The 56,309-nt window shown below is 41.1% G+C and carries 44 protein-coding genes, 2 rRNA genes and 1 pseudogene (1 of these 47 cut by a window edge); 33 read left to right on the forward strand and 14 right to left on the reverse strand.

Going from position 1 to position 56,309, the window contains the following annotated elements:
* Both L5B90_RS07290 and rrf read left to right on the forward strand, forming a co-directional pair.
* Positions 1-2,308, forward strand: a 23S ribosomal RNA gene (locus tag L5B90_RS07290); it begins 591 nt to the left of the window's first position.
* 113 nt (positions 2,309-2,421) lie between these two features.
* Positions 2,422-2,537: ribosomal RNA gene (gene rrf, locus L5B90_RS07295) — 5S ribosomal RNA — on the forward strand.
* A 267-nt stretch (positions 2,538-2,804) separates the two neighbouring features.
* Here rrf and L5B90_RS07300 read toward each other — a convergent pair.
* On the reverse strand, positions 2,805-3,563 hold the full coding sequence (locus tag L5B90_RS07300) for a DeoR/GlpR family DNA-binding transcription regulator (RefSeq protein ID WP_250364608.1): 759 nt from the start codon (positions 3,561-3,563) through the stop codon (positions 2,805-2,807).
* A gap of 172 nt (positions 3,564-3,735) precedes the next feature.
* Here L5B90_RS07300 and ltnD point away from each other — a divergent pair, with 172 nt between their 5' ends.
* The 11 genes and pseudogenes from ltnD to L5B90_RS07355 form a co-directional block, all read left to right on the forward strand.
* Positions 3,736-4,644: an L-threonate dehydrogenase gene (gene ltnD / locus L5B90_RS07305; protein WP_265762497.1), complete on the forward strand. Its 909-nt coding sequence runs from the start codon at positions 3,736-3,738 to the stop codon at positions 4,642-4,644.
* Position 4,645: 1 nt separating this feature from the next.
* Positions 4,646-5,887: a 3-oxo-tetronate kinase gene (gene otnK / locus L5B90_RS07310; protein ID WP_265762498.1), complete on the forward strand. Its 1,242-nt coding sequence runs from the start codon at positions 4,646-4,648 to the stop codon at positions 5,885-5,887.
* A complete protein-coding gene (gene otnC / locus L5B90_RS07315) occupies positions 5,884-6,516 on the forward strand; it encodes a 3-oxo-tetronate 4-phosphate decarboxylase (protein WP_265762499.1) in 633 nt (210 codons plus the stop codon). Before otnK ends, otnC begins: the two co-directional genes overlap by 4 nt.
* Positions 6,517-6,518: 2 nt before the next feature.
* Complete coding sequence (otnI, locus tag L5B90_RS07320) at positions 6,519-7,301, forward strand: 2-oxo-tetronate isomerase (protein ID WP_265762500.1); 783 nt, start codon at positions 6,519-6,521, stop codon at positions 7,299-7,301.
* A 107-nt stretch (positions 7,302-7,408) separates the two neighbouring features.
* A complete protein-coding gene (locus L5B90_RS07325) occupies positions 7,409-8,095 on the forward strand; it encodes a cyclase family protein (RefSeq protein WP_265762501.1) in 687 nt (228 codons plus the stop codon).
* Positions 8,096-8,151: 56 nt separating this feature from the next.
* A complete protein-coding gene (locus L5B90_RS07330; RefSeq protein WP_250351201.1) occupies positions 8,152-8,871 on the forward strand; it encodes an MIP/aquaporin family protein in 720 nt (239 codons plus the stop codon).
* Positions 8,872-8,922: 51 nt separating this feature from the next.
* A complete protein-coding gene (gene denD / locus L5B90_RS07335) occupies positions 8,923-9,870 on the forward strand; it encodes a D-erythronate dehydrogenase (protein WP_265762502.1) in 948 nt (315 codons plus the stop codon).
* A gap of 9 nt (positions 9,871-9,879) precedes the next feature.
* The gene (locus tag L5B90_RS07340; RefSeq protein ID WP_265762503.1) at positions 9,880-11,340 is read left to right on the forward strand and encodes a GntT/GntP/DsdX family permease; all 1,461 of its coding nucleotides are present in this window, start codon (positions 9,880-9,882) and stop codon (positions 11,338-11,340) included.
* 86 nt (positions 11,341-11,426) lie between these two features.
* Complete coding sequence (dcm, locus tag L5B90_RS07345; protein ID WP_265762504.1) at positions 11,427-12,380, forward strand: DNA (cytosine-5-)-methyltransferase; 954 nt, start codon at positions 11,427-11,429, stop codon at positions 12,378-12,380.
* A 1-nt stretch (position 12,381) separates the two neighbouring features.
* On the forward strand, positions 12,382-13,497 hold the full coding sequence (locus L5B90_RS07350) for a restriction endonuclease PLD domain-containing protein (protein WP_265762505.1): 1,116 nt from the start codon (positions 12,382-12,384) through the stop codon (positions 13,495-13,497).
* Positions 13,498-13,499: 2 nt separating this feature from the next.
* Positions 13,500-14,670: pseudogene (locus L5B90_RS07355) on the forward strand (alpha/beta hydrolase); the annotation flags it as partial.
* Between the two features lie 38 nt (positions 14,671-14,708).
* Here the strand turns inward: L5B90_RS07355 and L5B90_RS07360 are convergent.
* A complete protein-coding gene (locus L5B90_RS07360) occupies positions 14,709-15,446 on the reverse strand; it encodes a 3-deoxy-D-manno-octulosonic acid kinase (RefSeq protein ID WP_265762506.1) in 738 nt (245 codons plus the stop codon).
* Between the two features lie 93 nt (positions 15,447-15,539).
* On the opposite strand from L5B90_RS07360, the gene L5B90_RS07365 reads away from it, so the two are divergent.
* Together L5B90_RS07365 and L5B90_RS07370 are read left to right on the forward strand one after the other, a co-directional pair.
* The gene (locus tag L5B90_RS07365; RefSeq protein ID WP_250363776.1) at positions 15,540-16,586 is read left to right on the forward strand and encodes a glycosyltransferase family 9 protein; all 1,047 of its coding nucleotides are present in this window, start codon (positions 15,540-15,542) and stop codon (positions 16,584-16,586) included.
* 156 nt (positions 16,587-16,742) lie between these two features.
* Positions 16,743-18,581: an ABC transporter ATP-binding protein gene (locus L5B90_RS07370; protein WP_265762507.1), complete on the forward strand. Its 1,839-nt coding sequence runs from the start codon at positions 16,743-16,745 to the stop codon at positions 18,579-18,581.
* An 85-nt stretch (positions 18,582-18,666) separates the two neighbouring features.
* Here L5B90_RS07370 and deoC read toward each other — a convergent pair whose 3' ends face one another.
* Positions 18,667-19,341 carry a deoxyribose-phosphate aldolase gene (deoC, locus tag L5B90_RS07375; RefSeq protein ID WP_265762565.1) on the reverse strand — a complete coding sequence of 225 codons (675 nt, stop codon included), beginning with the start codon at positions 19,339-19,341 and terminating at the stop codon, positions 18,667-18,669.
* A 136-nt stretch (positions 19,342-19,477) separates the two neighbouring features.
* Between deoC and rfaD the strand changes: the two genes are divergently transcribed.
* The 3 genes from rfaD to rfaC all read left to right on the forward strand — a co-directional run bounded on the left by rfaD (position 19,478) and on the right by rfaC (position 22,845).
* The gene (gene rfaD / locus L5B90_RS07380) at positions 19,478-20,401 is read left to right on the forward strand and encodes an ADP-glyceromanno-heptose 6-epimerase (protein WP_250351194.1); all 924 of its coding nucleotides are present in this window, start codon (positions 19,478-19,480) and stop codon (positions 20,399-20,401) included.
* 424 nt (positions 20,402-20,825) lie between these two features.
* Positions 20,826-21,881 carry a lipopolysaccharide heptosyltransferase II gene (gene waaF, locus L5B90_RS07385; RefSeq protein WP_265762508.1) on the forward strand — a complete coding sequence of 352 codons (1,056 nt, stop codon included), beginning with the start codon at positions 20,826-20,828 and terminating at the stop codon, positions 21,879-21,881.
* Between the two features lie 13 nt (positions 21,882-21,894).
* Complete coding sequence (gene rfaC, locus L5B90_RS07390) at positions 21,895-22,845, forward strand: lipopolysaccharide heptosyltransferase RfaC (RefSeq protein ID WP_265762509.1); 951 nt, start codon at positions 21,895-21,897, stop codon at positions 22,843-22,845.
* On the opposite strand, the gene murQ is transcribed toward rfaC, so the two are convergent.
* Positions 22,842-23,759, reverse strand: a complete 918-nt coding sequence (murQ, locus tag L5B90_RS07395; RefSeq protein WP_265762510.1) for an N-acetylmuramic acid 6-phosphate etherase — start codon at positions 23,757-23,759, stop codon at positions 22,842-22,844. The two genes, rfaC and murQ, sit on opposite strands and share 4 nt — an antisense overlap.
* 794 nt (positions 23,760-24,553) lie before the next feature.
* Positions 24,554-25,675 (reverse strand): anhydro-N-acetylmuramic acid kinase, encoded by a 1,122-nt coding sequence (locus L5B90_RS07400; RefSeq protein ID WP_250363772.1) that lies wholly within the window; start codon positions 25,673-25,675, stop codon positions 24,554-24,556.
* 88 nt (positions 25,676-25,763) lie between these two features.
* On the opposite strand from L5B90_RS07400, the gene glmU reads away from it, so the two are divergent.
* Positions 25,764-27,134, forward strand: a complete 1,371-nt coding sequence (glmU, locus tag L5B90_RS07405) for a bifunctional UDP-N-acetylglucosamine diphosphorylase/glucosamine-1-phosphate N-acetyltransferase GlmU (protein WP_265762511.1) — start codon at positions 25,764-25,766, stop codon at positions 27,132-27,134.
* A gap of 438 nt (positions 27,135-27,572) precedes the next feature.
* Positions 27,573-28,484 (forward strand): mechanosensitive ion channel family protein, encoded by a 912-nt coding sequence (locus L5B90_RS07410; RefSeq protein WP_265762512.1) that lies wholly within the window; start codon positions 27,573-27,575, stop codon positions 28,482-28,484.
* A gap of 62 nt (positions 28,485-28,546) precedes the next feature.
* On the opposite strand, the gene L5B90_RS07415 is transcribed toward L5B90_RS07410, so the two are convergent.
* The 5 genes from L5B90_RS07415 to murJ all read right to left on the reverse strand — a co-directional run bounded on the left by L5B90_RS07415 (position 28,547) and on the right by murJ (position 37,964).
* Positions 28,547-28,939 (reverse strand): pyrimidine dimer DNA glycosylase/endonuclease V, encoded by a 393-nt coding sequence (locus L5B90_RS07415; RefSeq protein WP_250363769.1) that lies wholly within the window; start codon positions 28,937-28,939, stop codon positions 28,547-28,549.
* A gap of 13 nt (positions 28,940-28,952) precedes the next feature.
* Positions 28,953-30,500: an exopolyphosphatase gene (gene ppx, locus L5B90_RS07420; RefSeq protein ID WP_265762513.1), complete on the reverse strand. Its 1,548-nt coding sequence runs from the start codon at positions 30,498-30,500 to the stop codon at positions 28,953-28,955.
* A 9-nt stretch (positions 30,501-30,509) separates the two neighbouring features.
* Positions 30,510-34,505, reverse strand: a complete 3,996-nt coding sequence (gene tamB, locus L5B90_RS07425; RefSeq protein WP_265762514.1) for an autotransporter assembly complex protein TamB — start codon at positions 34,503-34,505, stop codon at positions 30,510-30,512.
* A 9-nt stretch (positions 34,506-34,514) separates the two neighbouring features.
* A complete protein-coding gene (tamA, locus tag L5B90_RS07430) occupies positions 34,515-36,278 on the reverse strand; it encodes an autotransporter assembly complex protein TamA (RefSeq protein ID WP_265762515.1) in 1,764 nt (587 codons plus the stop codon).
* Between the two features lie 114 nt (positions 36,279-36,392).
* Positions 36,393-37,964 carry a murein biosynthesis integral membrane protein MurJ gene (gene murJ / locus L5B90_RS07435; protein WP_250351184.1) on the reverse strand — a complete coding sequence of 524 codons (1,572 nt, stop codon included), beginning with the start codon at positions 37,962-37,964 and terminating at the stop codon, positions 36,393-36,395.
* Positions 37,965-38,236: 272 nt separating this feature from the next.
* Here murJ and rpsT point away from each other — a divergent pair, with 272 nt between their 5' ends.
* Positions 38,237-38,500, forward strand: a complete 264-nt coding sequence (gene rpsT, locus L5B90_RS07440) for a 30S ribosomal protein S20 (protein ID WP_250363764.1) — start codon at positions 38,237-38,239, stop codon at positions 38,498-38,500.
* Between the two features lie 54 nt (positions 38,501-38,554).
* Here rpsT and L5B90_RS07445 read toward each other — a convergent pair whose 3' ends face one another.
* Positions 38,555-39,241, reverse strand: coding sequence for a YtjB family periplasmic protein (locus tag L5B90_RS07445; RefSeq protein WP_265762516.1), 687 nt, complete (start codon positions 39,239-39,241; stop codon positions 38,555-38,557).
* A gap of 113 nt (positions 39,242-39,354) precedes the next feature.
* Here L5B90_RS07445 and serB point away from each other — a divergent pair, with 113 nt between their 5' ends.
* The 3 genes from serB (at position 39,355) to def (ending at position 41,462) form a co-directional block, all read left to right on the forward strand.
* Positions 39,355-40,314 (forward strand): phosphoserine phosphatase, encoded by a 960-nt coding sequence (gene serB, locus L5B90_RS07450; RefSeq protein ID WP_265762517.1) that lies wholly within the window; start codon positions 39,355-39,357, stop codon positions 40,312-40,314.
* A 2-nt stretch (positions 40,315-40,316) separates the two neighbouring features.
* Positions 40,317-40,808 carry a YajQ family cyclic di-GMP-binding protein gene (locus L5B90_RS07455; RefSeq protein ID WP_265762566.1) on the forward strand — a complete coding sequence of 164 codons (492 nt, stop codon included), beginning with the start codon at positions 40,317-40,319 and terminating at the stop codon, positions 40,806-40,808.
* A 144-nt stretch (positions 40,809-40,952) separates the two neighbouring features.
* Positions 40,953-41,462, forward strand: a complete 510-nt coding sequence (gene def / locus L5B90_RS07460; RefSeq protein WP_265762518.1) for a peptide deformylase — start codon at positions 40,953-40,955, stop codon at positions 41,460-41,462.
* 71 nt (positions 41,463-41,533) lie between these two features.
* Here the strand turns inward: def and fabR are convergent, their stop codons facing one another.
* Positions 41,534-42,154: an HTH-type transcriptional repressor FabR gene (fabR, locus tag L5B90_RS07465; RefSeq protein ID WP_250351179.1), complete on the reverse strand. Its 621-nt coding sequence runs from the start codon at positions 42,152-42,154 to the stop codon at positions 41,534-41,536.
* A gap of 9 nt (positions 42,155-42,163) precedes the next feature.
* Positions 42,164-43,063, reverse strand: a complete 900-nt coding sequence (gene oxyR / locus L5B90_RS07470) for a DNA-binding transcriptional regulator OxyR (RefSeq protein WP_265762519.1) — start codon at positions 43,061-43,063, stop codon at positions 42,164-42,166.
* 136 nt (positions 43,064-43,199) lie between these two features.
* On the opposite strand from oxyR, the gene L5B90_RS07475 reads away from it, so the two are divergent.
* Positions 43,200-43,934 carry a glutathione peroxidase gene (locus tag L5B90_RS07475; RefSeq protein ID WP_395896620.1) on the forward strand — a complete coding sequence of 245 codons (735 nt, stop codon included), beginning with the start codon at positions 43,200-43,202 and terminating at the stop codon, positions 43,932-43,934.
* A 79-nt stretch (positions 43,935-44,013) separates the two neighbouring features.
* On the opposite strand, the gene L5B90_RS07480 is transcribed toward L5B90_RS07475, so the two are convergent.
* Positions 44,014-44,235 carry a SlyX family protein gene (locus L5B90_RS07480; protein WP_250351177.1) on the reverse strand — a complete coding sequence of 74 codons (222 nt, stop codon included), beginning with the start codon at positions 44,233-44,235 and terminating at the stop codon, positions 44,014-44,016.
* 86 nt (positions 44,236-44,321) lie between these two features.
* Between L5B90_RS07480 and L5B90_RS07485 the strand changes: the two genes are divergently transcribed.
* The 8 genes from L5B90_RS07485 to L5B90_RS07520 form a co-directional block, all read left to right on the forward strand.
* Complete coding sequence (locus L5B90_RS07485; RefSeq protein ID WP_265762520.1) at positions 44,322-45,026, forward strand: FKBP-type peptidyl-prolyl cis-trans isomerase; 705 nt, start codon at positions 44,322-44,324, stop codon at positions 45,024-45,026.
* Positions 45,027-45,098: 72 nt separating this feature from the next.
* Complete coding sequence (locus tag L5B90_RS07490) at positions 45,099-45,764, forward strand: helix-turn-helix transcriptional regulator (protein WP_250351175.1); 666 nt, start codon at positions 45,099-45,101, stop codon at positions 45,762-45,764.
* Positions 45,764-46,144: a sulfurtransferase complex subunit TusD gene (tusD, locus tag L5B90_RS07495; RefSeq protein ID WP_250351174.1), complete on the forward strand. Its 381-nt coding sequence runs from the start codon at positions 45,764-45,766 to the stop codon at positions 46,142-46,144. The genes L5B90_RS07490 and tusD overlap by 1 nt, the downstream gene beginning before the upstream one ends.
* A complete protein-coding gene (gene tusC, locus L5B90_RS07500) occupies positions 46,141-46,503 on the forward strand; it encodes a sulfurtransferase complex subunit TusC (RefSeq protein ID WP_250363758.1) in 363 nt (120 codons plus the stop codon). Before tusD ends, tusC begins: the two co-directional genes overlap by 4 nt.
* Positions 46,504-46,538: 35 nt before the next feature.
* On the forward strand, positions 46,539-46,841 hold the full coding sequence (locus tag L5B90_RS07505) for a DsrH/TusB family sulfur relay protein (protein WP_250363757.1): 303 nt from the start codon (positions 46,539-46,541) through the stop codon (positions 46,839-46,841).
* Between the two features lie 39 nt (positions 46,842-46,880).
* Positions 46,881-50,003, forward strand: coding sequence for a UDP-N-acetylmuramoyl-tripeptide--D-alanyl-D-alanine ligase (locus tag L5B90_RS07510; protein ID WP_265762521.1), 3,123 nt, complete (start codon positions 46,881-46,883; stop codon positions 50,001-50,003).
* 759 nt (positions 50,004-50,762) lie between these two features.
* Positions 50,763-51,653 carry an OmpA family protein gene (locus tag L5B90_RS07515; RefSeq protein ID WP_250363755.1) on the forward strand — a complete coding sequence of 297 codons (891 nt, stop codon included), beginning with the start codon at positions 50,763-50,765 and terminating at the stop codon, positions 51,651-51,653.
* 20 nt (positions 51,654-51,673) lie between these two features.
* Positions 51,674-56,309, forward strand: a 4,636-nt coding sequence (locus tag L5B90_RS07520) for an Ig-like domain-containing protein (RefSeq protein WP_265762522.1), incomplete at its 3' end; no start/stop codon positions are given.

The raw sequence follows: 56,309 nt of genomic DNA on the forward strand, positions 1-56,309 counted from the left end.
TTTTGTAGCGAGGTTAACTGAATAAGGGAGCCGAAGGGAAACCGAGTCTTAACTGGGCGGCTAGTTGCAAGGTATAGACCCGAAACCCGGTGATCTAGCCATGGGCAGGTTGAAGGTTGGGTAACACTAACTGGAGGACCGAACCGACTAATGTTGAAAAATTAGCGGATGACCTGTGGCTGGGGGTGAAAGGCCAATCAAACCGGGAGATAGCTGGTTCTCCCCGAAATCTATTTAGGTAGAGCCTTGTGTGAATACCTTTGGGGGTAGAGCACTGTTTCGGCTAGGGGCCCATCCCGGGTTACCAAACCGATGCAAACTCCGAATACCAAAGAGTACTGCACAGGAGACACACGGCGGGTGCTAACGTCCGTCGTGGAGAGGGAAACAACCCAGACCGCCAGCTAAGGTCCCAAAATCTATATTAAGTGGGAAACGAAGTGGGAAGGCTTAGACAGCTAGGATGTTGGCTTAGAAGCAGCCACCATTTAAAGAAAGCGTAATAGCTCACTAGTCGAGTCGGCCTGCGCGGAAGATGTAACGGGGCTAAAATATAGTACCGAAGCTGCGGCATCAATCGAAAGATTGTTGGGTAGGGGAGCGTTGTGTAAGCGGAAGAAGGTGAATCGAGAGGTTTGCTGGACGTATCACAAGTGCGAATGCTGACATAAGTAACGATAAAACGGGTGAAAAACCCGTTCGCCGGAAGACCAAGGGTTCCTGTCCAACGTTAATCGGGGCAGGGTGAGTCGGCCCCTAAGGCGAGGCTGAAAAGCGTAGTCGATGGGAAACGGGTTAATATTCCCGTACTTGGTAAAGCTGCGATGTGGGGACGGAGAAGGTTAGGTTAGCGTACTGTTGGAGATGTACGTTTAAGTTGGTAGGTGGGTAGACTAGGCAAATCCGGTCTACTGTCAACACAGAGAGATGATGACGAGGCTCTAAGGAGCTGAAGTAACTGATACCACACTTCCAGGAAAAGCCACTAAGCTTCAGGCTTTACTAAACCGTACTGAAAACCGACACAGGTGGTCAGGTAGAGAATACTCAGGCGCTTGAGAGAACTCGGGTGAAGGAACTAGGCAAAATAGCACCGTAACTTCGGGAGAAGGTGCGCTGGCGTAGTGTGAAGTTCTTTGCGAATGGAGCATGAACCAGTCGAAGATACCAGCTGGCTGCAACTGTTTATTAAAAACACAGCACTCTGCAAACACGAAAGTGGACGTATAGGGTGTGATGCCTGCCCGGTGCTGGAAGGTTAATTGATGGTGTAATCGAAAGAGAAGCTCCTGATCGAAGCCCCAGTAAACGGCGGCCGTAACTATAACGGTCCTAAGGTAGCGAAATTCCTTGTCGGGTAAGTTCCGACCTGCACGAATGGCATAATGATGGCCAGGCTGTCTCCACCCGAGACTCAGTGAAATTGAAATCGCCGTGAAGATGCGGTGTACCCGCGGCTAGACGGAAAGACCCCGTGAACCTTTACTATAGCTTGACACTGAACCTTGAATTTTGATGTGTAGGATAGGTGGGAGACTATGAAGCGGTAACGCCAGTTATCGTGGAGTCGTTGTTGAAATACCACCCTTTAACGTTTGATGTTCTAACGAAGCGCCTGAAACGGGTGTTCGGACAGTGTCTGGTGGGTAGTTTGACTGGGGCGGTCTCCTCCCAAAGCGTAACGGAGGAGCACGAAGGTTTGCTAATGACGGTCGGACATCGTCAGGTTAGTGCAATGGTATAAGCAAGCTTAACTGCGAGACAGACAAGTCGAGCAGGTGCGAAAGCAGGTCATAGTGATCCGGTGGTTCTGAATGGAAGGGCCATCGCTCAACGGATAAAAGGTACTCCGGGGATAACAGGCTGATACCGCCCAAGAGTTCATATCGACGGCGGTGTTTGGCACCTCGATGTCGGCTCATCACATCCTGGGGCTGAAGTAGGTCCCAAGGGTATGGCTGTTCGCCATTTAAAGTGGTACGCGAGCTGGGTTTAGAACGTCGTGAGACAGTTCGGTCCCTATCTGCCGTGGGCGTTGGAGAATTGAGAGGGGCTGCTCCTAGTACGAGAGGACCGGAGTGGACGCATCACTGGTGTACCAGTTGTCTCGCCAGAGGCACTGCTGGGTAGCTAAATGCGGAAGAGATAAGTGCTGAAAGCATCTAAGCACGAAACTTGCCTTAAGATGAGTTCTCCCCGACTTTAAGTTGGTAAGGGTTGTTTGAGACTAAGACGTAGATAGGCTGGGTGTGTAAGCGATGTGAGTCGTTGAGCTAACCAGTACTAATTGCCCGAGAGGCTTAACTATACAACACTCAAGGGTTTTGGCTTGTTTTTGATTGAAAGAGTAGAGATTTTAGAGCGTAAGGCTTTGAAGTCTGTAGATAAGAGAGATAAGCTTTAGATAAGCGAAAGAATTATCTTGGCGGCGTTAGTGCAGTGGACCCACCTAAATCCATGCCGAACTTAGAAGTGAAACGCTGTAACGCCGATGGTAGTGTGGGAGCTTCCCATGTGAGAGTAGGGCACCGCCAGGTTTTGAATGAAAGAAGAACGCCATTGAGGGAACTCAGTGGCGTTTTTTGTATTTAGAGGGGATAAAAGCAGATAAGTATCAGTGAGAATGAATAGGCTATAGTCATTTCAAATAAAAATAATATGGTTATTACTAGCCCCTTATGTATGTATTAGTTGTACGTAGCGGTCGCTGTCACCTTGTCTTATTTTCATTTTAAACGATTATAGAAAAAGGAAAATCACCTTATCTTCTATATCTCAAATAAATTATTGATTAAGGCATAGGATCACACTAATGCTAAATTAATTTTCATTTCTAGAATGGCTTTTTGTGCATTGTCTAATAAATCCTGATCGGAAATAATTCGATCAAATTCATTTAATGCACAAATATGAAAGGTTGCACTTTTTCCGTATTTAGACGAATCTGATACTAAAACTTTCCGTTGGCTAGATTGCAAAATCGCGCGCTTCACTGGCAGTTTGTTTTCATCTGGTGTAGTAAGCCCTTTTAAATTCCAAGAGGAGGTGGAAATAAAGGCAATATCAATAGCCAGTTGCCTTAAGAGTTGGGCTGCTAACTCACCCACTGAAGAATAATTAGATTTATTTACCGTTCCGCCGCAGTGTATCAACTCACATTGTCCATTTTTCATTAGAAAATCTGCGATAATAAAATCATTGGTAACCACCAAGAGATCTTCCCTATCAATAATTCGATGGGCGATTTCCAGCGTTGTCGTGCCGGCATCTAAATAGATTGTTGTATTTTGTGGAATGGATTGGGCGGCACAAATACCGATATTTTCTTTCTGTGATGTAGAGAGTAAAGATTTTGCATTATGAGTAAGTTCATCTGATAAATGTTCTAATAATTTTACACCACCAGAAACGGAAACCACACGCCCTTCTTGCTCTAGTTTTTGAATATCTCGGCGGATTGTCATATGGGATACGCCAAGTGCTTCGACTAATTGTGCGATACTAATAATATTATGCTGTCGAATAAGATTAAGCAGTTGTTTTTGTCGCTCTGCAGGAATCATCACATACTCCGAAAGGATTAATTTCCCCTATTATAAAGTCTTTCTCAGAAAAATCCTATTTAATGAATTAACAATATTTAACATTTAATGTTAAATATTGTGATCTTTGTCGCAGTTTTTTATTTCAGAATAGGTAAAATGACTTGCATCTTAATCATTATTGCAGAGGAGAATGGGAATGAAAAATTATTCAGTTGCAGTTATTGGCTTAGGTGCGATGGGAATGGGCGCAGCGAAATCTTGCGTGAATGCAGGGTTAAATACCTATGGTGTAGATCTCAACCCTGCCGCCTTAGAAACCTTAAAACAATATGGTGCGAAAGCGGTGAGTCAAAGTGCGGTGGATTTTTCACAGCAATTAGATGCTGTCATTTTATTGGTGGTCAATGCTACACAAGTGAATGCGGTATTATTTGGGGAAAATGGCTTAGCTCAGTATTTAAAACCAGGAACAGCAGTGATGGTCTCTTCTACTATTTCTGCACAAGATGCAAAAATAATTTCACAAAAATTAACAGAATTAGATTTGTTAATGCTAGATGCTCCAGTTTCTGGTGGTGCAGCAAAAGCAAGTGCAGGGGAAATGACTGTGATGGCATCAGGTTCAAAACAGGCTTTTGATAAATTGCAACCGGTGTTAGATGCCGTTGCCGGTAAGGTTTATAACATTGGTGAAGAAATTGGGTTAGGCGCAACGGTAAAAATTATTCATCAGCTTTTAGCGGGGGTATATATAGCCGCAGGTGCTGAAGCAATGGCGTTGGCTGCGAAAGCAGGTATTCCACTTGCATTGATGTACGATGTTGTGACCAATGCAGCAGGAAATTCGTGGATGTTTGAAAATCGAATGAAACACGTTGTAGAGGGGGATTACACACCACTTTCAATGGTTGATATTTTTGTTAAAGATTTGGGTTTAGTGAATGACACTGCGAAATCCCTCCATTTTCCACTTCATTTAGCGAGTACCGCTTATTCAATGTTTACCGAAGCGAGTAATGCAGGCTATGGTAAAGAAGATGATAGTGCGGTCATCAAAATTTTTAGTGGCATTACCTTGCCAAAAAAAGAGGAGAATTAAGATGTTAGGGGTGATTGCAGATGATTTTACTGGCGCGAGCGATATTGCCAGTTTCCTTGTTGAAAATGGGCTTCGCACCGTGCAAATGAATGGTGTACCAACACAACCTTTGCAAGACAGCGTTGATGCCATTGTGATTAGTTTGAAGTCTCGTTCCAATCCAGCTGAGGAAGCAATTCAACAATCGTTACACGCATTAGATTGGTTAAAACAAAATGGCTGCTCACAGTTTTATTTTAAATATTGTTCCACCTTTGATAGTACCGCAAAAGGGAACATCGGTCCGGTAACTGATGCTTTGTTGAATGCGTTAAATGATGATTTTACCGTGATCACGCCAGCATTGCCGATTAACGGTAGAACTATTTTCAATGGTTATCTGTTTGTAGGTGATGTGCTACTCAATGAATCGGGGATGCGGTATCACCCCATTACGCCAATGAAAGATGCCAATTTGTTACGTTTAATGGATGCCCAGGCACAAGGAAAAACAGGCTTAGTAGCTTATGCAGATGTGATTCAAGGCAGTGAACAGGTTAAAGCACGCTTTGCTGAATTAAAGCAACAAGGTTACCGCTATGCGGTGGTTGATGCGGTAGATAATCAACAACTTGCTGTGCTGGCAGAAGCTGTTGCTGAGTTCAAATTAGTAACAGGCGGTTCAGGATTAGGCACTTATATGGCGGCACGTTTAAGCGGAGGAAAGAAAGGAGAAAACGCATTTGTTCCACAAAAAGGAAAAACGGTGGTGTTATCTGGCTCTTGTTCTGTAATGACTAATCAACAAGTGGAAAATTATCAGAAAAAAGCACCGCACTTATTTCTTAATGTAGAACAGGCTATTCATCAGCCTGATTATGTAGATACCTTATATCAATGGACGATATCAAATTTGCAGTCGTCATTCGCACCTATGATTTACGCTACCGTGCCACCCGAGCAGTTAAAAGCCATTCAGCAGCAATTTGGTGCAGAACGTGCTAGCCACGCGATTGAACAAACCTTCGCACGTTTAGCTAAAAAATTCAAAAATGCAGGGGTGACCAATTTCATTACTGCTGGAGGCGAAACCTCAAGTATCGTGGTGCAACAACTTGGTTTTAGTGGCTTCCATATTGGTAAACAAATTGCTCCGGGTGTGCCTTGGCTAAAAGCGCTGGAAGAACCTATTTATCTTGCGTTGAAATCGGGTAATTTCGGCAAAGTGGATTTCTTTGAGTTAGCACAAGGAATGGCAGTATGACAGAACGAGAACAAAAAATTGAAATGGTAAATCTTGCCCGTTCGTTTTATGAACGAGGTTATAGTGTGGGTGGGGCTGGAAACTTATCTGTTCGTTTAGATGAAAATCGGATTTTAGTAACGCCAACAGGCTCTTCTTTAGGTCGATTAGATGTTGAAAAACTCTCTATTGTAGATATGCAAGGTAATTGGCTGGCTGGTGATAAACCTTCTAAAGAATATGTGTTTCATTTGGCGCTGTATCAGAACAATCCGCAATGTAATGCAGTTGTTCATCTTCATTCCACTTATTTAACCGCACTTTCTTGTTTGGAGGGATTAAATCCAACCAACGCAATGCGTGCCTTTACTCCCTATTATGTTATGCGAGTCGGTAAGCTACCTGTAATTCCTTATTATCGCCCCGGTGATGTAAATATTGCGCGTGAATTAGGGGAGCGAGCTTTATCAGGCAACGCTTTTTTGCTTGCTAATCACGGTGTTGTTGTGACGGGAACGAGCTTGGTTGATGCGGTGGATAACACGGAAGAATTAGAAGAGACCGCCAAACTGTTCTTTATCTTACAAGGACAAAATATCCGTTATCTCACTGATATGGAAGTAAAAGATTTAGAAAACAGAGGAAAATAATTATGCCGAAATTTGCAGCAAATCTTACAATGATGTTTAACGAAGTGCCATTTTTAGATCGTTTTGAAGCAGCAGCTAAAGCCGGTTTCAAATATGTAGAATATTTGTGGCCTTATGAATATCCAGCCATAGAATTAAAACAACGTTTAGATCAATTTGGCTTAAAACAAGTGTTATTTAACACGCAAGCAGGTGATGTTAGCCAAGGGGAATGGGGCATTGCAGCAATTCCAGGGCGAGAAAATGATGCACGCCGTGATATTGATTTAGCGTTGGAATATGCCCTTACCTTACATTGTCCGAATATTCACGTTATGGCAGCAGTTGTTCCTGAGGGGAAAGAACGTGAAGCGTATAAAGCGATATTTATTGAAAATGTACGCTATGCGGCGGATAAATTTAAGCCTTATGGCATTAAGGTACTACTTGAGGCACTTAGCCCGGAAGTCAAACCCAATTACTTACTGAAAAGCCAATACGATACGTTAGAAGTGGTTGAATTGGTTAATCGCGATAATGTGTTTGTTCAGTTAGATTATTTTCACGCACAAAATGTAGATGGCAATTTATCCCGCTTAACGGACAAACTGGCGGGTAAATTTGCACATATCCAAATTGCTTCTGTTCCCGATCGCGTTGAGCCTGATGAAGGAGAAATTAACTATCAATACCTCTTTGATAAGTTAGATGCGATGGGTTATGAAGGCTATATCGGGTGTGAATATAAACCAAGAGCAAACACAGAAGAAGGGCTAGGCTGGTTTATTCCTTATCGCCATAACTAGTTAGTACATCAGATTTTCATTCTCTTATTAGATTTATTTTCGTACTGGTGAAAGCCAGTGCGTTGGGTGCTTTCATCTTGTCATTTAGCCAATATAAGGAGACAACTATGTTTATGTATTTATCTCACCCTCTTGATCCGAAAGACGTCGCTTGGCCAGGAGAACCTGTCGTAAAAGTAACAAGATGTACAGATGTTACGGAAGACTGTCCATTTAGTAGTTTTATTAGTGAAATACCGAATCATTGTGGCACACATATGGATGCCCCACGTCATTTTGTAAAGGATGGGTTGAGCATTAATGAATTACCGATAGATTATTTTTGCCACAAAAAAGTCGCATTAATTGAAATACCCAAAGGAGAGGCAGAAGGGATCACTAAAGAAGATCTAGAACCTTATGCTGAGATGCTATCTCAAGTCTCTTTTGCTTTTTTACGTACAGGATTTGAAAAATATCGTACAGAAAATCCCGCACTTTATCAAAATGAAGGCCCTTATATTGCCACCAGCGCAGGAAAATATTTATCTGATACTTTTCCAAATTTGAAAGGTGTTGGTATTGATTTCCTCGCCTTAGGTTCACCATCATCACGCATACCAGACAGTGAAAATCCGAAACATTGCCATCAAGCCATTTTAGGCTATCACACCGGACGTTTTACTACGGTGATTGAAGATATGCACCTAGCTGAGCTACCACATAATGCGAAGATTGTGCAGTTTATTAATGCACCCTTGCGTATTACGGGGCTTGATTCTAGCCAAGTAACTTGCATTGTTGAGTTGGAATAATCGGTGAATAGATGTGCTGTAAGGTGCATCTATTTTTCTTGCAGAAGGAGGTCATTATGGAAAATTTGAACCTTTACCTTGGTGAATTGGTAGGAACGGCCTTTTTTATGGTATTAGGGTTAGGCGTTTGCGCCAATATTTCCTTAAAAAAATCAGGAATGTACGGTAGTGGTGGTATTGTCGCCGCTTGTGGTTGGGGACTAGCGATGGTTTCTATTGCTGTTATCTTTGGGCCGCTAACTGGGGCGCACGTTAATCCTGCCGTTACCATTGGCTTTTGGGCAGTAGGGCGTTTCCCTGCATCTTTAGTCGCAGGATATATTCTCGCTCAGTGCATTGGTGCTTTTATTGGTGCGGTAATAATTTGGCTGTTATTTAAAGATCATTTAGATGAAGAAGATAATGAAAATAGCAAATTAGGTGTGTTTGCAACCATTGCATCTAACCAAAATAATTGGCGTAACTGTCTGTCTGAAGCCGTTGCCACCTTCTCATTATTATTCATCTTATTTGCCTTAGGACATCAAATTCCAGCTAATGGTATGGCAATGTTTTTTGTCTTTGCTGCGGTAGCAGGGGGCGTAATGTCTTTTGGCGGTCTGACAGGGTATGCAATTAATCCAGCAAGAGATTTTATGCCGCGATTAGTGCATTACTGCTTACCTATTAAAAATAAAGGGCGTTCGCATTTTGACTATGCTTGGGTGCCTATTGTTGGCCCCATAATCGGCGCCTGTTTAGCCGCTTTATTATACCGAGCATTATTTGCCTCTTAATTTATTCGTCGCAATTGAATATGTATCCACTTCTCATAAAAGGAGCGCACAATGAAAATCGTCATTACTGGCGGGCAAGGATTCCTTGGACAACGCTTAGCAAAAGCCTTACTCACACAAACCAGACTTCCTATTGAAGAACTGGTATTAATTGATCTCGTCAAACCTATTGCGCCAAATAATGATTCAAGAGTACGTTGTATCGAAATGGATCTACGTCAACCGCAGGGGCTAGAGGAAATCATTACCACAAAAACCACCGCACTTTTTCATTTGGCGGCTATTGTGAGTAGCCACGCAGAACAAGATCCTGATTTAGGTTATGAAATTAACTTTCTTGCTACTCGTCATTTATTAGAAGTATGTCGGAGAACTAACCCTAATATTCGTTTTATTTTCTCCAGTTCTTTAGCAGTATTTGGTGGTGAATTACCTACGGTGATTACTGATAGTACAGCCGTAACACCACAATCTACTTATGGTTCACAAAAGGCAATGTGTGAGCTATTGATTAATGATTATAGCCGTAAAGGCTTTGTCGATGGTTTAGTAGTACGTTTACCCACCATTTGTATTCGTCCGGGTAAACCGAATAAAGCGGCATCTTCATTTGTAAGTAGCATAATGCGTGAACCGTTACATAGCGAAGAGAGTATTTGTCCCGTTTCAGACGATCTCGGTTTATGGCTCTCTAGCCCTAATACTGTCGTGGATAACTTCATTCATTGTTTACAATTAGCCAAATTACCAGAACGGAATTGGCATATTGTGAATTTACCCGGCTTTAGCATTTCAGTGAAAGAAATGTTAGCTAATCTTGCGGAAATAAAAGGTCAAGACATTTTACAGTATGTTAAATACCAATTTGATCCACAAATCAATGACATTGTAGCAAGTTGGCCTGCGCACATTGATAACCATAAAGCGTTGGCATTAGGTTTTAAAGCAGATAAGGATTTTAAATCCGTCATTCATCAATTCATTCAATACGATATGTAAGGAGACAATATGTTTGGTTTACCTACGCCAATCATTGGCTTAATTATCGCTGTTTTTGTACTGGTTTATTTAGTTCTGAAAACCCGTGTTCACGCCTTTATTGCGATGTTAATTGCGTCCTCCATTGCTGGATTAATTGGTGGAATGACGGCTCAAGAAACCTTAGGGGCGATTTCCAAAGGATTTGGTGGCACCTTAGGGGGAATCGGAATTGTGATCGGTTTAGGCGTAATGATGGGAAGCATCTTAGAAGTATCGGGTGCGGCCGAAAAAATGGCATATAGTTTTATCAAAATACTTGGGAAGAAAAAGGAAGAATGGGCATTAGCGATCACCGGTTATATTGTGAGTATCCCCATTTTTGTAGATTCTGCCTTTGTGATTTTATACCCCGTAGCAAAAGCTTTAGCTAAAAATGGTAAACGTTCTCTACTGACACTCGGCGTTGCACTTGCAGGAGGACTAGTGGTCACGCACCATACTGTGCCGCCAACACCAGGTCCTTTAGGCGTTGCTGGGCTATTTAATGTGGATATTGGGGCAATGTTATTGGTTGGTATGTCAATGGCCGCATTTCCGGTTATTGGTATCGTTCTCTATGCAAAATGGCTTGATAAAAAATATCCTGACTTTAATCAACAGGTTTTCACTCAAGAAGAACTTAAACAAAAATATGATGACTACATTGAAAGTCGTGAAAAGAAAAATTTACCAAGTTTAGGGCTTTCTTTACTGCCAATTTTATTACCTATCGTGTTAATTTTTATTAAAGCGATTTTAGATTTAATTGCTAAAAGCGCTCCAGAATTATCACATAACGTAATTTATCAAACCTTTGTCTTCCTTGGGCATCCAATCATCGCTCTGGCAATTAGTGTATTAATTTCTGTTTATGCACTCTTGCCAAATGTAGATAAAAATACCACCGCACTTCATTTAGAAGAAGGGGTAAAAACGGCAGGGATTATCTTATTAGTAACAGGTGCCGGTGGTGCATTAGGTGCGGTATTACGCGAAAGTGGCGCAGGGGCTGAGTTAGCCAAACAAGTAGCAGCTTTACCTATTTCCCCTATCTTAATTCCTTTTATTGTTTCAACACTTGTTCGCTTTATTCAAGGTTCTGGCACCGTGGCGATGATTACCGCTGCCTCTATCTCAGCACCGATTTTAGCGCAAATTCCGGGGGTGAATATGTTACTTGCTGCACAAGCTGCCACAATGGGATCACTTTTCTTCGGTTATTTCAACGACAGTTTATTCTGGGTAGTAAACCGTATGATGGGCATTAGCGATGTGAAAAAACAAATGATTGTTTGGTCTGTTCCAACCACAATCGCTTGGGCTATTGGCGGTTCTATGGTGATTTTCGCTAACCTAATTTGGGGTAATGACGGTTCATTATTTGACTTAATTTTACCTTTAGGTGTGCTTGGTTTTATTATGTTGTATAAAAATCATACCTCAAATTAGTATTTTTCTTGCTTTATCCAGTATTTATTACTGGATAATTTTGCTATAATCTATAAAATTTTTTATTTCAAGAAAATATTGATAATATGAACAAGAAATTTACCTTTATTGATTTATTTGCCGGAGTTGGAGGTTTTCATTTTGCACTTAAAGAACTTGGTGGTGAATGTGTATTTGCAAGTGAATGGGATGAAAATGCTCAAAAAACTTATGAGGCAAACCATGGAATAAAACCTTTTGGTGATATTACTAAACCCGAAGTAAAAGCTCAGATTCCTGAAGATTTTGATATCCTTTGCGCAGGTTTTCCTTGTCAAGCTTTTTCTATCGCTGGTTATCAAAAAGGATTTTCTGATAGTCGTGGTACTCTATTTTTTGATATAGAGCAAATTATTGCTAAGCATCGCCCTAAAATTGTTTTCTTAGAAAATGTGAAGAATCTTATTTCTCATGATAAGGGTAATACATTTAAAGTCATTTTAGATACATTAGAAAATAAATTAAATTATCAAGTTTTCTATAAAGTAATGAATAGTTGTGAATATGCCAATATTCCTCAAAATAGAGAGCGTATTTTTATTGTGGCTTTTAATAAAATAAGTAATTTAGATTATTCTCAATTTACATTCCCTGAAAAAATAACCTTAACAAGAACAATTCACGATATTCTTGAACAAGAAAGACAAGATGAAAGCTATTACTACGATAAATCAAAATATATTTCTCAATTAAAAGAGGAAATGAAATCAAAAGATACGCTTTATCAATGGCGTAGGATTTATGTTCGTGAAAATAAGAATGGTATTTGCCCAACATTGACTGCGAATATGGGAACTGGAGGGCATAATGTACCATTAAGGATTGATAATTTTGGTATTAGAAAATTAACACCCAAAGAATGTTTTGCATTTCAAGGCTATGATATGAATAACTTTATTATGCCAAATATTGCAAAAAGTAAGCTTTATATGCAAGCAGGAAATAGCGTAACTATGCCTCTAGTTAAGCGTGTAGCTGAAAAATTTTTACAGGTTCTTTAAAATGTTATATTTAAAGATAAATTCTGAATACATAGAATTATTAAAGATGATATCTTCATTATCAGGGTTATTTTCTGATAGCAATGTGCCTTATTTATATTATAGAAATGCGGAAAATCTATTCTGTTATGCTTTAAAAGCTAAAAATTTAAGTAGAGATGATACTGCTTTTGATGCATTGCTTGATATAAATGGTAAAAATATTGGTGTTGGATTAAAAACATTTATATGTACTGGAAATTCTAGCTCTGAAAAAATTGCTGAGTTTAATCAGCTTTCATCAAGCTTTAATAGTAAAGATCTTGAAGAGCTAGCAAGAATGATTGCAACTGCTAGAAATGAAAGAATTTTATTTGCTCGACGAATGTATAATGTTGATGATGCTATTTATCATCTCGTATCAAGAAAAGAGAATGAACTTAGAATTTTTGAAGAAAATTATGATTTAATAAATTTAGAGAAAATTAAGTTAGGAAGATGTACTAAAAGTAGCTTAATATTTCAAGATGATAAAAATAATTATATCTATAACTACTCTAAAAGTACTTTGTTTAAAAAGTTTATCGTTCCTGAAAATTATCATAGCATTCCAATAAAAATTATTTCCGAACCTTATCAATTGTTATTAAATCTAAAATCTATTATAGAGAAAGAACATAAAATGCAATCTTATCAATATGAACAAATTGTATTGCCACTTTACTCAACTAGAAATAATGATGTCCCTAAACATAGTGGATTAAATCAGTGGAATGCAAATGGTCGAAAACGTAATGCTGATGAAGTTTATATTCCTGTTCCCTCATTTATCAGGGATGACTATCCTGATTTTTTTCCACCAAGAGATCAATCTTTTGATTTAAAAACTCCTGATGGAAAACTTCTTAACGCTAAAATCTGTCAAGAGAATGGTAAAGCATTAATGACTAATCCTAATTCTGCTCTTGCTGATTGGCTTCTTCGTCAATTATTGAATTTAGAAGAAGGTGAGTTAGCAACAATGCACAGATTACAACTAATGGATTGTGATAGTGTGATTATCACAAAAATTAGTGATACAGAATATAGAATAGATAAAGCAAAATTTGGTGCCTATAGGGAATTTAGTAGCCAATAAATTTTTCCTTACCTGAAAATGCAACCTTGCAATGGGATCATACCTATGGCTCATTCGATGAGGGAACGGCAAGACGTGCTGCATTGGTTGATGGCACGCATCTTGGTGTAATGATTGCTAAACAAAGTAATAAAGAAGCAATCTTATGGTTTCATCAAGCCTTGCAAAATGGGGTAAAAGATCAAGATTGGCTTGATCCTGATGATCAAACCTATTGGTACAAAGAGTTCTCAGGTTTGATCGCATTATTCAGTGCCATTCTTTCTGCGCTATTTTTAATAAATGGATTATTAAAACGTCCGTATTTTTCTGCCATCACTCAGCAAATTTCGGAGAAAACTACACTATCTACTAGAAAATGGTGGATCTTTGCTGGCATTAATATTGCACTCACAATGTTACTTTATCCTATTTTTACTCAATGGGGCGGTGCCAATGAACCTATTGCTGCAACACTTGAGTTTATGCCCCTTGAAATGGGAAATGGTATTATTAGCTGGCTTTTAGTCAGTGCGGTAATAAATTTGCTCTTTTTTATATTATGGAAAAAAGCCAATCCAACCGTTTCATTACAAGAATTTGGCGTTCTTAATCACGCAAGTATCGGTTTGAAATCATTGGTGCTACGCTCGTTATTGTTAAGCACCATTGCCGTAGGTTACCTTTATATTTTAACTTGTTTTTTTACACGCTTGGTTAGGTGTAGAATTGCGTTTCCTATGGCCACTGTTAAAGCCACTCACCATTGAACGAGCAGAATTGTTTTTGATTTATTGGTTACCTATTTTATTCTTTTTCTTCGTTTTCAATGGGTTGATCATTGGCGTGCAAATGAAACAACCATTACAGAAAACATTTTCTGCGACATTAATGATGTGGTCGATAAAAACGCTTATCTTTGCTGTCAGTGGCTTAGTTATTTTATGGCTATTCCACTTCATTCCTGATTTTATGCAAATCGGACCGGGATTTGATCTCATTGGGTTACCACAATTTGGTGGGCGCTGGATGATGATGCTTGCTGTGATTATCCCACAATTTATTGTATTCATTGTGATCAATCATTGGTGTTATCTCAAAACAGGATATATTTATCTAGGCGTGTTTTTTACTTCAATGCTAATGGCCTGGATTTTAGTTGGCGGACAAGTTATTGGACGGTTTTTGGCTTAGTAAAATTTAATCAGTAGGCAAGGGGCTGTTGCCCCTTTTTAGATCTTATTCTCATTATAACTTTGTAAAACAATATGCCAGTTTTTCTCATTAAAGAAAATGTTTCGTTTATTTACCTCTTTATTAAAAGAGCGGTGTAATCTGGCGAGATTTTTGGCTTTCCAACTATTCCCCGATTTTTCTGTGCATTTGTCGAAATCTAATAGCCAATATTTTTGTTCTGGCGTGGCGAAATGTTGTACTAGAATATTATGGGCGTTGAGGTCGGTGTGGCAAATTTGTCGGTCGTGTAATTGGCGGATTAATTGCCCGATTTGTTGCCAACTTTCAGCAGGCAAACTATGGTGTTGTAACAGTGCGGTGAGATCTTGTGCATTTTCGATTTTTTCACTGAGCAAATCCGCTTGATAGCAAATACCTGTTTTGCCTTTGATAATTCTTGCGCCAATCGGTTTTGGCACGGGTAACCCCTCTTGATGTAATTTATTTAACAGATGAAATTCAGCGAAACTACGCGTGTGCTGAAGCTCGCTGAACCAATAGCGATCTTTATTTAGTCTGCCTAATAAACCACCGCGATAATAATGACGTAAAGCCCCATTCACGCCAAACAGATCGGCGCTTTTTACGAACCAAGTGATACCCCGCCCTTTGGCCGAACCAAGAATACGCTGTTGTTGCTGCCAAAATTGCGGTTCAAAATAGAGGCTTGGCTCCGCAGGTTGTGTTTCCAGATTAAAAATAAAATATTGGTTTTGCTGTTGCAGTTCAAGCATATTGGGTTGATTTCTTATAGAATAGATGAATGAAAACATTCTACTGAAAATAAAAAAGAATGCTATATTAAACAGAAAAACGAAGGTAAATCTATGGCACTTTTTTCCTCGCCCCCAAAATCCATTTGTATTTTACGCCTTTCCGCCATTGGTGATGTATGCAATGCCTTGTCGGCAGTGCAACAAATTCAACGTTATTGGGAAAATACCCAAATTACTTGGATTGTTGGCAAAACAGAAAGTCAGTTATTGCAAAATGTGAAAGGTATTCGCTTTATTCCTTATGACAAAAAAACTGGCTGGAAAGGCATTTGGGCGTTATGGAAAACATTGCGTAATGAACATTTTGATGTGCTATTGAATATGCAAACCGCATTGCGTGCTTCAATGATCTCCTTAGGTATTAAAGCCACTTATAAAGTTGGATTTAGTCAAAATCGTGCGCGAGAAGGGCAATGGCTATTTACCAATCGTAAAATTAATGAGCCGAATAATCCGCACGTTCTAGCAGGATTTTGGGCCTTTGTGGATTATTTGGGCTTGCCTGTGGATAATCCGAAATGGGATTTAGGGATTGGGGAAAAAGAACGCTCTGCGGTTCGACAATTTATTGATCCAACAAGAAAAAATCTACTCATTTCTCCTTGTTCAAGTAAATTGGAAAAAGATTGGTTGGCCGAACGCTATGCTGAAATTGCCAATATTGCACACAGTCAAAATATCAATGTGATTTTATGTGGATCAACAGCATTTAGAGAGCAAGCAATGATTGAAAAAATCATCGCATTGTGTGATTTTCAACCAGTAAATGCGAGCGGAAAAACCTCATTAGTGGAATTGGCCGCACTGATTGGAATGGTTGATTTGCTGATCGCACCTGATAGTGGCCCCGCCCATATTGCGACTGCACAGGGTACGCCAGTTATTGGCTTGTATGCTTATCATAATCCCTTGCGAACAGGGCCTTATTATAATTTATCAGAAGTAGTTTCCGTGTATGAACAAAATGCTCAGCAAGAATTCGGCAAACCTTCCCATCAGTTACCTTGGGCAACCAAACTGAAAGGCAAGCAGTTAATGACACAAATTTCTGTGGCAGAGGTGTTAGAGAAAATGCGACAGATTGGCTTTGTGAAATAAAACTGTTAAAAAATGGCCAAGCATTCGCTATAATACGCCAATTTTTGCGTTCGCGAATGGCAAAAATAAAGTGCGGTGGAAAATCTCTCAATTTTTCACCGCACTTATCCTTTTGTTTTATCTTGCGAACCCGTCTTTTTATTTTTAGGAAAAACGATGTTTAATAAAATTTTTGAATGGTTTGAAAGCCGTCTAAATGCCTATCCAGAGCAATCACCAAAAACGCCTGAAAAAGGCTTAATTCGCTTTATTTGGTCGAATATGGAAGGAATGCGTGGCTGGATTTTGTTGCTTGCGTTGCTTACTGTTGGAACGGGTGTGATGGAAGCAGTGTTGTTCCAGTTTATGGGGATTGTAGTGGATTGGCTTGGGAAATACACGCCAGCCACCTTGTGGCAAGAAAAAGGTCATTGGCTTTTAGCAATGGCAGGCTTGTTGATCTTTAGTGTGTTCTGGTCGTTCAGCGCATCAGCGGTTCGTTTACAAACCTTGCAAGGGGTATTTCCAATGCGTTTACGTTGGAATTTCCACCGTTTAATGCTTGGACAAAGCCTGAGTTTCTATCAAGATGAATTTGCTGGGCGTGTTTCAGCTAAAGTGATGCAAACAGCTCTAGCGGTACGCGATACCGTACTGACTATTGCCGATATTATGGTTTATGTTGTTGTGTATTTCATCACCTCAGGTATTGTGCTGGCTGCATTGGATGCATGGTTCTTATTGCCTTTTGCCTTATGGGTTGTTGCGTTTATTACTATTTTACGCATTATTATTCCCAAATTAGCTAAAACCGCCGAGCGCCAAGCGGATGCCCGCTCATTAATGACGGGGCGGATTACCGATTCTTATGCCAATATCGCCACAGTAAAGCTGTTCTCACATGGGGCTAGAGAAGCCAGTTATGCCAAACGTTCTATGGAAGAATTTATGGTGACGGTACACGCACAAATGCGTTTAGCCACCTCCTTAGATACTATCACTTACGCCACCAATATTACCTTAACTCTCAGCACGGCGATCCTTGGCATTGTGCTGTGGAAGCAAGGCAGTGTTGGAGTTGGTGCGATTGCCACCGCCATTGCAATGGCATTGCGTGTGAATTTTATTTCCCGTTGGATTATGTGGGAATCCGCACGTTTGTTTGAAAATATTGGTACCGTCAATGATGGTATGAATACGCTCACTAAACCGCATACTATTGTAGATAAACCGCAAGCATTGCCATTAAAAGTGAGCAAAGGTGAAATTCATTTCAATGATGTGAGTTTTTCCTACGATCCTCAAAAACCATTACTCAGCCATTTTAATCTCACCATTAAACCCGGGGAAAAAGTGGGATTGATTGGGCGTTCTGGGGCAGGAAAATCCACCATTGTGAACTTACTATTACGTTTTTACGAGGCAAATCACGGTGAAATCACGATTGACGGGCAAAATGTATGCGAGGTAACCCAAGAAAGTTTACGTAGCCAAATTGGTTTAGTGACCCAAGATACTTCTTTATTACACCGTTCTGTGCGAGAAAATATTCTTTATGGTCGCCCAACAGCGAGTGATGAAGAAATGTTTTCAGCGGCGCAACGTGCTGAAGCCTCTGAATTTATCCCATTTTTGAGTGATGCAGAAGGTCGAACAGGCTATGACGCACACGTCGGTGAGCGTGGTGTGAAGCTCTCTGGGGGACAACGTCAGCGGATTGCCATTGCTCGTGTGATGTTAAAAGATGCACCTATTCTTTTATTAGATGAAGCCACCAGCGCCTTAGATTCGGAAGTGGAAGTAGCGATTCAAGAAAGCCTAGACAAAATGATGGAAGGCAAAACCGTGATTGCAATTGCTCACCGCCTTTCTACCATTGCCGCAATGGATCGTCTTATCGTATTAGATAAAGGACAAATTGTGGAACAAGGCACGCACAATGAATTACTCGCCCAAAATGGGCTTTATGCCAAATTGTGGCATCATCAAAGCGGTGGCTTTTTGAGTGAAGAATAATGCTAGCCTATGATGATAAAAAGCAAGATTATTGAGTAATCTTGCTTTTTTATAATTAAAGCAATTTAACCCTGTTCAAAGAAAATTAATACCCATTTTCCTGTGTATTTATTCCTTTCACAATTGCCACCCCCGCACTTACTCCTAAACGGGTTGCTCCCGCATTAAGCATTGCAATAGCCGTGGCGGTATCACGAATGCCACCAGAGGCTTTTACACCGATTTCATCACCGACAATGCGCTTCATCAAAGTAACGTCCTCAACAGTTGCACCACCTGTGCTAAAACCAGTAGAGGTTTTTACAAAAGCCACCTTGAGTGTTTTGCAGATTTCGCAAACTTTGATGATTTCCTCTTTGGTTAAGAGACAGGTTTCTAAAATCACTTTTAAGGTTTTTCCTTGGCAAGCAGAAAGCACCGTTGCGATATCTTGTTCCACGTCTTGCCATTGTTGAGATTTTACCCACCCTACATTAATGACCATATCAATTTCATCTGCGCCCTGAGCAATTGCTTGTTGCGCTTCAAACGCTTTCACTTGGCTTAAACTTGCCCCTAAAGGAAAGCCAACAACGGTACAAATTCTCACCGCACTTTGTGCAAGCGCCTGTTTTGCGAGAGGAATATACGCCGAGTTAATACACACGGAGCAAAATTGATGTGCTATTGCTTGTTGGCATAAATTAAGAATGTCTTGTGGCGTTTTATCCGCAGCAAGGGCTGTGTGGTCAATGTATTTTGCAATATCTTGTGGTTGCATCATATATCCTTAATCTTGGCTGAATTTGTGCTATATCATAACCTAAAAGAGGTGGTGAGCGCGAAATTTCTTTAGCCCTTATTGGCAAAATCCTTTAGAATAAACGCCAATAGTAAAATCAAATGAGGATTGAAAAATGATTATTGTAACTGGCGGCGCAGGCTTTATTGGCAGTAATATCGTAAAAGCGTTAAATGAGATTGGGCGCACGGATATTTTAGTGGTGGACGATTTAAAAGATGGCACAAAATTTGTCAATTTAGTGGATTTAGATATTGCCGATTATTGTGATAAAGATGATTTCATCGCATCCATTATGGCGGGTGATGATTTAGGTGATATTGATGTCATTTTCCACCAAGGTGCTTGTTCAGCCACAACCGAGTGGGACGGCAAATTCGTAATGGAAAATAATTATGAATATTCCAAAGAATTATTGCATTATTGTTTAGAACGTCAAATTCCGTTTTACTACGCGTCAAGTGCGGCAACTTATGGGGACAGCAAAACCTTTGTCGAAGCACGTGAATTTGAAAAACCGCTAAATGTATATGGTTATTCGAAATTCTTATTTGATGAATATGTGCGTAAAATCTTGCCAGAGGCAACTTCACCTGTGTGTGGTTTTAAATATTTCAATGTCTATGGGCCAAGAGAACAGCACAAAGGGAGTATGGCAAGCGTGGCATTCCACCTTAATAACCAAATTTTGAAAGGGGAAAATCCAAAATTATTTGCAGGCAGCGAACATTTCTTGCGTGATTTTGTTTATGTTGGCGATGTAGCTGCGGTAAATATTTGGTGCTGGCAACACGGCATTTCGGGGATTTATAACTGTGGAACAGGCAATGCGGAAAGTTTTGAGGCAGTGGCACAAGCTGTATTAAAATTCCACGGCAAAGGACAAATTGAGACCATTCCATTCCCAGAACATTTGAAGAGCCGCTACCAAGAATACACCCAAGCCGATCTCAGTAAACTGCGTGCCACAGGGTATGACAAACCGTTCAAACCTGTTGCGGAAGGTGTCAGCGAATATATGGCGTGGTTGAATAAATAACATCACTACGCAATTAAATGAAATGAGAGGCGAACCTGCGTGTTCGCCCGAAATAAATAGGATTTGTCTTAAAAAATTGTCAAAATTTCTACCGCATTTTTATTTTTAGCACAAATAGAAGTGCGGTGGGAAAACGTGATTTTGAGTGGGCGGACACATAGGTCCGCCTCTACGATATGAAATTATTGCGCGATTACACAAATAATTTTGACTATTTTTGTAGATAAACATAGCAAATTGTAGGGGCGAACCTATGTGTTCGCTCGAAATAAATAGGATTCGTCGTAAAAAATTGTCAAAATTTTCACCGCACTTTATTTTTAGCCAAATAGAAGTGCGGTGGAAAAGTGCGATTTTTTGAGTGGGCAGGTTTATAGTTCCCCTTGGCAATTGATATAATTCACAAATTGATGAGAACCACGAAATGAACATCTTAATAATTGGCCCGTCTTGGGTTGGCGATATGATGATGTCGCACAGTTTATATCAATGTTTAAAACAGCAATATGCTCACTGTCAAATTGATGTACTTGCGCCCAATTGGTGTCGACCTCTGTTAGAAAGAATGCCAGAGGTGCGTCAGGCTCTTCCAATGCCCATTGGACACGGCACTTTTGGCTTGAAAGCACGCTATGAAATTGGAAAAAGTTTAAGAAATCAATATGATATGGCAATTGTGTTGCCAAATTCGCTCAAATCTGCGTTTATTCCAGTGTTTGCTAAAATTGCGTGTCGCCGTGGTTGGAAAGGGGAAAGCCGTTATTTCTTTTTGAATGATTTACGTGTAAATAAAAAAGATTACCCTATGATGGTGCAACGCTATGTGGCATTGGCCTATGAAAAAAATGCTGTGCCAACTGCTTCGCAAATGCGCTTTCCTTATCCTTATTTACAGGTAAGCAGCCAGCAAATTGAGCAAACCAAAGGTCATTTTCACGCGCAACTTGCACAGGCGCAACATCGCCCTGCTATTGGTTTTTGTCCGGGGGCAGAGTTTGGTCCAGCCAAGCGTTGGCCGCATTATCATTATGCCGAGCTTGCACAAATGCTCATTGAAAAAGGTTACAGCATTTGCCTCTTTGGGTCAGCGAAAGATGAGCAAGTGGGGGAGGAAATTCGTACCAGTTTGCCTGAAAATTTACAGCCTTATTGCTTAAATTTGGCAGGGCAAACAAGCCTTAATCAAGTGGTAGATTTGATTGCAGATTGTCAAGGCGTGGTAACCAATGATAGTGGTTTAATGCACGTTGCGGCGGCGGTGCAACGTCCACTTGTGGCACTTTATGGCCCAACAAGCCCACAATATACGCCACCATTATCTCACCAAGCGGTGATCATTCGTTTACAAAAAGGCGGATTAGAAAAAATTCGTAAAGCTAAAGATAGTGCCGAAGGCTATCACCAAAGCCTTATCGACATTACCCCAGCAATGGTAATGGAAAAATTAAACGAAATTTTACCGCACTTTGAACCGGCATAAATAAGGCATAACAATGCGAATTTGCTTAGTGAAAACCTCCTCAATGGGGGATGTAATCCACACATTGCCCGCATTGACGGATGCACAAAAAGCTTTGCCTAATTTACAAGTGGATTGGGTGGTGGAAGAAAATTTCGCGGAAATTCCCACTTGGCATTCTGCGGTGAAGCGCGTGATCCCGATAGCGATTCGCCGTTGGCGTAAACAGCTTTTACAACGCAATACGTGGCAAGAATGGCAAGCCTATCGTCAATTACTCCAACAAAATCAATATGATGCAGTGATTGATGCACAAGGTTTAGTAAAAAGTGCGTGGTTTGCTGTGCGCCTAGCGCAAGGGATAAAGCACGGTTACGATAAACAATCCGCACGCGAACCTTTGGCGGCATTGTTTTATGATAAACACTATGCCATTGATTATCAGCAACACGCGGTAGAACGCATCCGTCAGTTATTTGCACAGGTCTTGGATTATACATTGCCAAGCCAGCAAGGGGATTATGGCATTGCACAGCATTTTGCCGTGCAACAAAGCGTGCCACCTTATGTGTTATTGATTCACGCCACCACGCGCGCGGATAAACATTGGTGTAATCAAGAATGGAAAAAATTAGCACACAATCTCACCGCACTTGGTTTTGGTGTGCATTTGCCTTGGGGAAATGAAAAAGAAAAACACACCGCCGAATGGATCGCGCAAGGCATTGAAAATGCGGTTGTTTTGCCTAAAATGTCCCTCACCACTCTCGCCCAACAGATTGCCAATGCCAAAGCGGTGGTTTCTGTGGATACGGGATTAGCTCATCTCAGCGCCGCCTTAGATAAACCTAACCTCACCCTTTATGGCGCGACCAATCCAGAGTTAATCGGCACTTATGGTAAAAATCAATATCACTTACAAGCGCCAACAATGGCACAGATTTCTGCTGAAAAGGTAATGGAATACTTACGTCCCGTACTTTAGTGGGATGTTAATGCTGCTTGCAATCGCCCTTGATTTTTGCTTAATAATTGTACCGCAGTGGGATAATCCACATCTGCCAGTAACATCAATATTGCTACTTTGGCGTTATTATGTGCTACGTTGAGGGTTCGCTCTGCTTGTTCAGCTGTGCAATCCGTTGCTTGCATTACGATACGCACAGCTCGCGCCACTAATTTTTGATTGCTCGCTTGCACGTCCACCATTAAATTTTGATAGCATTTCCCCATTAGCACCATACTGGCGGTAGTGAGCATATTCAACACCAATTTTTGTGCTGTGCCAGATTTTAAGCGGCTTGAGCCAGTGAGTACTTCCGCGCCGACGAGTGTGATGATGGCAATCTCTGCGATTTGTGCCATTGGCGAATTCGCATTGCTGGCAATGGCAACGGTTGTTGCGCCTAAGGCGTTGGCATAATCCAAGCCACCTAGCACATAAGGCGTGCGTCCACTGGCGGCAATCCCGACAAGAATATCCTTTTTGTTAAAATCAATTTCTCGCAAATTTTCCACCGCACTTTGTGGATTATCTTCCGCCCCTTCAATAGGATAGCGTAAAGCCCGTTCGCCCCCAGCAATAATGCCTTTTACCATTTCGTGAGAAACACCAAAGGTAGGTGGACATTCTGAGGCATCAAGCACGCCTAAGCGCCCACTTGTGCCTGCACCAAGATACACTAACCGCCCCCCTTGCTGAAAGGCTTGCACAATTTTTTCCACCGCCCTAGCAATTTGTGGCAAGCATTTCTCAATAGCCCGTGGCACGTTTTTGTCTTCTGTATTCATTAACTGCACGATTTCTAACGCAGAAAGCTCGTCTAAATTCATTGAATTTGGATTGCGTTGTTCTGTTGTAAGCTGAGAAAGTTGATTGAGTAATCTGTTGTCTTTCATTTTTTTATCTCTTGGGTTTCGGGCGAACACATCGGTTCGCCACTTGGGTAAAGTGCGGTGAGAAAATCACTATTTTTTGCCGCGATAATTGTCTCTGTTTATCGACAAAAGCCTAAAATAACCTATTTAAATCATATCTTGTAGGGGCGGACCTGTGTGTCCGCCCGTTTAAACATCTTTTTTTCATCGCACTTTATTTTGTCAAAAACAAAAGTGTGGTAGAAATTTTGACGGTTTTCCTGCGATTAAATTTTTGGTTTCGGGCGAACACATCGGTTCGCCACTTGGGTAAAGTGCGGTGAGAAAATCGCTATTTTTCGCCGCGATAATTGTCTCTGTTTATCTACAAAAAGCCTAAAATAACCTATTTAAATCATATCTCGTAGGGGCGGACCTGTGTGTCCGCCCGTTTAAAAACCTCTTTTTTCATTGCGCTTTATTTTGTCAAAAACAAAAGTGCGGTAGAAATTTTGACGATTTTTCCGCGATTAATTTCTTAGTTTCGGGCGAATACATCGGTTCGCCACTTGGGTAAAGTGCGGTGAGAAAATCACTATTTTTCGCCGCGATAATTGTCTCTGTTTATCGACAAAAAGCCTAAAATAACCTATTTAAATCATATCTCGTAGGGGCGGACCTGTGTGTCCGCCCGTTTAAACATCTTTTTTTCATCGCACTTTATTTTGTCAAAAATAAAAGTGCGGTAGAAATTTTGACGGTTTTTCCGCGATTAATTTCTTAGTTTCGGGCGAACACATCGGTTCGCCACTACTGGGTTTTCAGGTTTTCCTGATTTAATCATCTTTAGGATAAATCACGCCTAAACTCACTGCCTTTGTTGCTCCTGTTACACTCGGTTGGTTAGAGGGTAAATTATGTATTCGGCGATAGGCTAACCACGCAAAGGCTGCGGCTTCTAAATAATCTGCGTCTAAGCCGTAGTCTGTTGTGGTGGCAATTTGCCATTCAGGAAGTAAACGACTGAGATGCGCCATAATAACAGGATTTTTCGCACCACCGCCACAAACGAGTAATAAGCAGGGAAGATCATTGTGTTGGCTTAAATGCCGTAGCTCTTGTGCCGTGCATTGTGCGGTAAATTCTGCTAGCGTAGCTTGCACATCTTGCGGAGGCAGTGCGGTGTGTTTTTGCAGAATTTTTTCTAGCCAAGTGAGATTAAATTGCTCTCTCCCCGTGCTTTTGGGGGCAGGTAAGGAAAAGTATGGATCAGCCAATAAGGCTTGTAATAGAGCTGGGTGACTTTGTCCTGAAGCCGCCCATTCGCCATTTTTATCATAGCTTTTTCCTTGATGTTTCGCGATCCAACTATCTAGCAACGCATTGCCCACGCCCGTGTCGTAACCTAGCACAGGTTGGTTTGGGATTAGCACAGAAATATTGCTAATCCCACCAATATTCAACACCACGGTATTTCGCGTAGGATCAGCAAACACATTATGGTGAAAAGCAGGCACAAGCGGTGCGCCCTGTCCGCCATAAGCCATATCTTTACGGCGAAAATCCGCCACAGTGGTAATGCCTGTGCGAGCAACAATAATATTGGCATCACCCAATTGCCAAGTAAAGGGCGATTGCCCTTGCGGTGCGTGCCAAATGGTTTGCCCGTGGCAACCCACCGCCTGAATTTGTTCTGCACGGAGAGAATATTTTGCCAAAAACTGGTTGATGCTTTCTGCATAAAGTACGCCAAGTTGATGATCGAGTTCACCAATATGGTGTAGGGTGCTTTGTCCAGAATGTAAAAGTGCGGTGAGATTTTCTCGTAAATTTGGTGGCATTGGCACAAAATCGGTGGCAATCACCTGAGCTGATTGAGCAGAAAAATCCATCAGTGCGAGATCAACGCCGTCAAGACTGGTGCCAGACATTACGCCAAGGTAATAATGAGGGAGCATAAACTTTTCCATTGAAAATTTGAATTGGCGATATTCTATTATAAAATAGCGCAGATTTTTATCTTAAACCGACAGAACAAGGATTTTTATGAACAAGTTAAGTGTAGTGATTTTGGCCGCGGGCAAAGGCACGAGAATGTATTCCGACTTGCCGAAAGTGTTGCATAAAGTCGCGGGTAAGCCAATGGTGAAACACGTTATTGATACCGCCAAACAGCTCAATGCCGATAATATTCATTTAATTTATGGTCACGGCGCAGAATTATTACAACAACACCTTGCCGATGAAAATGTAAACTGGGTGCTGCAACCCGTGCAACTTGGCACAGGACACGCGATGCAACAAGCCGCGCCTTTTTTCGCCGATGATGAAAATATCGTAATGCTTTATGGCGATGCGCCACTTATTACGGCGGAAACATTGCAAAAATTGATTGCAGCGAAACCAGCAAATGGCATTGCCTTATTAACCGCGCATTTAGAAGATCCAACTGGCTATGGGCGAATTATTCGTCAAGCGGGGAATGTGGTCGCCATTGTAGAACAAAAAGATGCCAGCCCAGAACAGTTGGCGATTCAAGAAGTGAATACGGGGGTAATGGTCTCCAGTGGTGCAAGTTTCAGAAAATGGCTAGCAAAATTGGATAATAACAATGCTCAAGGCGAATATTATATGACCGATGTGATTAAATTTGCTAACCAAGATGGTTGTAAAGTGGCGGCAGTGCAAGCGCAAGATTTAATGGAAGTAGAAGGCGCGAATAACCGCTTACAACTGGCTGAGCTTGAGCGGTATTATCAACGTAAACAAGCAGAAAAATTATTGCTTGCGGGGGTGAGTTTGCGTGATCCAAACCGTTTTGATTTGCGTGGTGAAATCACCCACGGTAAAGATGTGGAAATTGACGTGAATGTGATTATCGAAGGCGTCGTAACATTGGGTAATCGTGTAAAAATCGGCGCGGGTTGTGTAATTAAAAACTGCGTGATTGGCGATGATGTGGAAATCAAGCCTTACTCGGTATTTGAAGATGCAGTCATTGGGGAAAGCGCGCAAATTGGACCTTTCTCAAGAATTCGTCCCGGTACAAAACTTGCCGCACAAACCCATATCGGCAACTTTGTTGAAGTGAAAAAATCACACATTGGCAAAGGATCCAAAGTGAACCATTTGAGCTATATTGGCGATAGCGAAATTGGCGCAAATTGTAATATCGGAGCAGGGACGATCACTTGTAATTATGATGGCGTGAATAAATTCAAAACCGTGATTGGTGATGAGGTGTTTGTTGGTTCAGACAGCCAACTTGTTGCTCCCGTTACTATCGCGAAAGGGGCAACCATTGGCGCTGGTACAACGGTAACCAAAGATATTGCGGAAAATGAACTGGTGATCTCACGCGTTCCACAGCGTAATATTCAAGGGTGGAAGCGCCCAGAAAAACTTGCCAAAAAATAACTGGTTTACTTCGTTGCTTATTACGATGATTTTTTAGTCAAAAGCGATTTTCTCACAGCACTTTATCCTGTAGGGGCGAACCGATGTGTTCGCCCGAAGCCAAGGAACTAATCGTGGGAAAACCGTCAAAATTTCTACCGCACTTTTGTTTTTGACAAAATAAAATGCGATGAAAAAAGAGATGTTTAAACGGGCGGACACATAGGTCCGCCCCTACGAAATATGATTTAAATAAGTTATTTTAGGCTTTTTGTCGATAAACAGAGACAATTATCGCGGTGAAAAAAAAGCGAAAGTGAACGGAACATCTCGTCAATCTTTTTGACTAAATAGCGATGCCGTTATGCAACGTTCATCAACAATAAGTAATGATGCCCTGCGATAAAGTGCGGTGCATTTTATCGCTGTTTTTATTTTTAATGATTGAAAGGAAAGTTTATGACAACTGAAAATGCTCAAGCCGCAGAAAATACGGTGGATATTCAAGCACAAACCTCAGCGTTAATTGATAAAGTTCATTCAATGGATATGAACACGCTCTTGAATGATTATGTGATCCCTTATGGTACAAAAATTTTGCTTGCCATTGCGATCTATGTGATTGGTAAAAGTATCGCTCGCTTGCTCAGCCGCTTGCTTGGTAAAGCCGTATTGCATTCTACTAAAGACGAAATGTTACACAGCTTTGTCTCATCAATCAGCTATTTTTTATTCCTCTTAATGGTGATTATCGCCGCACTTTCACAGCTTGGTATCAACACCACATCCCTTGTTGCATTAATTGGCGCAGCAGGTTTGGCGATTGGTTTAGCCTTACAAAATTCCCTCCAAAACTTTGCCGCTGGGGTAATGATTTTAATCTTCAAACCTTTCCGCAAAGGGGATTTAATTGAAACGGGTGGCGTTTTAGGTTCAGTGGAACAGATTGGTTTATTAGTGCTTGAACTGCGTACCGCAGACAACAAAACGGTGTTAATTCCAAATGGTAAAGTGTTTGGGGATAGCATTACCAACTATTCTAGCAACAGCACACGCCGTATTGATTTTATTTTCGATATTGCCTACAAATCCAATATTGAGCAAGCAAAAGCCATTGTGGCAAACATCTTGGCGCAAGATCCACGCGTGTTGAAAGATCCTGAGCCAACCATTGCCGTGGGCGCGTTAGCCGCAAACAGTGTACAACTGGTCGTTCGCCCTTGGGTAAACACGGCGGATTACTGGGCAGTGCATTTTGATGTCACTGAAAAAGTCAAACTTGCATTTGATGAGGCGGGTATCGAAATTCCATTCCCGCAAATGAATATTCACTTACCTGAAAATGCTGAATTGAAGGTTGAACAGAAGTAATCTTCTTATAAAAGAAAAAACGTATTTGGCTTTTGCTCAAATACGTTTTTTTATATCCATTTTTAACATTCCACATTTTTTACTGATGTAAACCTCGGGACTTTTGGCATTCTTAATTGAATACGTTCGCGGTTGATTTTTAGCGCCTGTTCTGTGGGCTGATAATCTTGCCATAGGCTAGGATCTAGGGGTAAATCCGCCGACCAAAAATATTGTACGTTAAAACCACGCGCTTGGCATTCTTGGTGTAATAAGTCATAACGTTTTTTTAGAAAGGCGAGCTTATTGAAGAAAAATCGAACGTGTCCTTCACCTAATTTGTAATCCGCGGGTTGCCCTGTGAGGTTGTATTTCCCTTTTGCAACCGCGTTGGGAATACGTGTGAGTTCACGATGCTCAGCAAGCAAGTGCTGATCACAAAGTTCTTGTGGTGGAACAACATTGATCCTTGTCATTGTTTCTCCTTACTTATGAAAAAGTTAAGCTCAAATCGATCTCTTTTAATAATTTGTTTTCAGCGATGAGATCATTTCGTACTAATGGATTTTGTGCTAAATAATTTGTGTCAAATTGGATTGTCCATTGGGCTAAAGTGCGGTCGATTTTGAGTGAATTTTTTTCACTTAATACTGTGGCTTGGCGGGATTTATTGAGCAAAATCGCTAAACGCAATAAGCGCACAAGGGCGAGGATATCTTGCTCGGCATAACGAGAAAATTTAGTGAAATCCGTTCGTTTGATGTTGTTGATTTGATAGCGTACTAAGGTGGTGAGCAAGCGTTGTTGCTCTTTATCAAAGCCGGGCAGTTCCATATTTTGTAGAATGTAGGCGGAGTGCTTTTGCAGGCCTTTATGATTGATGACAATGCCCACTTCGTGTAGTCGCGCCGCCCAAAGTAGAATATCCACCATTTCTTCTTGTAATGTACTGTTTTGCCAAGCGCGGTATTGCTCCGCAAGCTGTTTGGCACATTGATAGACCCGTTCAGATTGTGCCACATCAAGGTTAAATTGTTCTGCAAGGGCAAGGGCGGTGCGCTGGCGGATATTACTTACTTGGAAATTTTTTTCTAGGCTATACATTACGCCTTCACGTAATGCCCCGTCGGAATAACGCATTTGCTCAATACCGAATACTTCAAATACCGCCGTGAGAATGGCAAGTCCCGGTACGAAAACGTCTGCACGATCTTCGTTTAAACCGTCTAAATGTAGATCGTCAAAATGGGCGACTTGCAAGACTTTCTCGCTGAGCTGGGCTAAACGCTGGGCGGTGATAATTCCGTTGGGGTCAAGATTTGCACTAATGACTTGATAGACGGTTTTAATCGTTCCTGATGATCCTAGAACCGATTGCCAACCTAATTTGCGATATTCAAAAGCCAAATCTTCAATTTTATTCACCGCACTTTGTTTTGCGCGCTGAAAGTTTTCGGCAGAGATTTGTCCTTGAGGGAAGAATTTTTTGGCAAAGCTCACACAACCCATATGGCGACTTTCTGCAATCAGTGGATGAAAATCATCGCCGATAATCATTTCTGTTGAGCCACCGCCAATATCTACGACAAATTTTCGCCCTGTTTCTGGTTGTGTGTGAGAAACGCCAGCATAAATGGTTTTCGCTTCCATTTGTCCTGTGATAATGTTAATTGGGTAAGGAAAAACCTGCTCGGCTTGGCGTAAAAATTCTGCATTATTGACGGCGGTACGTAGGGTGAATGTTCCCACCACATTGACATTTTCAGCCTTAAAACCTTGTAGCCGTTCAGCAAAGAGGGCAAGACAATTGACTCCACGTTGAATCGCCTCTTGGCTTAAGTGATTATTTTCATCTAGCCCTTCAGCAAGTTGAACTTTTTGTTTGAGGCGTGAAAGCACTTGGATTGAGCCATTAATAATGCGGGCGATAATCATATGAAAGCTGTTTGAACCCAAATCAATGGCTGCGATTTCCCGTGCTTCGCCACGCTGATGTAAATAATCAGAGGCTTTGGTTAGAAGGTTTTCGTTATTCATAAAATTGCCCTAAAATTCAAAATGATAAAGTAGATCAAAGGCTTGATTTACCCCTGAAACAGATTGTAAATAAAGCTGTGGTAACAATTTGTAGCGTACCGTAAATTCAGCTAGGCCGTCAAATAAGCCCACACCGTATTTAAGCTGTAGGCGTGGGGTAATGTTACCGCTGACAGTCACTTTTGAACTATCACCCACCCCTTGCGTGCCTAGACTGAGGTTTTGAACGCCAAAGGCCTCACCAATTCCGCCAACCAATTTTCCACTTTTCGCTAAGCCCATACCAAGTAATGCCGCCCCGATCGAACCACCCGAACCGGCCTCTCCACTATTTTCTAGTGAACGCCCTGTTAGTAAGTAAGAAAGGGCTTCATCTTGTGAACTTGCAGGATCAGAAAACACGGTAACTTGTGGCGCTGTCGCTAAGCCAATCACTTTTACCCCAGCGGTAATGTTGCTATTTTCCATCGCCGTTGGATTGCGAATCGCCTCAATATTTAACATTGGCTGGGAAGGCAAGCCAGAAAAACTAATTTGTCCTTTACGGATTAATAAATCTTGCCCATAGGCGGCATAGCGTCCATTTTTGAGATAAATTTGCCCGAATAACCCCAATTTTCCTTTATCTTGTTTAACTGAAAGCAAGCCGTTTAAGCTCGTGTTTAAGCCGTAAGCGTTGAGGGTAACATCATTACCAATACTAATTTTCAGATCAGAACGAATCTCCATACCGCTTTTCGTACGTGCTTTAATTTCACCGTTTTTTAGCCCCACTTTGGTTTTATCCGGGCCGTCTAAAATCACTTCATCGCTACTCACCGCAACGGCGCTGTCTGGTAATTGTTCAATGGCAATTCTTGCCCAAGGAATATCGACTGTACCAGAAATATCTAGTAGTTTTGGATTGGCGTTGAGTTCTACATTTGGGCTAATTTTTAATTTTGCCATTGATGGAATATTCACATTAAAGCGATCCGCTTTCGCCTGCACGTGGGTGTTCCAATGATCTATATCCTTCCAATCGGCGTTGCCCGTAATGTCTAAACGGCTTTCGGGACTTTCCACATAGCCTTGTAACGTCGAACGATTGCCGGCAAAACGCATAGATAAATTGCCATCTTTAATAGTAAATGGCAGAGATTTCATTGTTGCAGTGAGATGGTTTACATCAAAATTACCGTGAATCAGTGGGCTATTGAGATTGCCACCGAAGGTTAAGTTGGCTTCAATTTCACCCTTTACCTTTTCACCACTGGAAAGCAGTTGATTGGCTAAATTGAGGTTTAAACGATGAATACTCAAGCTTCCTCCTAAGGTACGAGATTTGGCTAAATCTTGTAATTTTAGGTTGCTAGTCACTCGCCCCTGATCCGCTAAATCAATGGCGGAATCTAAATTCAGGTTGTTGTTTTCCATTTGTGCGTTAATATCCACTTTTGGAATGGCAAGGTTAAAGGTGCGATAATCAATTTTCTGCGCTACAGATAAATGATTGCCTGTTACTTGCACATTTAGCTTGAGTGGTTTATCACTAAACCACGCCACCGATCCCTGACTTTGTAATTGCCCTTTGATCTGCGTTTGGTTTTGTTCTTTATCTAATAATTTGTTGATTAGTGCTAAATCTAATTTACGCACTTGGAATGGCACCTCACCGTTTTTTCCAGCGGTGAAGGTTTGTGGAAAACACAGTTCAACATCACTGTTTAACCAACAATGTGAGGAAACAGTAGCTGTAATCTTATTTTGATTATAATTTACAGTAATTCCTTGATTTGTCTGCCATTTTCCAACAGGTGATTGAATATCTATGCCGCTAATTTGTCCTTTCCAGTTTTGTGAAGTGCGGTCGAAATTTCCCACAATTTTTAGATTGGCTGCCACGGGTTTGCCTTGTGATTGCAGTTGTAGTTGGTGATTTTTTTCATCGCCCGATAACGCAAGGGTTGCTTGGTTAATGGCTACATCAGCGTATTTCAAGCCAGCGACATTGGCGTTTAACTCACCGCTAATGATTTGATGTGAGCGAATATCCCCTTTAATCGCGAATTTATTCAGCTGTAATTGTTGGAAGCGAATATTGTTACCTGTTAAATCCACGCTTAAATTTGGCTCGCGAATATCCCCTTTTAATTTGGCATAACCAAATAAGGTAGCAGAAAGTTCAGGCAATAAACCACGTAAATTTGGTGCGTGAATATCAAGGGATAAATCGGATTGTTGGCTAATTTCCCCTTGCATTGCAATGCGGTTTTCACCGTAATTAAGTAACAGATTTGGCACACTTAACCATTTGGTGCTATCCGCACTCAGTTTCCCTTTTAGGCTTAATGGCTGGCGTGAAAGCGTACCGTTAATCGTTAAATCTGGTACTTGAATAGCCCAATTTTGCCCGTCAATTTGTCCTTGTGAGCTGAAATTGCCTGACAACAACGCTGGCATTGATGGTAAATATGGGGTGAGATTTAATTGTGAAAAATCCACCGCACTTTGCCATTGCACGCCTTTTTGCCAGTTTACTTCACCGCTTAGATGAGCATTACCTTGTAAGGCATTAAGTTCAAATTGCTCAATGCTTACCTGCCAAAGTTTACCGTGAAGTTGGCTTGTCAGCTGTGTTTTTGGCACGCCCATTCCTGAAACTTCAGCGTTAAGTTGAGCGTGGTAAGCAAGCAAATCTCCGTTGAGATTAAGCATAACATTTTGTACTTTGAGTGGATCTTTTTCTTTTTTATCAAAAGGATACTGTAAATTTTTACTCGTTAATTTGAGATCAAAAGGTGTTTTTTCTTGGTTGAGTGCGACATTCCCCACCAGCTCTGCATTAATATCCCCTTTGCTTTGCAAATGAAGTTGCGTTTGCCCACGCAATTTTCCAGAAAGTTGCACGTTGAGATCCGCTTGTGGGATTGTTAATGGTGCATAGCCTTTCAGTTGGCTGTTAAGTTGAAAATTAAGAGGAAAATCCTCGTCCAGTTGCATTGTGCCTTGCCCTTCTAGCGTTCCCACTGAGCTTGTGATATTCAGGCTCTGTAGTTGAATTTGATTGCCTGTGGCATCGGCTTTTATTTGTAACGAAGGGACATCAATCTGTTGTGCATCAGCGGGTTTGGCTTCATTTTTCGCCGTGTTATTTTGGCGGTTAAAATGGGGTTGATATTGCCAGTTTTTACCTTGAATATCCGTAATATGCAAATCGAAAGGCAGTTCAATTTTGCTTAAATTGGCAAGAAATGCGGGGGTAAGTGTCTGTTCTAGCTTTTGCCAATCAATGGCTTGCGCCGTTGGTTTGGTTGATTTTACCGCGATTTTTTCTGTGTTTTTTTCTTCTTCTGGTAAGGCGTAAGTTTGCACTAACAAATCATTAATGTGTGTTGGTGCAAGGGTAAAACCGCTTTCATTATTTAGGCTAAGTGCGGTGGAAAAATGAGCTAAATTGATTTGTGTTTGATCGATATTTAACGCTAAATCCTGCACTTGCACATTATCTACTTGTACTGCCACAGGGAGGTGGATTTTTTTCATTGGGCTAGGATTGTTATCCTTTTCTTCTGAAGGCGGAAGCCGTGAGGTATCAATCTGAATTTTCGGTTGTTGAATGGTGAGATCATTCAGGCAAATTTTGGCTTTTAACAAGCAAGCTAAATCCAGTTGCAGATGGGCTTGTTGAACTTGAGTATCGACGCCCTCTGACTGAAATTTCACATTATGCAGGGTGAGTCCATTTTGCAATCCGCCTTCTATTTGCTCAATAGAAAGGCTATCCATAAGTTTATCAACAAGCTGAATAAGACCGCGCTGACCTTGGCTAGTCGCAAGAGTGGCAAGCAAGACAAAAATGGGTAAAAAAATCACCGCACTTAGGCATAGCAACATTCGCCATAGGGAACGTTTTTTCTTTGGTGAAGGGGATTGTTCCGTCTGATTTTCTCCGCTTTGCTGTTCAGCAGTTTGATGTTGTGTCTCTTGGCTGGACGGTATGGTTTGTTGCATTTCTTTTGTCATTTTTTCTGCCTATAATTCTGAACCTAACCCAATGTAAAATTGCACATTTTTACTTTTGTCTTTATCCCGAACGGGTGTGGCAATATCCAATTTTACTGCGCCAATTGGTGATGCCCAACGTATCCCGATGCCTGCGCCATAACGTAATTCATTAACGGAGTACGTATTTGCTGCAAGCCCTGTATCCGCAAAGGTGGCGAGCCACCAGTTTTCATAAACTTGGTATTGATATTCCAAACTTCCAGCCATAAGGTGAGTTCCCCCTATAAGCTGTCCATCAGAATTTTTAGGTGAGATTTTTTTATAACCGTAACCACGCACACTGCGATCGCCCCCCGCAAAAAAACGAAGTGCGGGTGGAATTTTCTCAATATTTTTGGTGTGTAACCAACCAATTTCACCTCGTAAAACAAATCGATGATTATCGGCAAAGGTACGAATCCAAGCGCTAGACGCCTGAATTTTTAAGAAATTTGCATCAGAAAGCCATAATTTACGTCCTAAATCCACCGTCAAACGCTGTGCATCGCCCCAAGTGGGGAATAATCCTCCTTTTAAGCGTGTTCGGCTGATTGAGCCTGTTGGGTAAACCAGCCACGTTCTATCAGAATGATCGGCTTGGGTAAAAGAATCATAACGTACACGCAATCCTAGTGCGTGTTGCCAGCCAGAAACGCGATTCCAATAACGTAATGCGGCAAAGGTGCCTGATGACGTTTCGGTATCATTTGTTTTTTCACGTTCATAACCGGTGGAAAATTCATAATAATAACGTAGGGGATTTTTTAACAATGGCATTTTATATACCGCTTCCACCGTTTGTTTCGGTGCAGAAGCATACAGATTAAAACGGAAGCTATGCCCACGACTGTTGATCCAAGGTTTTGTCCAGCCCCATTGGAAACGAGGTCCTACATCGGTGGAATAACCGATACCGAGATCCATCGCATTTTTTTTGCGTGGCGTGAGTAACACATACACATCAACGATTTTGTTTTTTTCATCAAGGTGAGGTTGCACTAACACGGAGCTAAACCAGTTAGTCGAGGTATAATCATTGGTAAAGTTTGAGAGATCATTAATTAAATAAGGTTGCCCCTCTTTAATTTCCATCATATTACGCAAATAATCTTCGCGAATTTGTGAGCGTTCAAAGGTAAACTTGCCAAAGCGGTAGCGTTCGCCACTATCAAAAATAATCTTCCACCAGCCTTGATAGGTGGAAGGGCGAACTAAAAGCTGGGAAACATCAAAATCTGCATCAAAATAGCCTCGGGCTAAGGCTAATTGTTGTAATTCACTTTTGTAATCTTCGTATTTGGAGTGATAAAGCAATTCCCCAAGTTTGGGTAATTTTTTATTCAATGCTTGAAAAGCGTCATCTTCCTTTGCTTGTCCCAAGATTTGAATATCCATTCCTGTCAGCAAAACAGGTTTACCTGCATTGACATCGGCGATAAGTACAGGGCGTTTTCCCCCTTTCGCAGGTTGCAAGGTGAAATTAATGTTAATGTTGTAATAGCCGTAAACGCGCAAGGCTTTTTTGATCGCTTCGCTCACAATATATTGATAGCGTTCTGAACCATCGGCTTCTTCAGGATCGATCATCTTGGTGTAAATATCCACATTCTCAATGGCTTTTACCCCTTTTACACCAATGACTTTGAGATCGACAGTATGCTCAGCGTAAACATTTAGACTGGTTAAAACACAAGTCACCAGCAAACTCAGCACACTGAGTGAATGGCGTTTTTTCTGCTGTAATAATTTCATAATGTTCCCCAATAATCTTGTGTTAGTTTACGTTTTCGCAATGTGCTTCGCAAATATTCAACGCTAAAGTGCGGTATTTTTTAGTGAAATTTTTTGTTATTTTGATAATACTGTCTATGAATGTACTAAATGGCGTTTGCGGATGCCTAAAAGTAGCAAAGCACCGCCATAAATCAGTGCGGCGAGTGCAATGAGCCACACTAGCCAGTGAATACGCTGAAGCAATGCCATTTGTTGCCACTGAATTAAACTTGGGCAATAGTGCCAAATGACAGCCCCCATTATTAGCCCAGCGGTAAAAACTTTGACAAAAAACACCGCACTTTGTTTACTAAAGTGATACACATTGGCTTGCGCCAGACCACGGTAGAGTAAATAGGCATTTAAGGTGGCAGACATTGCCGATGCAATGGCAAGGCCAACATAACTAAATGGAATCGCAAGCAGGTTGAATGCCATATTGCTCACCATCGCAATAATACCGATTTTCACCGGCGTTTTGGTATCTTGACGGGCATAATAGCCATTGGCCAGAATTTTGATGAGCATAAAACTGAGTAACCCCATATTAAATGCCCATAAAGAATAAGACGCGGCTTGCACATCAGAAAATAAAAATTCACCGCGCATAAAGAGAACGAGTAACATTGGTTGGGCGAGTACTCCGATGCCAATCATTGCTGGCACACCAAGCAATAAAATCATTCGCACTCCCCAATCCATCGTGTTACGAAAATCCAGCGCACTTTTTTCTGCATTATCTGTACGATTAACGTGGTGGCGCGCGAGTGTTGGCAAAATCACAGTAGAAATCGCAATACCAAATAACCCAAGAGGAAATTCGAGCAAGCGATCGGAATAATAAAGCCAGCTGATGGATCCTGTCATCAAGAAACTGGCGATAAAGGTATCAAGCAATAAATTGATTTGACTGACGGAAACCCCGAATAAGGCTGGGAGCATCAGTGTGCGGATTTTTTTTACCCCTTCATCATTCCACGCCCATTTCGGTTTTACTAATAATCCCGCTTGTTTTAAAAAAGGCAATTGAAATAAAAACTGCAACAAACCACCCATAAAGATCCCAATGGCAAGCGCAAGATCTGGGCTGGCAGTGTGGGGGGCGAGGAAAAGGGCGGCGCAAATCATTGCAATATTAAGTAACACGGGCGAAAATGCCATTACACCAAATTTACCTAGCGTGTTTAAAATTGCCCCCGATAAGGCAACAAAGGTAATAAACCATAAATAAGGAAAGGTAATTTTGAGTAACAGCGAGGCTTGCTCAAATTTCACCCCATTTACCCCATCATTCAACCAATCAATAAACCAGCCCGTGCCGAAAATGGCGGCAACCACTGGAGAGAAAACCATCGCAAAGGCGGTAACAAGGGTGACTAAGCCCCCTAATGTTCCCGATACTTTACTGATAAATTGTTGCGTTTTGTTGAGATCACCTGTTTTTTGGTATTCTGCTAAGACAGGGACAAAGGCTTGGGAAAATGCCCCTTCAGCAAATAAACGGCGTAAAAAATTAGGGATACGGTTGGCGAAAAGAAACACATCAGCACTTAAACCCGCCCCAATAATGTGGGCGATAATCACATCTCGCACCAGTCCAAGCACGCGAGATAATAAAGTCATTGTACTGACGATAATGCCAGATTTTAATAATCGTTTACTCAAAATTGCTTTCTCATCAAGAAAAATTTGGCTTAATTGTATAGAAATTTCGTTTTTAAGCTATATTCTAGGCAAAAAAACTGATAAAATTCGCCCACATCGTTTCGGTGGGCTAATTTCAAGCCAAATTTTTAGCGAACGATGCAAATTTTTCGGTTGTGTCTCACCGAGCCTCAGACAGTATTTAATAAATTGTTTTATTGACAATTGTATAGAGAAAAGGCATAGTTCACGCCTTTATTTGTAAATTCAACAGAAATTTTAGGAGTTTGACCTTGGCTAATATCAAGTCAGCTAAAAAACGCGCGATTCAATCAGAAAAACGTCGCCAACACAATGCAAGCCAACGCTCTATGATGCGTACTTACATTAAGAAAGTATATGCTGCAGTTGCTGCAGGTGAAAAAGCGGTTGCACAAGCGGCTTTCTTAGAAATGCAAAAAGTTGTGGACCGTATGGCATCTAAAGGCTTAATCCACAAAAATAAAGCGGCAAATCACAAATCTAAATTATCTGCTCAAATTAAAAAATTAGCGTAATTTCAGATTAAAAAATTCAGAAAAATAAAACCGCACTTTAAAAGTGCGGTTTTTTTATGCTTTATTTTTAAATCGTCTGCGTTTGCGATGATAGGTTAAACGGTTTGTTGGAGAGGATGGCTTTTTAACCGGTTGTGAAAGCTCAAGTTGTTTGCGTTTCACTCTGCGATAACGGCTCAAAAAATAATGAATGGAACTGGCAAATAGCACGCCAGTGAGAAACACAATAATGATCTCACCGTAAAGACGGTTAAAAATCAGGTTGATTTTGCTTTGTGTCGTTTGTCCATATTTATTATTGAAGGTAACACGCAAAAAACCTTCTACCCCCTCAGAAGAATAAATCGGTTCAACAATTTGCTGATTGATGATTTCTTTTGCTGCGGGCTGATCAAGCCCTAATTGCAGACGTAATAATGAGGCATTGGAACTCTGTGCTAACAGCTCGCCCCGTTGAGAATAAACCGAGGCGTCAAGGATAAAATCTTCTTTCACAAAATTATCCAAGTTTTCGGTTAGTTGTTCTGATTTTGCATTATTGAGCAAGAGCATTGAAAATAAATTTGCTTGCTGACGCACTAATAAATGGGAAAGATTAGTGACTTGGTTAATACTGGCTAATTGTGATCCTAGCTTAAATTGCTGCACGCCGAATAAAATCACGCCCATTATGCCAAGGCAAAATAAGATGATGATAAAAATCATCGCAATTTTTAGTGCTTTTTCTTTAATAAGTTGCACGTTATTTTCCCCAAGATTTCACAAAATAAGCTAGAATAAGGCGTTATTTTAGTCTATTTATGATTGCACGACACAATAAATCGTAAAAATGCCGATAATTTACAGGATTTTCTATGCGAACACAAAATCTCAGTCAATTACAACAACACTATCCTAATCTACCTTGCCCGTGGCAAAGGGAACAACCTGCTTCCACAGGACAAGATTATTTTATGCTTTATGGTGAAACATTAAGTCTTGCCAAGTTACAGCAATTCCAACAGAAGTGCGGTGAAAATTTTACCATTTTTGACTATTGGCTCGAAGGGCATTATCTTGCAGTGCTATTACAAGGTTATTGGCAATCACAATGGCAAGCCTACGCACAGCAATTAGAGGTGGATATTGCATTACTCAATTTTTCTGCCCGCTTGCAGAAAAAAGGCTTATTAGTGATGGATATGGATTCCACTGCCATTCAAATTGAGTGTATTGATGAAATTGCGAAATTGGCTGGCACCGGTGAGCTGGTATCTGAAATCACCGAGCAAGCAATGCGTGGTGAATTAGATTTTGAGCAAAGCTTGCGTCGCCGTGTCGCTACATTAAAAGGGGCTAAGGAAACAATTTTGCAACAAGTGCGAGAGAAATTACCACTCACCTCAGGTTTACGCGAAACCATTCAAGGTTTGCAAAAATATGGTTGGCGAACGGCAATTGCCTCAGGTGGCTTCACTTATTTTGCCGATTATTTAAAAGCCGAATTAGGGCTTGATGTGGCAGTTTCCAATCAATTTGAGATTGTGGACGGTATGTTAACCGGTGAAGTACAAGGTCGCGTAGTGGATGCGCAATATAAAGCGGAAACCTTGCGTCAATTAGCCGAACAATATGGCGTGCCAATGGAAAACACAGTTGCTATTGGTGATGGCGCAAATGATTTAGCAATGATGAACGTCGCAAATTTAGGGGTGGCATTCCACGCTAAACCGAAAGTGCAACAACAAGCACAAATTGTGGTAAACTTTGCCAACTTAACCGCACTGTTATGTATTTTAGGTGCGAATGACCGAATAACGAAAAACGAGGAGTAATGATGCCTTCATTTGATATTGTCTCTGAATTAGACGCACACGAAGTGCGTAACGCGGTAGAAAATGCCAACCGTGATTTAGCAAACCGTTGGGATTTCCGCAATGTGCCTTCTTCTATCGAACTAAACGAAAAAAATGACACCATTAAAGTAGCAAGTGAATCGGATTTCCAAGTAGAGCAGTTGGTAGATATTTTGCGTAATGCCTGTATTAAGCGTGGCATTGATTCTGCATCATTGGATATTCCTACTGAATATGAGCATAGCGGAAAAACCTTCAGCAAAGAAATTAAGCTGAAACAAGGGATCGAAACGGAGATGGCGAAAAAGCTCACTAAGTTGATCAAAGAATCTAAGCTCAAAGTACAAACTCAAATTCAAGGAGAGCAAGTGCGTGTTACAGGAAAATCTCGTGATGACTTGCAAGCTGTGATTCAATTAGTGAAAAATGCCGAACTAGGGCAACCTTTCCAATTTAATAACTTCCGTGATTAAAAGGAAGATCATATTCGCTTAATGCCGCATATTTATGCGGCGCTTTTATTGGGTGAAAAACGCAATGTGCGGTTGTTTTTATTGGCGTTTTAGCGGAAAGCCGTTAAACTATGCCGACAGTTTTAGCAAAGGAATAATGAATTTATGGCATTACTTGATGTATTGATTTACCCCGATGAGCGCCTTAAAACCGTCGCGCAACCGGTGGAAACATTTGACCAAGAATTACACCAGTTGATTGAGAATATGTTTGAAACAATGTATCACGAACAAGGGATCGGCTTAGCAGCAACCCAAGTTGATGTACACCGTCGTGTGATTGTGATCGACATTGAAGGCACGAAAGAAAATCAAATTGTGTTAATTAACCCTGAAATTATCGAAAGTTCTGGCGAAACAGGCATTGAAGAAGGTTGTTTGTCTTTACCGGGAATGAATGGTTTTGTGCCACGTAAAGAAAAACTTACAGTACGCGCATTAGACAAAAATGGTAAAGATTTTTTACTTAATGCCGATGGCTTATTGGCGATCTGTATCCAGCACGAAATTGATCATTTAAATGGTATTGTTTTTGCTGATTATCTTTCTCCGCTTAAGCGTCAGCGTATGAAAGACAAACTGACCAAGCTGAAAAAACAGTTGCAAAAAGCCTAACGGTTAATAAAAGAAAACCTGCGATTAAGCAGGTTTTTTGTTGAAAAAATTGACTCAAAAAGCACCGCACTTTATTTGATGGGCTTTTCCTTTTGGGCTGCATAGGCGGCACCTTTAGCCAGCATTCGCAGTTGTAAGATCACCCGTTCTTTGAGCAACTCACGCTCTTCCTTATTCATATCCAACGCATTTGCGCCCGCAGTAAATACCAGCGTAACAATGCCTTCTGCTTGGATATACGCAATGTGGCGCGAATAGCCATTACGTTCGGCGATATATTCTGCCAGTTCATCAATAAAATGTTTAATCTCGCGTGCTGCCGCTGTGCGGAAAGCGTGCGAAGTACCAGAGCTTTCACGCAATAAAAGACGGAAAACGTTAGAGCTGTGCGTGATAAATTCAAAGAAAGTATTGACCGAAATCACAATAACGCTTCCACCATTTTCTAGCCGTTTGCGTGCTTGGCGCATTAATTGGCGGAGCATTAGACCGGCTTCATCAACCATTTCTAATCCGAGTTCGTCCATATCGCGAAAGTGGCGATAAAAAGAGGTGGGGGCAATGCCCGCTTCTCTCGCCACTTCACGCAAGCTCAGATTGGAAAAACTTTTTTCTGCGCTGAGCTGATTAAATGCGGCACTGATTAATGCACGTCTGGTTTTTTCTTTTTGAATTGCACGAACACCTGCCATTTTGCCCTCTTATTTTTGCTGAAGGATTGGGGAGATAATCTGGCTAATGGTGTTTGCCACACGTTCATAACGCATTCTTAGCGGTGAGCCGGGACGATAAATTAATGCCACAGTGCGTGAAGGCTCAGGCACACAAGGAAGGTATTTTACTCCAGTTCGGTTCCCTTCGTTTAATACCGCAAGCTCCGGCATTAACGTCATTCCTGCATTGGCAGAAACCATATTGCGTAAGGTTTCAAGGCTGGTGGCTTGGAAATGTGGATTTTCTTTTGCCCCTGCGGTGAAGCAATAGCCCAGCGCTTGATCACGTAAGCAATGACCGTCATCTAACATCAGCATTTCACAACCTTTCAATTTGTCCATTGGGATACTTTTTTCTTTTGCCCAAGCGTGTTCTTGAGAAATGGCAAGCAACATTTTTTCTTTAAATAATGGCACTTCAATAAAGGCTTCCGTTTCTGGCACTGTGGCAAGAATGGCACAGTCTAAACGTCCACTTTCCAGTTGTTCTAACAGCTGGTGAGTTTGTGCTTCATATAAAAATAGCTCTAAATCAGGAAAGGCTTGTTTCAGCGCTGGCATAATGTAAGGTAAAAGATAAGGTCCAAGAGTTGGAATCATTCCAATATGCAATGGCCCAGTCATTTCTTTGCCTTGATTGCTTGCCATTTCTTTTAGCACTTTGACTTCGCGTAATACGGTGCGTGCTTGTTCTACAAGAAGTAAACCCGATTGAGTAAATAATACTTTACGGCTAGTACGTTCTAATAAAATTATGCCCAGTTCATCTTCCAACTTGCGGATTTGTCCGCTTAAGGTTGGTTGGCTAACGTGGCAAGCATCGGCAGCACGACGAAAATGTTTATGTTCGGCGAGTGCGACTAAATATTCTAAATCACGGATATTCATATTTTCCTCAGCTTTCCTCATCATAGAAAGGAACAATTAAAAGGATAGGTATTAATCGTTTGTAACTATATCATGATTTTCACTATAATTCACCCCGTCAATAAGAAATCATTACTTTAATCGCAATAGGAGAAAGATGATGACAGCAACAATGGAAGGAAAAAAAGTTCCTCAAGTAACATTCCATACTCGTCAAGGTGATCAATGGGTTGATATCACCACCTCAGAATTATTTGATAACAAAACGGTAGTGTTATTTTCATTACCGGGCGCATTTACCCCAACTTGTTCATCAACACACTTACCACGTTATAATGAATTAGCTTGTGAATTCAAAGCATTAGGTGTGGACGATATTATCTGTTTATCCGTAAACGATACCTTCGTAATGAACGCGTGGAAAGCGGATCAAGAAGCAGAAAACATCACCGTAATTCCAGATGGTAACGGTGAATTTACTGAAGGTATGGGGATGCTTGTTGATAAAGATGACCTTGGTTTTGGTAAACGTTCTTGGCGTTATTCAATGCTTGTGCGTAATGGCGTGGTGGAAAAAATGTTTATTGAGCCAAATGAACCGGGTGATCCGTTCAAAGTCTCTGATGCCGATACAATGATCAAATATTTAAAACCTGATTGGCAAGCAAAACCTTCGGTATCAATCTTCACTAAACCGGGTTGCCCATTCTGTGCGAAAGCAAAAGGGTTATTAAAAGTGAAAGGTTACACCTTTGAAGAAATCGTGTTAGGCCGTGATGCAAGTACCATTTCTGTGCGTGCTATTACAGGTAAAACAAGCGTACCACAAGTCTTCATCGGTGGAGAATACATTGGCGGTAGCGACGATCTAGAAAACTATTTCGCAAAATAAATATTAATCCCATAGCATAAATTAGAAACTTCCTATAAAAACCTTTGGCTAATCCTTGTGATTAGCCTTTTTTCTGTGTTTAATAATGAGGTGGCGGCGTTTCTTCTGCTTGACTCGCAATATTGGAAGGTTGCAAATCTTTTAACTTCGCCGCTAAATGACGTAGCTGTAACTGCATTTTCTCAAGTATAAATTGTTGTTCCACTAAGGCTTGGTTTAATTCCTCAATAGCCTGTTCCTGAAATGCCACTTTTGTTTCTAATTCGGCAATTTGTTTTGCGTGTTCAAGTTGAATTTGCATAAATAATCCTTAAATAATGGTTGTTAAATTGTGCAATACAATTTAACCTATCAAAAATTCCGATTCATTATAAAGGATGATAAACAATGTTAAAAATTCAAAAATTCTCTCTTATCACCCTCGCATTAAGTGCGGTGGTTTCTAGCTCCGTTTTTGCTAATCAAGCAACGGATAAAAATTTCAATGATGAAGCTTCTTATGTGGTGGGTTATGCCACAGGAAAACAATTCCTTGAGACCTTAATTAATGATCAAAAAGATGTGATCAATTATGACAAAACCCGTGTATTACAAGGGGTAAAAGATGCTTTAGACGGAAAAGGCGATCTCACCGAACAGCAAGTTCAAGAAAAATTAAAAGTGATTGGCGACAAAGTCTATGAGGCACGTCAAGCAAAAGTGAACGCTGAAAATGAGAAATTTACCGCTGAATTTATGAAAAAAGAGGGCGCGAAAAAAACTGCTTCTGGCTTAATGTATCGCATTGAAAAAGCAGGCGAAGGCGTGGCGATCAAACCTGAAGATAAAGTGAAAGTACATTACACAGGCAAATTAGCAGATGGCACGGTATTTGACAGTTCTGTTGAACGTGGTCAGCCAGCAGAATTCAAATTAAATCAAGTCATTAAGGGCTGGACGGAAGGACTTCAGCTCGTGAAAAAAGGCGGTAAAATTGATTTATTAATTCCTGCTGACCTAGCTTATGGTAAACAAGGCGCAGGCCCAATTCCACCAAATGCAACGTTATATTTTACGGTTGAAGTATTAGACGTAATCCCTGAGAAAAAATAATCAAAAACGACCGCACTTTATTTCTTAAAAGCAAAGTGCGGTCGATTTTTCCATCATTTTGAGAAAAAACCAATGCTAACAGATAGACGCCCTTTTACGGATGAAGATCGTGCTATTTTAACCTCTTATGTCGCAGTAGTAGATGGTGTGAGTGCATTAATCGGCAGTCATTGTGAAATTGTGCTACATTCTCTTGAAGACTTTGAGCATTCTGCCATTTGCATTGCTAACGGGCATAATACCCATCGTCGAGTTGGCTCGCCCATTACGGATTTTGCGTTGAAATCGCTCAAAACAATGCAAACGGAGAATGTTTCCAAGCCCTATTTTACCCGCGCAAAGGGTAACGCATTGATGAAATCAGTGACCATTGCGATTCGTAATCGTGAAAAACGGATCATCGGTTTATTATGTATCAATATCAATTTAGATGTCCCCGTGAACCAATTTATTCAAGCATTAATGCCCCCTGCGGAACAACATTCTGCTTCAGAAGTGAATTTTGCCAGTTCTGTTGAGGAATTAGTTAGCCAAACCATCGAACAAACGGTAGAAGAAATTAGCACCGATCCCCAAGTTGCGAATAACAATAAAAATCGTCAAATTGTCCTTTCTTTATATGAAAAAGGCATTTTTGATATTAAAGATGCAATTAATTTAGTGGCGGAACGCTTAGATATTTCTCGTCATACCGTGTATTTGTATATTCGCCAAATTAAACAAGATGAGCTTAAATAATGCGTTATGTCATCGCCGTAAAACAGCCTATTTATGGTTCACAAGGTGCATTTCTTGCCTACCAACTTGCCCAAGCCTTGATTGAAAAAGGGCATCAAATCAGCCAAGTGTTTTTTATGCAAAATGGCGTAAGCAACGGCAACGGTTTTGTCTATCCCGCTAATGACGAATTTAATTTACAACAACATTGGCAAACCCTGAGCAAACAGCATAACATTCCTTTGCATCTTTGTATTGCCGCTTCACAACGCCGAGGTATTGTGGACGCATTAAGCAGCAAAGATAAACAACAAAATAATTTAGCAGAAAACTTTGTGTTAGCCGGACTCGGCGAATTTAGCCAAGCGTTATTGCAAGCAGATCGAGTGATAACCCTATGATTAAACTGGCTTTTGTATTTACCCAACCGCCTTACGGCACAGCAACAAGCCGAGAAGGTTTAGATGCCCTACTTGCCGCCACTGCTTTTTGTGATGAAAGTGAAATTGCCGTATTTTTCTTAGATGACGGGATTTTTAATTTAATTGCTTATCAAAAAAGCGAAGAAATTTTACAAAAAAACGTGAGCCAGCCTTTTAAATTGCTCGATTTATACGATATTGAACAGCGTTATCTGTGCCAACAATCGGTGCAAGCCTTACAGCTTGAAAAAACAAATTGGCTGATCGATTGCGAAATACTCCCCCGTGCCGAGTTAATGGAAAAATTACAACAGGCAGAAAAAGTACTGACATTTTAACCTGTTTCGTTTCATTCTTTTTTCAGGAAATCATTATGCTTTATACCTTCGCCAAAGCGGATTACGACAGCCAAACCCTCGCCCGTTATTTTGCTCATTTCACCCAACAAGATTGCCTTGTATTGTGGCAAGACGGCGTACTTCTTCCTCTCAAACACCCTGAGCTTTTCGCGCAATTAAGCCAGCCTTATTATGTGCTAGAAAACGACATTCACGCCAGAAATTTACAAAAAATCGCACCGCACTTTGTAAATAATGATGAAAATAAAGTGCGGTTAATTTCTTTGCAGAATTTGGTGGAACTCACTGAGCAATATTTTCCGCAAATAGGGTTGTAAGAGATAATTTTTAGCAATAAATATTTTTAAGGTGTAAATATGGAAAAGTTAGTATTAGCTGTTTGTAATATATTAAAAAATAATAGAATAAATAATTTATCTCACCCGTTGTCTAAAGCCATTATTTTATCAGTCAGTGATGGTGTAGAAAGAGCGAAAGTTAAAACATTATGGGTAGATGAAAAATTAGTTATTGCAGCAGATTTAAGTAAAAAAATTATTTCTCATTTATCATTATTACAATCGAAATTTGAAAATCCAATTAAATATATTCGTATTGAATGGGCATTGAATTCCACTGCAATGGAATGGGGAAAATTTAAGTCTGATTTATCTCGCTATAAGCGTAATTATTTCCGTGCGGGTATTGCTTTTAAAGGTGAAAGAGAGCCTTGGTTACTTTTAACGGAAATGGAATTAAATGCCAATGCGTGTTTGTATGTTGGCGCTGATGAAGTATCGGCTGGCGTTAATCAGAGAAATTTGGAGCGCTATATTAAGGCTCGTCACGGTAGTAGCCAAATGCCAACTTTTGCAGATAATGAGGAAATACGTATTTTCCAGACCGCGGGTTTTTTTCTTGATGTGGAAAAAAATGATTATTACCAGCTAGATACTCAGCCACGTTATCAAGGACATCGTAAAATTGAACCTTTTGGTTTAGATGAAGTTCAGGAATTAATTCGTTTATCAACTACTTATTTATCAAAACAAGTAAAAGAAAATGGCGTCTATGAATATGGGTATTTCCCTTGTTTTGACCGCGTGATTCCCACCTATAATACATTACGCCATACAAGCAGTACGTATGCTTTGCTGGAAGGATATGAAGCTTATCGTCAACAAGTAGAAGATGGAGTTGTAATTGTTGATGAACATATTTTTATTGAAATTAAACAACAGATTGATAAAGCATTAGATTATTTATTGACACAATCCATTCGAGATTATGGTGAGAAGTCTTACGTCATTGATACGGGAAATGAAATTAAATTAGGTGCAAATGCCGTGGCGATTTTGGCATTGACGAAATATTTAATGGTTTTTCCAGATACACCACATAAAAACCATTATTTAATGTTATGTGAGAAATTGGCTTATGGTATCTGTGCGATGCAAAAAGAAAATGGGGCATTTATACACGTTTTAAATGCGAATGATTTATCTGTTAAAGAAGAAAATCGAATTATTTATTATGACGGAGAAGCCGCTTTTGGATTGATGCGGCTTTATGGGCTTACCAAAGATAAACGTTGGTTGGATTGTGTGGTGAATGCATTTGATTATTTTATTGCAAATAAACACGAAAAAGCCCACGACCATTGGTTATCTTATTGTTCTAATGAACTGGTGAAGTATGTACCAGAGAAAAAATACTTTGCTTTTGCTGTGCGTAATGTAGCTGGTTATATCAGCTTTATTCGAAATCGAATTACAACGTTTCCTACATTGTTAGAATTATCAGTGGCATTTCATCAAATGCTAATAAAATTAGAATCCTTTCCAGAATATAAAAAGGAAGTTTTAGCAAATTTTGATGTACCTGCATTTTATGACGCATTACATAATCGCGCGAAATATTTGGTGAATGGATTTTTCTTTCCTGAAGTGGCAATGTTTTTTAAAAAACCGCAAAGTATTTTGTATGGCTTTTTTATCAGACATCACGCATTCCGTGTACGAATAGATGATGTGGAGCATTATTTATCTGGATTGGTTGGCTATCATAAATTATTAAAAGAACATATTCATCAAAATACTGATGAGAAAAGTGTGGAGAAGCCTGAGCCATTAAATAAGTGGACGCTACCGGAAATTGCGAATGGACGCTGGCTTGTGCCACCAAAAGATGAATGGCGTGTGGCAGGGGTTTGTGCGTGGCCCAAAAATTTTAAAACAGGTTATTTATTGGTTGAACGCAGTAAAAGTATGGCGCAAGGGTATTTGCCTAGAGTGAGTGTGAATGCTTTATTAAAACGTGGGGCAGCAGGCGTGATAACTGACGATGAAACCGCAACTTATGCGACAGATGCGCCTGTGTTATGCGTGAAAGATATTCGTCGAGCAGTATTAAATATTGGATTAGCCACAAGAAATGCGTTTAATGGTAAAGTGATTGGTGTGACAGGTAGTGCGGGGAAAACAACAACGGTTTGTATGTTGGCGCATTCCTTAAATCAAATTAGTAAAACTGAGCAAACGCTAGCGAGTGCAAATTTGCCGATAGGCATTGCTTGGAATATGGCATCAATGGCGCAATCTGCCAATTTCTGGGTACTAGAAATGGCAATTGGCAATATGAATTTGAACACTCAGTTGGCTCAGCCCGATATTGCGATTATTACGAATATTGCCCCAGCTCATCTTGAATATCATAAAACGATTGAGAATATCGCACTTAAAAAAGCACGCATTTTTAATGGAATGAAAAAGGGAAGTTTGGCGATAATTTGTCGTGATATTCCGCAGTTTGAGCTAATTTATTCTTTAGCGGAAGCAAAAGGATTGCTTGTACTAACTTATGGGGAGCATTCTCAAGCGGATATAAAATTACTTGAATATAGTCACGAAGTTTCCACAATTAAACTTCCTGATGCTTCAAAGGTAAAGCTGACACTTGCTGCTAGTGGGAAGCATTTTGTATTAAATGCAATGGTGGCTTTAGCTATTTCTTATTCTTTTCATTTTGATATAAAAAAGGTTTGCGAGGGATTATCTTCATTTTTACCTGTTCAAGGACGAGGTGAGTGCTTTCGTGTAGAGTTTAATGAGCTAGATATTGAGGTCATTGATGATGCTTACAATGCAAATCCTTTATCAATGTCAGCCTCTCTAGAACATTTTGCTCAATTGGGAAACCCTGAAAATAAAGTATTAATTATTGGCGATATGCTAGAGCTTGGTGTTGATAGTGATAAATATCATTATGAGCTAGGGGAACGCTTGGCAAAAATGAATGTACGCCATATTGCATTAGTCGGAAAAAGTGTTAGTCGCGTTGTGGCAAGTGTCTTGAAACAAGCTCAGCGTAGTTATTTGGCATTTGAGAATGTAGAGGCATTGAAAGTCGCATTGCCTAATATACTGAAGCAGAACGATTTGGTATTGTTAAAGGCATCTAATTCTATTGGATTAAATGGATTATTGCAGAAACAACATTAATTGTATTTATTTTACAATAAGAAAATAACTGCACTTGAAGGCTCAGCAAGTGCGGTTATTTTTTTGCGAAAAATTTTCAAAAAAACACCGCACTTACTATTTTGTATTATTTTTAGCCTTTAAATCAGATAAAAAAATTAGAAAAGCGTGAAATATTTTTTGATGTAAACGAGTAAGCTGGCAAAAAATTGATTTTTGTCAAAGATTTTGAAAAAAAAAAGTGCTAGGGGGGGGGTGGCTTGTTTTTTCATCAATTGATATAATTAGTCACGCTTATAAAGCATTTTTGTATGCTTTTTAAGCTGAAAAAATAATCATTGATTATTAAAAATGAGAAAACAATAGATTTTGTTTAATGCATAATCAATTTGTATTCTCTTTTAATTAGGGACTACTAATAATTTGGTCAGGGAAGAATTTTTTAAGCATTAAATTTGATGCTATTTAAACCTAAAGAACCAATAACTACCAACCTTATTACTTGAAAGTAAGTCCTTTTTATGTAGCAACTTCATAAATTTGGTGTTGCTATTATTGGCGTTTCTTTAGTACATCTTTAATTGTTAGCATTGTAGTACTGATTAACTTTCAGATAGTGTCCATCTGATATGACGTTAAGATGAATTTGTTAAGAAATTAAATTTGATGGAAAAAGGAAGTTCTATTTTAGATTTAATTATTATTAAATCGAATCATCTTTTATTGTTCATTTTTATGTAGCCTCAATGCTACATTTGAATGGATAGGAGTTCCAACTTTATGAGATTTAAATATCAAAAGTTAGCTTGGGTATTGTTTCCTCTTGCGTTAACAGGATGTTCAACACAAAAGTTAACTTGGGTTGATACAAAAAACGTACCGTATAGCAATGACGTTCCAGAGGGGCGTTCCTCTATCGTAGTTTATCGTCAATCAGATGTGATCGACGGTCCTACAATAAATGTTTACATTAACAGTGAATATTTAGCTTCTCTGCAACCAAATGCTTATCGCCAAGAAACTGTTTGTGCAGAAAATCAAAAGATTTATGGTGAATTTACGCATCAAGATCCAGGGTATCAGGCGAAAGAAAGAGAAGGTAACTTCTATGACTTAGCTGTAAATCAAGTATCTTTTTTCAAAGTTGCTAATGTAAATGGCAGACCTACCATTATTCAGGTTTCTGAAGAGCAAGCTAAGGCAGACCTTAACGGTATGCCAAAACAAACTCACACCCTTTCTCGCGTTGATCATTTGAAAGAATGTCCGAAAGTGTTGAAGAAATTTAACCTTGAGGCTTCGGCATTATTCAAATTTGATCGTTCAGATTACGCCAATATGCTTCCTAAAGGTAAACAAGAAATTGTCGCTATTGCAAAAGAGATTAAGCAAATGCCAGATAAAATTGGCGATGTTACAGTAATTGGTTATACCGATCCTGAAGGAAATGCAAATTATAACCAAAAACTTTCGGTTAAACGTGCAGAAACGGTGAAAAAAGCATTGGTATCGGAAGGGGTTAATGCGAGTTTCGTTAAGTTTGAAGGTCGAGGTGAAAGCCAGCCGTTAGTCGCTGATTGTAAAGTTCGTTATCCAAAGAATACGATTGCTCGTAGAGCCTGTGATCAGCCGAATCGTCGTGTAAGTATTGTTGTACACGGGGATAAGTAGTAAGGAAAAGGTAAAATATTATGGCTAGAAATATAACATTAAAGATTAATAGTGCTAAAGAAACGCTTGAAACAGTTAATTTAAAGGCTGGAGCAGGAAAAGTAACAACGGTTTCCGCACAAAGTAAAGTGAATTATCAGTTAATTGATAATAAGACGGGCTTTGCTCCGGAAAATATTATGATTAAACGTGATGGTAAAGATTTGAAAATCGCGTTTGAAGGATCAAAAATTGAAAATCCTGATTTAATTATTAGTAATTATTATGATGAAGAAGTTGGGGCATATAAAGATAGCCTACTTGTAGGTACTTACGAAAATGGTGAGGTTTACCCTTATGTCCCAGAAAGTACATTACAAGCAGATGCTGTAACTGAGTTGGATGATCAGGTTTCTGCGGGTCAAGCATTGGGTGGAGAACCAATTGGTGCGTTTTGGGCTTTTAATCCATTGTGGTTGCTCGCGTTACTTCCACTTTTCTTTGTGGGAGCAGTTAAAGGTGGGCATAGTAGTGGAAATAACGACACAGATACCATTGCTCCAGCCGCCCCAGATGTAGAAGCGCAAGAGGATGGCTCAGTCACGATCACCCCACCATCAGAGGAAGACACCAAAGAAGTGGAAACCCGCTATACAGATGAAGAGGGTAATCCACATACGGTGGTAACGGAAAAAGATGAAGATGGCAACTGGAGCGTGAAAAACCCTGATGAAAATCCAGGTGTTACGGTCGATCCAGAAACCGGTGTGGTGACTATTCCAGAAGACAAAGTGAAAGACGGGTCTGAGGTCGTATCGAAAGCCAAAGACGAGGCAGGAAATGAAAGCCCAGCAGATAAAGATACGGCAAAAGATGTGACCCCAACAGGTAAGCCAGATGTAGAAGCCCAAGAGGATGGTTCAGTCACAATCACCCCACCATCAGAGGAAGACACCAAAGAAGTGGAAACCCGCTATACAGATGAAGAGGGGAATCCACATACGGTGGTAACGGAAAAAGATGAGGACGGCAACTGGAGCGTGAAAAACCCAGATGAAAATCCGGGTGTTACGGTCGATCCAGAAACCGGTGTGGTGACAATTCCAGAAGATAAAGTGAAAGACGGGTCTGAGGTCGTATCGAAAGCCAAAGACGAGGCAGGAAATGAAAGCCCAGCAGATAAAGACACGGCAAAAGATGTGACATCACCAACCGCCCCAGATGTAGAAGCGCAAGAGGATGGCTCAGTCACAATCACCCCACCATCAGAGGAAGACACCAAAGAAGTGGAAACCCGCTATACAGATGAAGAGGGTAATCCACATACGGTGGTAACGGAAAAAGATGAAGACGGCAACTGGAGCGTGAAAAACCCAGAGGAAAATCCGGGTGTTACGGTCGATCCAGAAACCGGTGTGGTCACAATTCCAGAAGATAAAGTGAAAGACGGGTCAGAGGTCGTATCGAAAGCCAAAGACGAGGCAGGAAATGAAAGCCCAGCAGATAAAGATACGGCAAAAGATGTGACCCCAACAGGTAAGCCAGATGTAGAAGCCCAAGAGGATGGTTCAGTCACAATCACCCCACCATCAGAGGAAGACACCAAAGAAGTGGAAACCCGCTATACAGATGAAGAGGGGAATCCACATACGGTGGTAACGGAAAAAGATGAGGACGGCAACTGGAGCGTGAAAAACCCAGATGAAAATCCGGGTGTTACGGTCGATCCAGAAACCGGTGTGGTGACAATTCCAGAAGATAAAGTGAAAGACGGGTCTGAGGTCGTATCGAAAGCCAAAGACGAGGCAGGAAATGAAAGCCCAGCAGATAAAGACACGGCAAAAGATGTGACATCACCAACCGCCCCAGATGTAGAAGCGCAAGAGGATGGCTCAGTCACAATCACCCCACCATCAGAGGAAGACACCAAAGAAGTGGAAACCCGCTATACAGATGAAGAGGGTAATCCACATACGGTGGTAACGGAAAAAGATGAAGACGGCAACTGGAGCGTGAAAAACCCAGAGGAAAATCCGGGTGTTACGGTCGATCCAGAAACCGGTGTGGTGACAATTCCAGAAGACAAAGTGAAAGACGGGTCTGAGGTCGTATCGAAAGCCAAAGACGAGGCAGGAAATGAAAGCCCAGTAGATAAAGATACGGCAAAAGATGTGACCCCAACAGGTAAGCCAGATGTAGAAGCCCAAGAGGATGGCTCAGTCACAATCACCCCACCATCAGAGGAAGACACCAAAGAAGTGGAAACCCGCTATACAGATGAAGAGGGTAATCCACATACGGTGGTAACGGAAAAAGGTGAAGACGGCAACTGGAGCGTGAAAAACCCAGATGAAAATCCGGGTGTTACGGTCGATCCAGAAACCGGTGTGGTGACAATTCCAGAAGACAAAGTGAAAGACGGGTCTGAGGTCGTATCGAAAGCCAAAGACGAGGCAGGAAATGAAAGCCCGGCAGATAAAGACACGGCAAAAGATGTGACCCCAACAGGTAAGCCAGATGTAGAAGCGCAAGAGGATGGCTCAGTCACAATCACCCCACCATCAGAGGAAGACACCAAAGAAGTGGAAACCCGCTATACAGATGAAGAGGGTAATCCACATACGGTGGTAACGGAAAAAGATGAAGACGGCAACTGGAGCGTGAAAAACCCAGATGAAAATCCGGGTGTTACGGTCGATCCAGAAACCGGTGTGGTGACTATTCCAGAAGACAAAGTGAAAGACGGGTCTGAGGTCGTATCGAAAGCCAAAGACGAGGCAGGAAATGAAAGCCCAGCAGATAAAGATACGGCAAAAGATGTGACCCCAACAGGTAAGCCAGATGTAGAAGCCCAAGAGGATGGTTCAGTCACAATCACCCCACCATCAGAGGAAGACACCAAAGAAGTGGAAACCCGCTATACAGATGAAGAGGGTAATCCACATACGGTGGTAACGGAAAAAGATGAGGACGGCAACTGGAGCGTGAAAAACCCAGAGGAAAATCCAGGTGTTACGGTCGATCCAGAAACCGGTGTGGTGACAATTCCAGAAGACAAAGTGAAAGACGGGTCTGAGGTCGTATCGAAAGCCAAAGACGAGGCAGGAAATGAAAGCCCAGCAGATAAAGACACGGCAAAAGATGTGACATCACCAACCGCCCCAGATGTAGAAGCCCAAGAGGATGGTTCAGTCACAATCACCCCACCATCAGAGGAAGACACCAAAGAAGTGGAAACCCGCTATACAGATGAAGAGGGTAATCCACATACGGTGGTAACGGAAAAAGATGAAGACGGCAACTGGAGCGTGAAAAATCCTGATGAAAATCCAGGTGTTACGGTCGATCCAGAAACCGGTGTGGTGACAATTCCAGCAGATAAAGTTCAAGATGGTTCAGAAATAGTATCGAAAGCTAAAGATGGCTCAGGTAATATCAGTCCAGAGGATAAAGATATTGCTAAAGGTATAGATGATGCCGATGCAGACGCTGATGCGGATGCTGACGCCGATGCTGACGCCGATGCAGACGCTGATGCGGATGCTGACGCCGATGCCGATGCCGATGCGGATGCTGATGCAGATGCTGACGCTGACGCAGATGCCGACGCGGATGCTGACGCCGATGCTGACGCCGATGCGGATGCCGACGCGGATGCTGATGCTGATGCCGATGCCGACGCTGATGCGGATGCCGATGCAGACGCAGATGCTGATGCTGACGCGGATGCCGATGCGGATGCAGACGCTGATGCTGATGCTGACGCGGATGCCGATGCGGATGCTGACGCGGATGCCGATGCAGACGCCGATGCGGATGCTGACGCAGATGCGGATGCTGACGCAGATGCGGATGCTGACGCTGATGCAGACGCCGATGCAGATGCCGACGCGGATGCTGATGCTGATGCCGATGCAGATGCTGACGCCGATGCGGATGCTGACGCTGATGCAGATGCAGATGCTGACGCCGATGCGGATGCTGACGCCGATGCTGATGCAGACGCAGATGCGGATGCTGACGCTGATGCAGACGCCGATGCAGATGCCGACGCTGATGCCGATGCGGATGCTGACGCTGATGCAGATGCGGATGCTGACGCCGATGCGGATGCGGATGCTGATGCCGACGCTGATGCTGATGTAAATGAAGATCCTATAGCTGAACCAGATACCGCGAAAGGCAGCAACGATGCGCCGGCGACAGGTAACGTGCTAGAGAATGACCGTGATCCAAATGGAGACCCATTAACGGTAACGGGCGTGAAAGTCGATACTAATGGTGATGGTCAAGCAGATGACATTCCAGTTGGCACAGAAACGACCTTGACGGACAACACAGGTAAAGAAATCGGTAAAGTGTTGGTGAATAAAGACGGTACTTATACGGTTACACCAGCAGAGAACTATACCGGTGAGTTACCACAAATTACTTACACGGTGTCTGATGGTAAAGGTGGTGAAGCGTCTTCGACCTTAACGGTCACCAATGGTAATGAAAATGCCGCTCCAGAAGCCGCCGCAGATACCGCGACAGGCAGCAGCGATGCGCCAGCGACAGGTAACGTGCTAGAGAATGACCGTGATCCAAATGGAGACCCATTAACGGTAACGGGCGTGAAAGTCGATACCAATGGCGATGGTCAACCAGATGACATCAATGTAGGAGAAGAAACAA

This window comes from Avibacterium sp. 20-129 (genome assembly GCF_026226845.1).
Lineage (GTDB): Bacteria > Pseudomonadota > Gammaproteobacteria > Enterobacterales > Pasteurellaceae > Avibacterium.

What these genes read in the sequence shown, in the direction of transcription:
- L5B90_RS07300 (WP_250364608.1), bottom strand. Translation starts at nt 3,563, where the DNA reads ATGATTCCTGCAGAGCGACAAAAACAACTGCTTAATCTTATTCGACAG.
- ltnD (WP_265762497.1), top strand. Translation starts at nt 3,736, where the DNA reads ATGGGAATGAAAAATTATTCAGTTGCAGTTATTGGCTTAGGTGCGATG.
- otnK (WP_265762498.1), top strand. Translation starts at nt 4,646, where the DNA reads ATGTTAGGGGTGATTGCAGATGATTTTACTGGCGCGAGCGATATTGCC.
- otnC (WP_265762499.1), top strand. Translation starts at nt 5,884, where the DNA reads ATGACAGAACGAGAACAAAAAATTGAAATGGTAAATCTTGCCCGTTCG.
- otnI (WP_265762500.1), top strand. Translation starts at nt 6,519, where the DNA reads ATGCCGAAATTTGCAGCAAATCTTACAATGATGTTTAACGAAGTGCCA.
- L5B90_RS07325 (WP_265762501.1), top strand. Translation starts at nt 7,409, where the DNA reads ATGTTTATGTATTTATCTCACCCTCTTGATCCGAAAGACGTCGCTTGG.
- L5B90_RS07330 (WP_250351201.1), top strand. Translation starts at nt 8,152, where the DNA reads ATGGAAAATTTGAACCTTTACCTTGGTGAATTGGTAGGAACGGCCTTT.
- denD (WP_265762502.1), top strand. Translation starts at nt 8,923, where the DNA reads ATGAAAATCGTCATTACTGGCGGGCAAGGATTCCTTGGACAACGCTTA.
- L5B90_RS07340 (WP_265762503.1), top strand. Translation starts at nt 9,880, where the DNA reads ATGTTTGGTTTACCTACGCCAATCATTGGCTTAATTATCGCTGTTTTT.
- dcm (WP_265762504.1), top strand. Translation starts at nt 11,427, where the DNA reads ATGAACAAGAAATTTACCTTTATTGATTTATTTGCCGGAGTTGGAGGT.
- L5B90_RS07350 (WP_265762505.1), top strand. Translation starts at nt 12,382, where the DNA reads ATGTTATATTTAAAGATAAATTCTGAATACATAGAATTATTAAAGATG.
- L5B90_RS07360 (WP_265762506.1), bottom strand. Translation starts at nt 15,446, where the DNA reads ATGCTTGAACTGCAACAGCAAAACCAATATTTTATTTTTAATCTGGAA.
- L5B90_RS07365 (WP_250363776.1), top strand. Translation starts at nt 15,540, where the DNA reads ATGGCACTTTTTTCCTCGCCCCCAAAATCCATTTGTATTTTACGCCTT.
- L5B90_RS07370 (WP_265762507.1), top strand. Translation starts at nt 16,743, where the DNA reads ATGTTTAATAAAATTTTTGAATGGTTTGAAAGCCGTCTAAATGCCTAT.
- deoC (WP_265762565.1), bottom strand. Translation starts at nt 19,341, where the DNA reads ATGCAACCACAAGATATTGCAAAATACATTGACCACACAGCCCTTGCT.
- rfaD (WP_250351194.1), top strand. Translation starts at nt 19,478, where the DNA reads ATGATTATTGTAACTGGCGGCGCAGGCTTTATTGGCAGTAATATCGTA.
- waaF (WP_265762508.1), top strand. Translation starts at nt 20,826, where the DNA reads ATGAACATCTTAATAATTGGCCCGTCTTGGGTTGGCGATATGATGATG.
- rfaC (WP_265762509.1), top strand. Translation starts at nt 21,895, where the DNA reads ATGCGAATTTGCTTAGTGAAAACCTCCTCAATGGGGGATGTAATCCAC.
- murQ (WP_265762510.1), bottom strand. Translation starts at nt 23,759, where the DNA reads ATGAAAGACAACAGATTACTCAATCAACTTTCTCAGCTTACAACAGAA.
- L5B90_RS07400 (WP_250363772.1), bottom strand. Translation starts at nt 25,675, where the DNA reads ATGCTCCCTCATTATTACCTTGGCGTAATGTCTGGCACCAGTCTTGAC.
- glmU (WP_265762511.1), top strand. Translation starts at nt 25,764, where the DNA reads ATGAACAAGTTAAGTGTAGTGATTTTGGCCGCGGGCAAAGGCACGAGA.
- L5B90_RS07410 (WP_265762512.1), top strand. Translation starts at nt 27,573, where the DNA reads ATGACAACTGAAAATGCTCAAGCCGCAGAAAATACGGTGGATATTCAA.
- L5B90_RS07415 (WP_250363769.1), bottom strand. Translation starts at nt 28,939, where the DNA reads ATGACAAGGATCAATGTTGTTCCACCACAAGAACTTTGTGATCAGCAC.
- ppx (WP_265762513.1), bottom strand. Translation starts at nt 30,500, where the DNA reads ATGAATAACGAAAACCTTCTAACCAAAGCCTCTGATTATTTACATCAG.
- tamB (WP_265762514.1), bottom strand. Translation starts at nt 34,505, where the DNA reads ATGACAAAAGAAATGCAACAAACCATACCGTCCAGCCAAGAGACACAA.
- tamA (WP_265762515.1), bottom strand. Translation starts at nt 36,278, where the DNA reads ATGAAATTATTACAGCAGAAAAAACGCCATTCACTCAGTGTGCTGAGT.
- serB (WP_265762517.1), top strand. Translation starts at nt 39,355, where the DNA reads ATGCGAACACAAAATCTCAGTCAATTACAACAACACTATCCTAATCTA.
- L5B90_RS07455 (WP_265762566.1), top strand. Translation starts at nt 40,317, where the DNA reads ATGCCTTCATTTGATATTGTCTCTGAATTAGACGCACACGAAGTGCGT.
- def (WP_265762518.1), top strand. Translation starts at nt 40,953, where the DNA reads ATGGCATTACTTGATGTATTGATTTACCCCGATGAGCGCCTTAAAACC.
- fabR (WP_250351179.1), bottom strand. Translation starts at nt 42,154, where the DNA reads ATGGCAGGTGTTCGTGCAATTCAAAAAGAAAAAACCAGACGTGCATTA.
- oxyR (WP_265762519.1), bottom strand. Translation starts at nt 43,063, where the DNA reads ATGAATATCCGTGATTTAGAATATTTAGTCGCACTCGCCGAACATAAA.
- L5B90_RS07475 (WP_395896620.1), top strand. Translation starts at nt 43,200, where the DNA reads ATGATGACAGCAACAATGGAAGGAAAAAAAGTTCCTCAAGTAACATTC.
- L5B90_RS07480 (WP_250351177.1), bottom strand. Translation starts at nt 44,235, where the DNA reads ATGCAAATTCAACTTGAACACGCAAAACAAATTGCCGAATTAGAAACA.
- L5B90_RS07485 (WP_265762520.1), top strand. Translation starts at nt 44,322, where the DNA reads ATGTTAAAAATTCAAAAATTCTCTCTTATCACCCTCGCATTAAGTGCG.
- L5B90_RS07490 (WP_250351175.1), top strand. Translation starts at nt 45,099, where the DNA reads ATGCTAACAGATAGACGCCCTTTTACGGATGAAGATCGTGCTATTTTA.
- tusD (WP_250351174.1), top strand. Translation starts at nt 45,764, where the DNA reads ATGCGTTATGTCATCGCCGTAAAACAGCCTATTTATGGTTCACAAGGT.
- tusC (WP_250363758.1), top strand. Translation starts at nt 46,141, where the DNA reads ATGATTAAACTGGCTTTTGTATTTACCCAACCGCCTTACGGCACAGCA.
- L5B90_RS07505 (WP_250363757.1), top strand. Translation starts at nt 46,539, where the DNA reads ATGCTTTATACCTTCGCCAAAGCGGATTACGACAGCCAAACCCTCGCC.
- L5B90_RS07510 (WP_265762521.1), top strand. Translation starts at nt 46,881, where the DNA reads ATGGAAAAGTTAGTATTAGCTGTTTGTAATATATTAAAAAATAATAGA.
- L5B90_RS07515 (WP_250363755.1), top strand. Translation starts at nt 50,763, where the DNA reads ATGAGATTTAAATATCAAAAGTTAGCTTGGGTATTGTTTCCTCTTGCG.